The organism is Pseudomonas sp. NFACC24-1 (assembly GCF_900115235.1).
GTDB classification, from domain to species: domain Bacteria; phylum Pseudomonadota; class Gammaproteobacteria; order Pseudomonadales; family Pseudomonadaceae; genus Aquipseudomonas; species Aquipseudomonas fluorescens_AA.
The window spans coordinates 1-57,671 of sequence record NZ_FOVS01000001.1 but is presented as its reverse complement, the minus strand read 5'-3'; the positions used below and the strand labels follow the sequence as shown (position 1 = coordinate 57,671).

At 61.0% G+C, this 57,671-nt stretch carries 47 protein-coding genes and 1 pseudogene (1 of these 48 running past the window's edge); 14 read left to right on the top strand and 34 right to left on the bottom strand.

Annotated features, from left to right (window positions below):
• On the bottom strand, window positions 1–293 hold the 5' end (the start) of the coding sequence (gene ampC / locus BM317_RS00235) for a class C beta-lactamase (RefSeq protein WP_092174884.1). It extends 856 nt beyond the left edge of the window; the window shows 293 of its 1,149 coding nt (coding positions 1–293); it begins with the start codon at window positions 291–293; its stop codon lies beyond the left edge, outside the window.
• A gap of 227 nt (window positions 294–520) precedes the next feature.
• Between ampC and BM317_RS00230 the strand changes: the two genes are divergently transcribed.
• Window positions 521–1,399 (top strand): Dyp-type peroxidase, encoded by an 879-nt coding sequence (locus tag BM317_RS00230; protein WP_092472644.1) that lies wholly within the window; start codon window positions 521–523, stop codon window positions 1,397–1,399.
• A gap of 78 nt (window positions 1,400–1,477) precedes the next feature.
• Entirely contained in the window at window positions 1,478–2,224 is a 747-nt protein-coding gene (locus BM317_RS00225) for an SDR family oxidoreductase (protein WP_092174874.1), read from the top strand.
• Window positions 2,225–2,367: 143 nt separating this feature from the next.
• Here BM317_RS00225 and mapR read toward each other — a convergent pair whose 3' ends face one another.
• From mapR to BM317_RS00210, 3 genes are all read right to left on the bottom strand, one after another.
• On the bottom strand, window positions 2,368–3,777 hold the full coding sequence (mapR, locus tag BM317_RS00220; RefSeq protein ID WP_092175507.1) for a GntR family transcriptional regulator MpaR: 1,410 nt from the start codon (window positions 3,775–3,777) through the stop codon (window positions 2,368–2,370).
• A 102-nt stretch (window positions 3,778–3,879) separates the two neighbouring features.
• Window positions 3,880–5,292, bottom strand: a complete 1,413-nt coding sequence (ccoG, locus tag BM317_RS00215) for a cytochrome c oxidase accessory protein CcoG (RefSeq protein ID WP_092175511.1) — start codon at window positions 5,290–5,292, stop codon at window positions 3,880–3,882.
• Window positions 5,293–5,609: 317 nt separating this feature from the next.
• On the bottom strand, window positions 5,610–5,846 hold the full coding sequence (locus BM317_RS00210; RefSeq protein ID WP_092472642.1) for a DUF3203 family protein: 237 nt from the start codon (window positions 5,844–5,846) through the stop codon (window positions 5,610–5,612).
• 137 nt (window positions 5,847–5,983) lie between these two features.
• Between BM317_RS00210 and BM317_RS00205 the strand changes: the two genes are divergently transcribed.
• Window positions 5,984–6,481, top strand: a complete 498-nt coding sequence (locus tag BM317_RS00205) for an MgtC/SapB family protein (protein WP_092175518.1) — start codon at window positions 5,984–5,986, stop codon at window positions 6,479–6,481.
• On the opposite strand, the gene BM317_RS00200 is transcribed toward BM317_RS00205, so the two are convergent.
• The 5 genes from BM317_RS00200 to BM317_RS30655 all read right to left on the bottom strand — a co-directional run bounded on the left by BM317_RS00200 (window position 6,432) and on the right by BM317_RS30655 (window position 11,643).
• Window positions 6,432–7,196: an AAA family ATPase gene (locus BM317_RS00200; protein WP_092175522.1), complete on the bottom strand. Its 765-nt coding sequence runs from the start codon at window positions 7,194–7,196 to the stop codon at window positions 6,432–6,434. The two genes, BM317_RS00205 and BM317_RS00200, sit on opposite strands and share 50 nt — an antisense overlap.
• 737 nt (window positions 7,197–7,933) lie before the next feature.
• Entirely contained in the window at window positions 7,934–9,133 is a 1,200-nt protein-coding gene (locus BM317_RS00190; RefSeq protein WP_092472640.1) for a YcaO-like family protein, read from the bottom strand.
• The gene (locus BM317_RS00185; protein ID WP_092175530.1) at window positions 9,130–9,924 is read right to left on the bottom strand and encodes a SagB/ThcOx family dehydrogenase; all 795 of its coding nucleotides are present in this window, start codon (window positions 9,922–9,924) and stop codon (window positions 9,130–9,132) included. Before BM317_RS00185 ends, BM317_RS00190 begins: the two co-directional genes overlap by 4 nt.
• Window positions 9,921–10,778, bottom strand: coding sequence for an McbB family protein (locus BM317_RS00180; protein ID WP_092472638.1), 858 nt, complete (start codon window positions 10,776–10,778; stop codon window positions 9,921–9,923). Before BM317_RS00180 ends, BM317_RS00185 begins: the two co-directional genes overlap by 4 nt.
• Before the next feature lie 700 nt (window positions 10,779–11,478).
• Window positions 11,479–11,643, bottom strand: coding sequence for a hypothetical protein (locus tag BM317_RS30655; protein ID WP_170842385.1), 165 nt, complete (start codon window positions 11,641–11,643; stop codon window positions 11,479–11,481).
• A gap of 210 nt (window positions 11,644–11,853) precedes the next feature.
• Between BM317_RS30655 and BM317_RS00170 the strand changes: the two genes are divergently transcribed.
• The 3 genes from BM317_RS00170 to glgB all read left to right on the top strand — a co-directional run bounded on the left by BM317_RS00170 (window position 11,854) and on the right by glgB (window position 19,649).
• The gene (locus BM317_RS00170; RefSeq protein WP_092175542.1) at window positions 11,854–13,851 is read left to right on the top strand and encodes an alpha-1,4-glucan--maltose-1-phosphate maltosyltransferase; all 1,998 of its coding nucleotides are present in this window, start codon (window positions 11,854–11,856) and stop codon (window positions 13,849–13,851) included.
• Window positions 13,852–14,058: 207 nt separating this feature from the next.
• On the top strand, window positions 14,059–17,403 hold the full coding sequence (gene treS / locus BM317_RS00165; RefSeq protein WP_092472636.1) for a maltose alpha-D-glucosyltransferase: 3,345 nt from the start codon (window positions 14,059–14,061) through the stop codon (window positions 17,401–17,403).
• Between the two features lie 11 nt (window positions 17,404–17,414).
• Window positions 17,415–19,649: a 1,4-alpha-glucan branching protein GlgB gene (glgB, locus tag BM317_RS00160; RefSeq protein WP_092175550.1), complete on the top strand. Its 2,235-nt coding sequence runs from the start codon at window positions 17,415–17,417 to the stop codon at window positions 19,647–19,649.
• Between the two features lie 182 nt (window positions 19,650–19,831).
• Here glgB and gudD read toward each other — a convergent pair whose 3' ends face one another.
• Window positions 19,832–21,175 carry a glucarate dehydratase gene (gene gudD / locus BM317_RS00155; protein ID WP_092175555.1) on the bottom strand — a complete coding sequence of 448 codons (1,344 nt, stop codon included), beginning with the start codon at window positions 21,173–21,175 and terminating at the stop codon, window positions 19,832–19,834.
• 28 nt (window positions 21,176–21,203) lie between these two features.
• Window positions 21,204–22,553 (bottom strand): MFS transporter, encoded by a 1,350-nt coding sequence (locus tag BM317_RS00150; protein WP_092175558.1) that lies wholly within the window; start codon window positions 22,551–22,553, stop codon window positions 21,204–21,206.
• 336 nt (window positions 22,554–22,889) lie between these two features.
• Here BM317_RS00150 and BM317_RS00145 point away from each other — a divergent pair, with 336 nt between their 5' ends.
• The gene (locus tag BM317_RS00145; RefSeq protein WP_060738233.1) at window positions 22,890–23,603 is read left to right on the top strand and encodes a FadR/GntR family transcriptional regulator; all 714 of its coding nucleotides are present in this window, start codon (window positions 22,890–22,892) and stop codon (window positions 23,601–23,603) included.
• 168 nt (window positions 23,604–23,771) lie between these two features.
• On the opposite strand, the gene BM317_RS00140 is transcribed toward BM317_RS00145, so the two are convergent.
• The 18 genes from BM317_RS00140 to BM317_RS00055 form a co-directional block, all read right to left on the bottom strand.
• On the bottom strand, window positions 23,772–24,710 hold the full coding sequence (locus tag BM317_RS00140; RefSeq protein ID WP_256574005.1) for an alpha/beta hydrolase: 939 nt from the start codon (window positions 24,708–24,710) through the stop codon (window positions 23,772–23,774).
• A gap of 143 nt (window positions 24,711–24,853) precedes the next feature.
• Window positions 24,854–25,645, bottom strand: coding sequence for a carbohydrate deacetylase (locus BM317_RS00135; protein WP_092175570.1), 792 nt, complete (start codon window positions 25,643–25,645; stop codon window positions 24,854–24,856).
• Window positions 25,617–26,795, bottom strand: a complete 1,179-nt coding sequence (locus BM317_RS00130) for a GNAT family N-acetyltransferase (RefSeq protein WP_092472634.1) — start codon at window positions 26,793–26,795, stop codon at window positions 25,617–25,619. The genes BM317_RS00135 and BM317_RS00130 overlap by 29 nt, the downstream gene beginning before the upstream one ends.
• Window positions 26,796–26,800: 5 nt before the next feature.
• Window positions 26,801–27,490, bottom strand: a complete 690-nt coding sequence (locus tag BM317_RS00125) for an N-acetyltransferase (protein ID WP_092472632.1) — start codon at window positions 27,488–27,490, stop codon at window positions 26,801–26,803.
• An 81-nt stretch (window positions 27,491–27,571) separates the two neighbouring features.
• Window positions 27,572–28,261, bottom strand: coding sequence for a GNAT family N-acetyltransferase (locus tag BM317_RS00120; protein WP_092175584.1), 690 nt, complete (start codon window positions 28,259–28,261; stop codon window positions 27,572–27,574).
• Window positions 28,258–30,234, bottom strand: coding sequence for a hypothetical protein (locus BM317_RS00115; protein WP_092472630.1), 1,977 nt, complete (start codon window positions 30,232–30,234; stop codon window positions 28,258–28,260). The genes BM317_RS00120 and BM317_RS00115 overlap by 4 nt, the downstream gene beginning before the upstream one ends.
• A gap of 203 nt (window positions 30,235–30,437) precedes the next feature.
• Complete coding sequence (locus BM317_RS00110) at window positions 30,438–31,742, bottom strand: lipopolysaccharide biosynthesis protein (protein ID WP_092472628.1); 1,305 nt, start codon at window positions 31,740–31,742, stop codon at window positions 30,438–30,440.
• Entirely contained in the window at window positions 31,739–32,743 is a 1,005-nt protein-coding gene (locus tag BM317_RS00105) for a polysaccharide deacetylase family protein (RefSeq protein ID WP_092472626.1), read from the bottom strand. The genes BM317_RS00110 and BM317_RS00105 overlap by 4 nt, the downstream gene beginning before the upstream one ends.
• A 12-nt stretch (window positions 32,744–32,755) precedes the next feature.
• On the bottom strand, window positions 32,756–33,892 hold the full coding sequence (locus BM317_RS00100) for a glycosyltransferase family 2 protein (RefSeq protein WP_092175599.1): 1,137 nt from the start codon (window positions 33,890–33,892) through the stop codon (window positions 32,756–32,758).
• A complete protein-coding gene (locus BM317_RS00095; protein ID WP_092472624.1) occupies window positions 33,885–34,844 on the bottom strand; it encodes a glycosyltransferase in 960 nt (319 codons plus the stop codon). Before BM317_RS00095 ends, BM317_RS00100 begins: the two co-directional genes overlap by 8 nt.
• Window positions 34,841–36,211, bottom strand: a complete 1,371-nt coding sequence (locus tag BM317_RS00090; RefSeq protein WP_092472622.1) for an O-antigen ligase family protein — start codon at window positions 36,209–36,211, stop codon at window positions 34,841–34,843. The genes BM317_RS00095 and BM317_RS00090 overlap by 4 nt, the downstream gene beginning before the upstream one ends.
• On the bottom strand, window positions 36,208–37,311 hold the full coding sequence (locus BM317_RS00085; RefSeq protein ID WP_060738221.1) for a glycosyltransferase family 4 protein: 1,104 nt from the start codon (window positions 37,309–37,311) through the stop codon (window positions 36,208–36,210). The genes BM317_RS00090 and BM317_RS00085 overlap by 4 nt, the downstream gene beginning before the upstream one ends.
• On the bottom strand, window positions 37,308–38,900 hold the full coding sequence (locus BM317_RS00080; RefSeq protein ID WP_092175612.1) for a GumC family protein: 1,593 nt from the start codon (window positions 38,898–38,900) through the stop codon (window positions 37,308–37,310). Before BM317_RS00080 ends, BM317_RS00085 begins: the two co-directional genes overlap by 4 nt.
• 2 nt (window positions 38,901–38,902) lie before the next feature.
• Complete coding sequence (locus tag BM317_RS00075) at window positions 38,903–39,961, bottom strand: polysaccharide biosynthesis/export family protein (protein ID WP_092472620.1); 1,059 nt, start codon at window positions 39,959–39,961, stop codon at window positions 38,903–38,905.
• Window positions 39,962–39,981: 20 nt separating this feature from the next.
• Window positions 39,982–40,626 carry a CpsD/CapB family tyrosine-protein kinase gene (locus tag BM317_RS00070; protein WP_060738218.1) on the bottom strand — a complete coding sequence of 215 codons (645 nt, stop codon included), beginning with the start codon at window positions 40,624–40,626 and terminating at the stop codon, window positions 39,982–39,984.
• Window positions 40,627–41,373, bottom strand: a complete 747-nt coding sequence (locus tag BM317_RS00065; protein WP_092472618.1) for a sugar transferase — start codon at window positions 41,371–41,373, stop codon at window positions 40,627–40,629.
• Window positions 41,370–42,425: an NAD-dependent epimerase gene (locus BM317_RS00060; protein WP_092472616.1), complete on the bottom strand. Its 1,056-nt coding sequence runs from the start codon at window positions 42,423–42,425 to the stop codon at window positions 41,370–41,372. Before BM317_RS00060 ends, BM317_RS00065 begins: the two co-directional genes overlap by 4 nt.
• Window positions 42,422–43,786 carry a UDP-glucose dehydrogenase family protein gene (locus BM317_RS00055; protein ID WP_092175628.1) on the bottom strand — a complete coding sequence of 455 codons (1,365 nt, stop codon included), beginning with the start codon at window positions 43,784–43,786 and terminating at the stop codon, window positions 42,422–42,424. The genes BM317_RS00060 and BM317_RS00055 overlap by 4 nt, the downstream gene beginning before the upstream one ends.
• Window positions 43,787–44,161: 375 nt before the next feature.
• On the opposite strand from BM317_RS00055, the gene BM317_RS00050 reads away from it, so the two are divergent.
• The 6 genes from BM317_RS00050 (at window position 44,162) to BM317_RS30650 (ending at window position 50,788) form a co-directional block, all read left to right on the top strand.
• On the top strand, window positions 44,162–45,859 hold the full coding sequence (locus BM317_RS00050) for a sulfatase-like hydrolase/transferase (protein ID WP_092472614.1): 1,698 nt from the start codon (window positions 44,162–44,164) through the stop codon (window positions 45,857–45,859).
• A 226-nt stretch (window positions 45,860–46,085) separates the two neighbouring features.
• Window positions 46,086–46,754, top strand: coding sequence for an ABC transporter ATP-binding protein (locus BM317_RS00045; RefSeq protein WP_092472612.1), 669 nt, complete (start codon window positions 46,086–46,088; stop codon window positions 46,752–46,754).
• Window positions 46,751–49,222: an ABC transporter permease gene (locus BM317_RS00040; RefSeq protein WP_092472610.1), complete on the top strand. Its 2,472-nt coding sequence runs from the start codon at window positions 46,751–46,753 to the stop codon at window positions 49,220–49,222. Before BM317_RS00045 ends, BM317_RS00040 begins: the two co-directional genes overlap by 4 nt.
• The gene (locus BM317_RS00035) at window positions 49,212–50,282 is read left to right on the top strand and encodes a lipocalin-like domain-containing protein (RefSeq protein WP_092176628.1); all 1,071 of its coding nucleotides are present in this window, start codon (window positions 49,212–49,214) and stop codon (window positions 50,280–50,282) included. The genes BM317_RS00040 and BM317_RS00035 overlap by 11 nt, the downstream gene beginning before the upstream one ends.
• A 65-nt stretch (window positions 50,283–50,347) precedes the next feature.
• Window positions 50,348–50,590, top strand: a complete 243-nt coding sequence (locus tag BM317_RS00030; RefSeq protein WP_092176632.1) for a hypothetical protein — start codon at window positions 50,348–50,350, stop codon at window positions 50,588–50,590.
• A gap of 24 nt (window positions 50,591–50,614) precedes the next feature.
• A complete protein-coding gene (locus tag BM317_RS30650) occupies window positions 50,615–50,788 on the top strand; it encodes a hypothetical protein (RefSeq protein ID WP_170842395.1) in 174 nt (57 codons plus the stop codon).
• Between the two features lie 376 nt (window positions 50,789–51,164).
• On the opposite strand, the gene BM317_RS00025 is transcribed toward BM317_RS30650, so the two are convergent.
• From BM317_RS00025 to glcD, 5 genes are all read right to left on the bottom strand, one after another.
• Window positions 51,165–51,683 carry an Hcp family type VI secretion system effector gene (locus tag BM317_RS00025; protein ID WP_092176637.1) on the bottom strand — a complete coding sequence of 173 codons (519 nt, stop codon included), beginning with the start codon at window positions 51,681–51,683 and terminating at the stop codon, window positions 51,165–51,167.
• Window positions 51,684–51,981: 298 nt separating this feature from the next.
• Entirely contained in the window at window positions 51,982–53,358 is a 1,377-nt protein-coding gene (locus BM317_RS00020; RefSeq protein ID WP_092176641.1) for a 2-oxoadipate dioxygenase/decarboxylase HglS, read from the bottom strand.
• An 88-nt stretch (window positions 53,359–53,446) separates the two neighbouring features.
• Window positions 53,447–54,667 carry a glycolate oxidase subunit GlcF gene (gene glcF / locus BM317_RS00015; RefSeq protein WP_092472608.1) on the bottom strand — a complete coding sequence of 407 codons (1,221 nt, stop codon included), beginning with the start codon at window positions 54,665–54,667 and terminating at the stop codon, window positions 53,447–53,449.
• 1 nt (window position 54,668) lies between these two features.
• Window positions 54,669–55,727 carry a glycolate oxidase subunit GlcE gene (glcE, locus tag BM317_RS00010; protein WP_092472606.1) on the bottom strand — a complete coding sequence of 353 codons (1,059 nt, stop codon included), beginning with the start codon at window positions 55,725–55,727 and terminating at the stop codon, window positions 54,669–54,671.
• Window positions 55,727–57,226: a glycolate oxidase subunit GlcD gene (glcD, locus tag BM317_RS00005; RefSeq protein ID WP_092472604.1), complete on the bottom strand. Its 1,500-nt coding sequence runs from the start codon at window positions 57,224–57,226 to the stop codon at window positions 55,727–55,729. Before glcD ends, glcE begins: the two co-directional genes overlap by 1 nt.
• Window positions 57,227–57,547: 321 nt before the next feature.
• Here glcD and BM317_RS30925 point away from each other — a divergent pair.
• Window positions 57,548–57,671: pseudogene (locus BM317_RS30925) on the top strand (IS110 family transposase); the annotation flags it as partial.

The window sequence follows — 57,671 nt, the reverse complement described above, 5'->3', positions numbered from 1 at the left end:
GCCTGGGCATAGGCGCCGAGGGTGGCGGTGAAGGTCTTGCTGACCGAGCCGATTTCGAAAAGGGTCTGGTCGGTGATCGGCTTTTTCGTGTCCTTGGAGGCCACGCCGTAGTTGAAATAATGGCGTTGACCGTTGTAGGTAATCGCCACGGCCATGCCGGCGATGTCCTGTTGTTTCATCAAGGGCTGGATGACGGCATTGACCGTGTCTTCAATGCGTTCCTGGGCAGAGCTTACGGACGTCCCGCAGACCAGGAAAAAAATCCCGGCGAGTATCGATCTGGCAATTGGCATGGTGCAGCGTTCTCGTTGGCCTTCCTGGAGAGGCTCAATCTAGGGCGTTTTTGGCGGCCCGGCAATCCGAGGCTATCGGTCCGGGGGGATGTTTCTGAGTCGTCTGACGGGCTCGCGGGAACCTTCCCACAAAACGGTCGGGTTGCCCGGCGCGACCGGACCTCAAGCCAAACCACACAAAGCGGCAGCCGCCGGGTAAACTCGCGGCTCTTTCTAAAGGAGTTCACATGAGTTACTACCAGCCCGGCATTCTCGCCACCCCTGTTCCGCCTCAGGCCCGTCATTTGTTTTTTGCCCTGGAATCGGTCGAGGCATTGCCGGCTGCGCTAGACAAACTCCTGTTGTTGCTCGATGGCCGGGCCGTGATCGGCTTTGGCGAATCGCTGGTCCAGGCCCTGGGCGCCCAGGTCGCTGGCCTGCGGGCTTTTCCGGCGTTGGCCGGCGTAGGCGTAGACAACCCCTCGACCCAACATGCCCTGTGGTGCTGGCTGCACGGTGAAGACCGCGGCGAGCTGATGCACCGCAGCCGCACCATCGAAGCGGCACTGGCCCCGGCGCTGCGCCTGGTGCAGATGAACGAGACTTTCCGCCACATGACCGGCCATGACCTGACCGGCTATGAAGACGGCACCGAGAACCCCCACGACGAAGCGGCCATCGCCGCCGCCCTGGCCCAGGGTGCCGACGGAGTGCGCGGTGGCAGTTTTGCCGCGATCCAGCAATGGCAACACGACCTGGACGGTTTCGCGGCGATGCAGCCCCATGAGCGCGACAACATCATGGGCCGGCGCCTGAGCGACAACGAAGAAATCGACGACGCGCCGGAATCGGCCCACGTCAAGCGCACCGCCCAGGAAAGCTTTGCCCCGGAGGCATTCGTGGTCCGTCGGTCCATGCCCTGGATCGAAGGCGACCGTGCAGGGCTGATGTTCCTGGCGTTCGGTTTCTCCCTCGATGCCTTCGAGGCTCAATTGCGGCGCATGAGCGGCCTGGAAGACGGCATCACCGACGGCCTGTACCGCATGAGTCGACCGATCACCGGCGGCTATTACTGGTGCCCGCCGTTGTTGGACGGACGCCTGGATCTGCGCGCCTTGGCCCGGTAAGCGCAGCGGTTTGTGCAAAGCGTGACGTGAACGCTATCCTTGGGCCGGACGTCTATCCGTGGAATGGGAGAAGCAAGTGTGGATAAAGTCATCGTCATCACCGGTGGCGGCCGCGGAATCGGGGCGGCCACGGCGCTGTTGGCTGCCGAGTTGGGCTATCGGATCTGCATCAACTACCAGTCCGATGAAAGCGCCGCGCAGGAGGTGCTCGAACAGGTCCGGGCCAAGGGCGCGCAAGCGATTGCCGTGCGCGCCGATGTGAGCATCGAGGACGAAGTGATCGCCCTGTTCAACCGGGTGGATGCCGAGCTGGGGCGTGTCACGGCGTTGGTGAATAATGCCGGGACGGTTGCCCAGAAAGCCCGGCTCGATGAAATGTCCGAATTCCGCATCCTCAAGATCCTGAAGACTAACGTGCTGGGCCCGATTCTCTGCGCCAAGCACGCGGTGCTGCGCATGTCGCCCCGACATGGCGGGCAGGGCGGCAGCATCGTCAACGTCTCGTCGGTGGCCGCTCGCCTGGGCTCACCCAACGAGTACATCGACTACGCGGCCTCCAAGGGCGCCTTGGACACGTTCACCGTCGGCCTGTCCAAAGAAGTCGCCGGCGAAGGCATCCGCGTCAACGCGGTGCGTCCCGGCTACATCTACACCGATTTTCATGCCCTGAGCGGCGACCCGGACCGGGTCAGCAAGCTGGAGTCGGCGATTCCCATGGCCCGGGGCGGTCGTCCGGATGAAGTCGCCGAGGCGATTATCTGGCTCCTGTCGGACAAGGCTTCCTATGCCACCGGGACATTTGTGGACCTGGGGGGTGGGCGCTGACCCCCGGGTTGTCTGGTCTGGCCCCATCGCGAGCAAGCTCGCTCCCACAGTTTGATCGGCGGTGAGTCGTATATCTCCAATACACGGCCGAGCCAATGTGGGAGCGAGCTTGTTCGCGATGGCGTCCTTACCGACAATCCCTATCAAAACGATCGAATAATCCGCCCCAACGTCTCCATGGCTTTTTCCGAGGACTCGGTCCAGGGGCTGCCGTAATTCAAGCGAATGCAATTCCTGAAGCGTCGGGTCGGTGAAAAGATCGGTCCCGGGGCGATGCTGATGCCTTGGGCCAGGGCCATCTGGAACAGTTTCAGCGAATCCATTTGCTCCGGCAGCTCCAGCCACAGGAAGTAGCCGCCCGCCGGCTGGCTGACCCGGGTCTGGGCCGGGAAGTAACGGGCGATGGCGCTGAGCATCGCGCTTTGCTGTTCTTCCAGGGCGTAGCGCAGTTTGCGCAGGTGGCGGTCGTAGCCGCCGTGTTGCAGGTAGTCGGCGATGGCGGCCTGGGCCGGCATCGAGGCGCATAGCGAGGTCATGAGCTTGAGCCGTTCGATCTTCTGCGCGTAGCGCCCGGCGGCGACCCAGCCGATGCGATAACCCGGTGCCAGGCTCTTGGCGAACGAACCGCAATGCATCACCAATCCTTCGGTGTCGAAGGCCTTGGCGGGCTTGGGGGCCTGTTGGCCGTAATAGAGCTCGGCGTACACGTCGTCTTCGATCAACGGCACCTGGTGGCGGCGCAACAGTTCCACCAGGGCCTTTTTTCTTTCCTCGGGCATGGTCGCGCCCATGGGGTTCTGGAAACTGGTCATGCACCAGCAGGCCTTGATCGGGTGACGCTCCAGCGTCTGCTCCAGCACGTCGAGGTCGATGCCGTCGCGCGGATGGACGGGGATTTCCACGGCCTTGAGCTTGAGTCGTTCCAGCACTTGCAGGCTGGCGTAGAACGCCGGTGCCTCGATCGCCACCAGGTCGCCGGGCTCGGTCACGGCTTGCAGGCACAGGTTCAAGGCTTCCAGGGCACCATTGGTGACCAGCAGTTCCTCCATGGGCAGCATCAACCCGCCCACCATGTAGCGCAGGGCAATTTGCCGGCGCAGGTGCGGGTTGCCCGGCGACATGTCGGTGACGACGACCCGAGGGTCCATGTCCCGTGTGGCGCTGGACAGCGAGCGCGACAAGCGCTGCAACGGAAACAGCAGAGGGCTGGGGAACGCCGAGCCGAACGGTACGGTGGCGGGGTCCTTGATCGAGTCCAGCACCGAAAACACCAGTTCGCTGACGTCCACTTCGGTGGATTCGTGCACCTGGGCGCTGATGGCCGGTTCGGAAAACGGGCTCGGCGCATGGGTGTTGACGAAATAGCCCGAGCGCGGCCGGGCTCGGATCAGTCCGCGTCGCTCCAGCAGGTAATAGGCCTGGAACACGGTGGACGGGCTGACGCCGTAGGTCTGGCTGGCATAACGCACCGAAGGCACACGCTGACCGGGCCCCAGCATGCCGGAGCGGATCAGTTCAGCGATGTCGTCGGCGAATTTTTCATAGCGTTTCATGGCGGGCTCAGTCTTGAGTGACACATGGTTTGCGCTTTTTAAACTGTGGGGAGCCTTGCTCCCACAAGCTCGCTCCCACAGGGCGCCCGGCATCTTAAAGCTTCAACGATTCATCGGCGCGACAAAACGGCTCTTGGCCAGGCTGTAGATGCCGGGTTCATCGCTGTCGGCCACCTTGAAGGTCATTTCCTGGGAGCCGCTGCGAGGTCGCTCGCTGAGCATCGCCACCGACACCGGCACGTCGACGATTTCCCCTGGCGCCAGGCTCAGTTGGGTCTTGCCCTGGAGGACGAAGCCGTCGCCATCCACCAGGGACAGGTGATAGTCCTGGCGTTGCTGGGTCTTGTTGATGATTTTCAGGCTGTAGATGTTCTCGATCTGGCCTGCGCTGTTTTCGCGGAACAGGCCGCGGTCCTTGCTGACATCCAGCGACACCATGGGCCGTTGCACCAACGCCAGGGCCAGCGCGCCGATCATCACCAGCAGGACGGCGGTGTAGCCTACCAGCCGGGGCCGCAGCAAGTGGGTCTTGCCACCCTGCAACTGGCGTTCCGAGGTGTATTTGATCAACCCGCGGGCGTAGCCCATCTTGTCCATGATCGAGTCGCAGGCGTCGATGCACGCCGCGCAGCCGATGCACTCCATCTGCAAGCCGTCGCGGATGTCGATGCCGGTGGGGCAGACTTGCACGCACATCTGGCAGTCGATGCAGTCCCCCAGGCCAATATTGGCCGGCTTCACCTCGCGTTTGCGCGGACCGCGGATTTCGCCGCGGGCCGTGTCGTAGGAGATGGTCAACGTGTCCTTGTCGAACATCACGCTCTGAAAGCGTGCATAGGGGCACATGTGCATGCACACCGCTTCCCGCAGCCAGCCGGCGTTGAGGTAGGTGGCAGCGGTGAAAAACAGTACCCAGAACAGGCTGACGCCGCCGATCTGCAGGGTCAGCAGCTCTTCGGCCAAGGGGCGAATCGGCGTGAAGTAGCCCACGAACGTCAGGCCGGTGAGCAGGCTGATGGCCAGCCACAGGGTGTGCTTGGCGCTGCGGCGCAACAGTTTGTTCAGGCCCCAGGGGGCTGCTTGCAGCTTGATCCGCTGGTTGCGTTCGCCTTCGGTGATTTTCTCGCACCACATGAACAGCCAGGTCCAGGAGCTCTGCGGGCAGGTGTAGCCACACCACACGCGACCGGCAAACACGGTGATCGCAAACAGGCCGAAGGCGGCGATGATCAACAGGGCCGACAGCAGGATGAAATCCTGGGGCCAGAAGGTCGCGCCAAAAATATGGAATTTGCTTTCGGAAAGGTCCCAGAGCACCGCCTGGCGGCCACCCCAGTTCAACCACACCGTGCCAAAGAACAACAGGAACAGAACCCCTGCACCGCTGATGCGCAAGGTGCGGAACAAACCGGTGAAGCTGCGGGTGTGGATCAGGTTGTCGGTGGTCCTGGCCTTGATCTTCGTTGGCGCAGGTTCGAACGTCTGTATCAACTGGACGGGGATTCTATCGCTCATGGTCGGTCGCTCATCAGCCTCTATCTGGCCGGCGCACTATGACCATGGAACTGTTTGCATAACAGACTCAGGTGTTTCGATAAAAACCGGATCAGATGCCGCGAAGCCCAGGCACTGCGACACTTTGATGCACCCAGCAAGTGCCGAACATATTACTTGTGGCGAGGGGATTCATCCCCGTTGGGGGGCGAAGCGCCCCCAAGTCATCGCACCCGGTATACCGGATTGACCCGGTCAAGGGGCTTTAGGGGGGCTTCGCAACCCAGCGGGGATGAATCCCCTCGCCACAAATTGCATCGGTTGCCTGTGGATTGGGTTCAGATCACCGAACCGCTGTCGGTGGCCTTGAGGTGCTTGCGCTTATCGGTCGCGCCGGCCACGGTCAGGGCATCCACTTCGGCTTCGGTGAGATGGACCATGTCGCCATTGATTTCCACGGCTGACATGGCCTTGTCCGGGTCAGTGATGATGACCAACTCACTGGCGGGGCGCAGCTTGGTTCCGTTGATGGTTTTGATATGGCAGGTATTGTCTTTGTCGATTTGCTCAAGCATGACGTCGCTCCTTCCTGAATGTCCTGAGTATTAGGTCCCACCCGCTGGCCAGGGTTCGTTGTGGCTGATCAGCGGTCAGGTGCACCTCTGGCTTCGCTTGCGGTCCATCGTTTATCCAACGAGAAAGAGGACGGTCCATGGAAGCCTGGTGGCATGAAGTCTGGATAACCCTGCAGGCTGAATTCGCCGATATCACCGATGCCCAGCAGATGACCCGGGTCACGGTGCGGCTGGTCATGGCCGCGCTGTTGGGCGGCATCCTGGGCTTCGAGCGCGAACACAAGGGCAAGGCTGCCGGCGTGCGAACCCACATGCTCGTGGCCCTGGGGGCGGCGCTGTTCGTATTGGTGCCGCAGATGTCCGGGTCCCAGGCCGACGCCATGAGCCGGGTGATCCAGGGCGTCGTCGCGGGCATTGGTTTTCTCGGCGCGGGCACCATCCTGAAAAACACCGACGGCGACGAAGGTCATGTCAAAGGCCTGACCACCGCCGCCGGCCTATGGATGACCGCCGCCATTGGCGTCGCCGCCGGGTTGGGGCGGGAAGCGACAGCTGTGTTGAGTACGATATTGGCGCTGGCTATTTTCAGTGTGATGCCGGTGATTGTTCGGGCATTGGAGAGAGATCCCGATTGAATGGCAACGGCGACGCAGAGGCTGCCTTTATAAATGCCTCGTCTAGCGAGCCAGCGCTAAATACCGATGTGAATTCGTGTGCCGAACGGAATTTTCTAAACTGACAATCGATGATCATATAAAAAGGATCGCAGTTCGCTGCAACTTCCTCAATGTTATGAGACGACACAACGATGGCGGTTCCCTCGTTAGCGGCTTGCTTGAGGCATTGCCACGTGTAATGGCGAAACTCCGGGTCGACACCTGCGGTGGGTTCGTCCAAGATCAACAAATCGGGCTCCAGCGCGAGAAGCGAAAGGGTGAAAAACCAACGTTTCTCACCATAACTACAGACAGCAGATTTTTTTTTCCAAATTTCTTTATAGCGTTCAATGAGTTCCGGGCACCATTTGGCTATTTTGCTTAATGCGCATTGTTGAGTGGTTTTTTTATCTGAACTCAATATCGTAGCCATCTGGAATATCTCATGCATACGCAGCACCGGTGGTGTGGTGATGATTTGAGATAAATACAACTGGGTGCTAAAGCTGTTGTTGAGATTCTGACCCTTGGCTTTCCTTATGTTGCACAAAATGTCGAAGAACGTTGTTTTTCCAGACCCATTTGGACCCAGTATTCCTGTAATTGAGTTTGGTTCGATACGCAGTGAGGCTTGCCGAAATAGTGCTTTGTCTGAAAAGCTAATGTTGAGTTGGTCGATAGTCAATGCACTCATTAATAGCGACTCCATATAGGGTTTATCCGAAGGTATTTCATCGAGCACAAAAGCGTGGCTAACAGGGTTGTAATTGAGATAGCCAGTGCCTCGATGTTTTCCAGAGGGCCGGTGCGCATGATATTTTTTGCTGTCTGTAAGGGGTTCAGATAACCAATATCGTCAATGATAGGGTTGGCGAATCCCAGGGCGATCATTGTAAATAGAATGATGGAGAACAATGTGCTTGAGTTTTGGAAGGTCAGGGGGAGTAATGTCAGCAAGAGTCCAATGGAACAAAAGATCAGGAAGCAAGCATAGAATCGCGTCGCGATGTTCAGTAGTTCGAGTCCGTAGAATTCGCCAGAGAGAACCTTGGTGAGGACATAGAAGGTGCAGCAGTAAATAATTGCGATTAATGAGTAGGACAAAAGTTGAGCTGTCAAAAAAACTATTTTTGAGTCCATGGAATAGATGAAGGAACGGACGAATCCGCTCTCTCGTCGGCCTATGATGTATAGTGAAAACCCGAATAACCCAACGCTCGATGCAATGTAAGCATAGAACCATGCACTGTCCTCCACGTAGTCAGAATTCAGCTTGCTTTGGTGGTCGCTGGTATACCGCAATAAGTAGTAGAATAAACTGGGCGATATTATTGTCCATAATATTGCGGTGGGCTCCTTGAATTGTTCTTTCAGAAATAAAATAGTTAATTTTATCGAGCGGTAGATTATATGCCGTTTCATTGCTTCGTCCTATGGGAATGGAACCATTTGTTCTGCGCGTGCTGGTAATATCTCTTGGAAGAAAGGCTCGGAGTACAGGTTCTTTAAGTTGATGTGTTGTGAGTTATTCATGTGCATAAAAAAGTCAGGTGATACAAACTTGCTGCAATACCCCAGGCCATCCTCTATCGGAATCGCCTTGAGGTATATGTAGCCGAGCGCGTTGTGTCTGGCAATGCTATTTAGAAGTGAGGTTAAAGAAAAAGGCCTCGTAGTAAAGTGTGATGGCGCTAGTTCTTGGGTTTGGACTGATATAATATCTTCATAAATTTCAAAGCGATTGCAATGGAGGAAATATCTTAAATATGAGTCATGGATGTTATCTATTTTTTGTCCTGTCGATTGGAAAAGATCAATGAATCGGTAAGTCTGCCATAGTTCCAATAGCGATTTTTCCATCGCGAGTTCCAAGGTGGGGGCGTAAGCCATTCCTGCGCAATAATGGACGTTGTGCTTTTGGCTCTGTTGTCCGTATACTGCCAAGATGCAAGTGCCTGGATATCCAGATTCGGATATGTCAATAAAGGATAATTGGCCACTCCTGGCTAGGGCTGTACGTAGCGTCTCAGCCCCGGTCCCTGCCAACGCAGCCCCTGTCGTCGGTGCGTCGATTACCTTGACGCAAATACCAGTTAACCAGAACTTTAGTAAGAACTGCCTTTCAAGGGATTCTTTTAATGAGCCTAGAATGGCATGTTCAGGGTGCCAACCAAAGGCACACCCACATGTGTCACGAAGAGGATAAATGACATTCTCTGTCTCGGTTCGCACGCTGCTTAAGGTGATGCACGCGGTGGGAATGTAACAGGAGGATAGATCTGATAGACGGAAAACTTGGCTCAAGTTGTATTGATGTGCACTCAGCGCTGATTGAGCGATATGCTGCTTTTTTGTTTGAGAAAATGCTTGGGTAAATTTTGATACTTCGGCTTCGCTCAACGAATAGCTCAAACCGCTTCTCAGGTCTGGTACTACGTCCACATAGAAATGCTGCCGCTCAAAAAATTCCCCTACAGCAGATCTGAGCGCGTGTGAGCCATTGCCTACACCCGAACCACCATTTTCCCAAGGATCGATGATCTCCACCGTAGATGGGAAAGTCAACAGATTAGCTGGCTGATATGTGAATCGCGCATCAATAAGCTGATTTTCTCTGCTGTAAATATTCATCCCTGCCTCCCTATATAGTGCACGCACATTGGAACAAAGAGTGCAGGATTAAGTTTGAGTGCCTTGCAAACCATCGTGTCGGTGTATGCCGACCAAGGACGACAACGTAAGTTCAGGGATTTGGCGCTAAGTTCTATTAGCATGTAAATTGATCCCACCTCCATGGTTGCCAGGCGGTAGCCGCGATATCGATACTTGAATAAAGCTTTTGGTAGATAGGCAGTATATATCAGCGCTAGGCTCGGATAACCAATGTCGCTACTCTCTGGCAGAATGGCCGTTCGGAGTTCGTCTACGTTCTCTGTGCCTAAAACGACTTCATATGTCTTTGATTTTGGCAAGAGGTGTAGGACTTTTTCTTTGCAGGGCCATGTTTTATCGTCTCGCGCAAGCGAGCAGATAAAAATTTCGACAGGGTATAATGCTCCACCGCTTGGGTAGCCCCGTTTGCTTTCATTGGCTTTTAGTCTCGTTAACGGCGTGACGAGTTTTTCAATGGTGCTGAAATCAATCTCGGTCTCATGAAATAGAGTTTCTGACTCATTTCTTATTAGCGCTGGGTCAATATCAGGGTGCGGGTTCATTTGAATTTCAATGCTGATGTCCGGGTAAAGCTTTAACTCATTTCCAGTTAAAGTTTCCAGTTGTTGTTCTGTGAGGAAATGGAGATTGGTTGATTGTTGGGTGGCTGGATGGATTGTATAGTTGCCTTTTGTATGAAAGGACAGCACGTCATCGTGAACAAAAGGGTCTAGAAAACGAAGGTAATAATCGTGAGGTATATGCTTCATTTTTTAGCACCCAGGCAGTCGCACAAATACCAATGCGTTGCTGAGGCTTGACTGATATGGCCATTGCTAAGGTTTATCGTTGTTGTTTGAAAAATATTATCTTGATATTTCTGGGAGGTCGTTGTCCCCGAAACGAGTCGGCTTACCCTTGCGATCGCTCCTAGTATTAATGATTCTTGGAGGAGGGTTGGTTTTGTGTTGGGTAAATTGATATTTTTGCCTTTGCAAAAATTAAGCAGCTTTGACCAGGTATTGACTGAAGGTGAGTGGGTTTCGTTGCTGATCAATTTATCGATGGTGCAGAAATGACATGGATTACCTATTTCCGGAATATATGGTTGGCTGATGTGAAAAAGGTCGGAGCTGCCATAACAAACACTTATTGCCGATTTTGGCCATTTTCTTGCGCTAGAGAAATAAAGGTTTTTTATCTCCGTATAGTTATACTTTGAACATAATATAATGATGTAGCGTTCTTCTTTGTGGGGCGTATAGAGATCCAGATCCTCTAGGCTGCAAGTGCTCAGGTGTTCGATTTCGCGCGATAGAATTTCTTCTAGGTTTGATGTTTTTTTCCAGTCGTGCGCGATCAATGTGCTCTTGAAGTAGTTGAGGTCTTTTGCTGTGTTGATATGTATGGCGGAGGTCAGGAAGTTATATGCATTTGTTGGTTCGAGATTGTTGTTTGCGAATAGTTCGTTAAGATCGCTTTTGGTAATGCACTCAACTGATTTTAGTTCTTTAAGCAGCTTCAGCATCGCTGGGGAGTCAATGCGTGCGATTCCTTTTTCCGAGACGATGGCGTTGGCATTCTCAAAATTTAGTAATTCGTAGTTGGATATGCTTAATTTCATGGCGAGTTCTCGGTCGGGCCTTTCGATGATTGATGTTATTCGAAAGGCCCGCGTTGTTATTGGTTGTTATTAGTGGTTGGCGGATTGTGTCGCTGAATTGCCCCCACAGCCCCCACTCCCTCCGCTGCCACCTTTACATCCACCACCACCGCCGCATCCGCCGCTTCCCCCGCAACCACCTGCGCTACCTGATCCTCCTACAGTCGGCGTATATGGTGTGTTGCCGAAGTCGTCTGTGAATAAAAATATTACTTCACCTAATTTCTCGGGTTTGTTGTTCGGCTTCATATTTAAATTCCTCTTTCCTTGAGTTTCCTTGAGTAAGTTTGCCGTGCAGCTTTGCCGGCGACTTAATTTTTAGCGAGGATTAGATAGGTTGGCAATCACGTTTTTTTTGAGGTGTAGGAAGCGTCTTTCACGCCCAAGAGAAAGTTCTGATGCGTTTTTTTCGCTAATAGGTGGCGTTAGTGGAGGAAGGAAGAAATGCGTAGGTGACGGGATAAAAAATCTTATGCAGGACAAATAATTACGCGGGTCATATACCTAGACGTAGATGACGATTAAATATTCTTCAGGTGGGAAGTTTCCTACTCTTGACACAGTCTATTTCTGCTTTTTATTTTCCGCTAGGCGACGAACGGTCATTTCGCTCTAGAGCAGAACGCTGACGCCCGTCACCTCTCGAACAACTACGATTGAATCAAACCCGCTCCGGCGGTGCCTCGCTCGGCGGGTCACCCAGCGGCGGTTGTGGGGCGAGCGGCGGGTCTTTCTCTGGAATAGGCTCGGGATCAGGACCGGGCGGGGGCAAGGTGGGGTCGTCGATATTCGGATCGGGTGTTTCGGCCGGGATGGGAATATTCATCGGGACGGGTCTCCGTAACGCACATGGCTTGAGTCGTGCTTATTATTGTTGACCACCCTGTAGCGGGTTTGATCCCGGATACATCGAGGGCAAATCCCGCTGAACTTTTAGCCGTCGTCCCGGTTCGGAGTTTAAGTGAGTTTTTTCAGGGACCCGTTGGGCCTTTACCGCCACAAGCGCGTCCATGGGGCGTAAAAGGAGCGATGCTCGATGACTGCTGAACACCCGTCTGACTTGGCCTACAACCCGCATTTGCCGTTGTCTCAAGCCTTGTTGTTACCGCGTATCGCGATTGAAAACACCATGCCGGTGATTGACGGCGGGCAATTTGCCGCCAAGGCCGTGGCCGGGCAGGACGTGACGGTGACCAGTAAAGTGTTCGCCGACGGTCACGACAAGCTGGCGGTGCGCATCCGCTGGCGTTCGCTGCAGGATGAGGTATGGAACAGCGAGGTCATGAGCGACCTGGGTAACAACGGTTGGCGCGGCCAGTTCAATGTGCCGGAGCAAGGTCGCTATGTCTTCTGCATCGAGGCCTGGATCGATCAGTTCGCCAGTTTCCGCTACGAACTGGAGAAAAAGTTCGGTGCCGGGGTGCCGATCAGCCTGGAGTTGCAGGAAGGACGCAACCAAGTGCAAATGGCCGTCGAGCGCAGCACAGGGGAACTGAGCGAGCAGTTGGCGGCCTTGCACCACGAGCTTTCCGGCCTGTTGCCGACGGAGCAGGTGGCGCTGTTCCTGGCACCGCGCAGTGCCGACCTGATGTCCCTGGCCGATCATCGACCTTACTTGAGCATCAGCCCCGAATACCCGTTGGATGTGGAGCGCAAACTGTCCGAGTTTGCCAGTTGGTATGAGCTGTTTCCCCGCTCGATCACCGACGATCCCCAGCGCCATGGCACGTTCAATGACGTGCATTCGCGCCTGGCGGTGATCCAGGACATGGGGTTCGACGTGCTGTACTTCCCACCGATCCACCCCATCGGTCGCAGTTTCCGCAAAGGCCCGAACAATTCCCTCACCGCCGGTCCCGACGACCCGGGCAGCCCCTATGCCATCGGCAGCGAGGAGGGCGGGCACGAGGCCATTCACCCGCAATTGGGCAGCCGCGAGGATTTCCGGCGCCTGGTGGAGGCGGCCGCGCAGCACGGCCTGGAGATTGCCCTCGACTTCGCGATCCAGTGTTCCCAGGACCACCCCTGGCTCAAGCAGCACCCGGGCTGGTTCAGCTGGCGGCCGGACGGCACGATCAAATACGCGGAAAACCCGCCGAAGAAATACCAGGACATCGTCAACGTCGATTTCTACGCGGCCGATGCGATTCCCAGCCTGTGGGTGGAACTGCGGGACATCGTGGTGGGCTGGGTCGAGGAAGGCGTGAAGATATTCCGCGTCGACAACCCTCACACCAAGCCACTGCCGTTCTGGCAATGGCTGATCGCCGATGTCCGGGCCCAATACCCCGAAGTGATGTTCCTGGCTGAAGCGTTCACCACCCCGGCCATGATGGCGCGACTGGGCAAGGTCGGTTATTCCCAGAGCTACACCTATTTCACCTGGCGCAACACCAAGGCCGAGCTGGCGACCTACTTCAGCGAGCTCAACGAATCGCCTTGGCGTGAATGCTACCGGCCGAATTTTTTCGTCAACACGCCAGACATCAACCCGGCCTTTCTCCATGAGTCGGGGCGCCCGGGCTTCTTGATCCGCGCAGCCCTGGCAACCATGGGCTCGGGTCTGTGGGGCATGTATTCGGGTTTTGAACTGTGCGAGTCGGCCCCGGTACCGGGCAAAGAGGAATACCTCGATTCGGAGAAATACGAGATTCGTCCTCGCGACTTCACCGCGCCGGGCAACATTATTGCCGAGATCGCCCAGCTCAACCGCATCCGCCGGCAGAACCCGGCGCTGCATACCCACTTGGGCCTGAAAATCTACAACGCGTGGAACGACAACATTCTCTATTTCGGCAAGCGCACCGCCGACGGCAGCAATTTCATCCTGGTGGCGGTGAGCCTTGATCCGCACAACCCGCAGGAAGCCAGTTTCGAATTGCCGCTGTGGGAGATGGGCCTGCCCGACGACGCCCAGACCCAGGGCGAGGACCTGATGAACGGACACCGCTGGACCTGGTACGGCAAGTACCAGTTCATGCGCATTGATCCGGCGTACCAGCCGTTCGGGATTTGGCGGATCAGCGTGGCGTAACGCGCACTCCCACAGGCGCTGCCTAGGAGCTGTGTAGGAGCTGTCGAGTGCAACGAGGCTGCGATCTTTCCCCAAACACTTGAATCCCAAGCGAAAGATCAAAAGATCGCAGGCTTCGCCAGCTCCTACAGGGGGTAAAGCCCTCCGCCACAAAAAGACCTCTCAAGCCTTGTATCCGCGGCTTTAATGACTTATCAGGAGTTGCAAATGGCGAAGAAACCCCGGTCTGCCACCTTCATCAAGGATCCGCTCTGGTACAAGGATGCGGTGATCTACCAGGTCCACGTTAAATCCTATTTCGACTCCAATAACGACGGGATCGGTGATTTCCCCGGCCTGATCGAGAAACTCGACTACATCGCCGACCTGGGCGTCAACACCATCTGGTTGCTGCCGTTCTATCCTTCCCCCCGGCGCGACGACGGTTATGACATCGCCGAATACCGTGGCGTCAGCCCCGACTACGGCACCATGGCCGATGCGCGGCGGTTCATTGCCGAAGCCCACAAGCGCAACCTGCGGGTGATCACCGAGCTGGTCATCAACCACACGTCGGACCAGCACCCCTGGTTCCAGCGCGCGCGCAAGGCCAAGCCAGGTTCGAAGGCGCGGGACTTCTATGTCTGGTCCGATGACGACCACAAGTACGACGGCACGCGGATCATCTTCCTCGACACCGAAAAGTCCAACTGGACCTGGGACCCGGTGGCGGGCCAGTACTTCTGGCACCGCTTCTACTCCCACCAGCCCGACCTCAACTTCGACAACCCGCAGGTCATCAAGGCCGTGTTGTCGGTGATGCGCTACTGGCTGGACATGGGCATCGACGGCCTGCGCCTGGACGCCATCCCGTACCTGATCGAGCGCGACGGCACCAACAACGAAAACCTGCCCGAGACCCATGACGTCCTGAAGCTGATCCGTGCCGAAATCGACGCCAACTATCCTGACCGCATGCTGCTGGCCGAAGCCAACCAGTGGCCGGAAGATACCCAGTTGTACTTCGGTGATGTCGATGCCCAAGGGATGAACGGTGACGAATGCCACATGGCGTTCCACTTCCCGCTGATGCCGCGCATGTACATGGCCTTGGCCCAGGAAGATCGTTTCCCGATCACCGACATCCTGCGCCAGACCCCGGAAATTCCCGCTAACTGCCAATGGGCGATTTTCCTGCGCAACCACGATGAACTGACCCTGGAGATGGTCACCGACAAGGAACGCGACTATCTGTGGAACTACTACGCGGCCGACCGTCGGGCGCGCATCAACTTGGGGATTCGCCGACGCCTGGCGCCGCTGGTGGAGCGCGACCGTCGTCGCGTGGAGTTGCTCAACAGCCTGCTGTTGTCGATGCCCGGCACACCGACGTTGTACTACGGTGATGAAATCGGCATGGGCGACAACATCTACCTGGGCGACCGCGATGGCGTGCGTACGCCGATGCAATGGTCCATCGACCGCAACGGCGGTTTCTCCCGCGCCGACCCGGCCAGCCTGGTACTGCCGCCGATCATGGACCCGCAATACGGTTACCAGTCGGTGAACGTCGAGACCCAGGCCGGCGATCCACACTCGCTGCTCAACTGGACCCGACGGATGCTGGCGGTGCGCAAGCAGTCCAAGGCCTTTGGTCGGGGCACGCTGAAAATGCTTTCGCCCAGCAACCGCCGGATCCTGGCCTACACCCGCGAATACACCGGCCCCGACGGCAAGCACGAAATCATCCTGTGCGTGGCCAACGTGTCCCGCAGCGCCCAGGCCGCCGAGTTGGACCTGTCGGTCTACGCCGGCATGGTTCCGGTGGAGATGCTCGGTGGCAACGCGTTCCCACCCATTGGCCAGTTGAACTTCCTGCTGACCCTGGCGCCGTACGGTTTCTATTGGTTCGTCCTGGCGGCGGAAAACCAGATGCCGAGCTGGCACGTGGAACCGGCCCAGAGCCTGCCGGACTTCACCACCCTGGTGCTGAAAAAACGCCTGGAAGAATTGCTCGAAGCGCCGTCGCGCACCACGCTGGAGCAAACCATCCTGCCGAACTGGTTGCAGAACCGGCGTTGGTTCGCCGGCAAGGACAGTGCGATCGAGAAGGTCGACATTGTCTATGGTGTGCGCTTCGGCGATCCGCAGCGCCCCGTGCTCCTCAGTGAAATCGATGTCACCAGTGGCGGCCAGACCCTGCGTTATCAGTTGCCGTTCGGCTTGCTCGCCGAAGACCAGGTCGGTGCGGCATTGCCGCAGCAACTGGCCTTGTCGCGGGTACGTCGGGGGCGTCAGGTGGGCTTGATCACCGATGCATTCAGCCTGGAAAGCTTCGTGCGCGCCGTGCTGCACAGCATGCAGACCGCCACGGTGCTGCCTCTTGCCGAAGGTGAGCTGCGCTTCGAACCGACCGAAGGCCTGGCTGCGTTGAACCTGGGCGACGAGCCGGAGGTACGCTACCTGTCCGCTGAACAGTCCAACAGTTCGGTGGTGGTGGGGGCAAGTCTGGTACTCAAGCTGATCCGCAAGGTGGCCTCGGGCGTGCACCCGGAACTGGAAATGAGCGCCTACCTGACCGCCGCGGGTTTCAGCAATATTTCACCGCTGCTGGGTTCGGTGGTTCGCCGCGATGCCGATGGCGAAGATGCGTTGCTGATGATCGCCCAGGGCTACCTGAGCAATCAGGGCGACGCCTGGGAATGGACCCAGAACAACCTCGAACGGGCCTTGCGCGATGAGTTGGCGGACGCCGTGTCCGAGCAGGAGCAGCATTACAACGCCTTGGGCGAACTGAAGGATTTCGCCGGCATGCTCGGCCAGCGCCTGGGGGAGATGCACCAGGTACTGGCCCAGGCCACCGACGATCCGGATTTCGCGCCGCAGCCCACCAACGCCAAGGACGCCCAGGCCATCGGCAAGGACGTGGCCGGCCAGGTGGAAAACGCCTTGCGTCTGCTCAAGCAGAGCCAGGGCCAATTGAACCCCGCGGACCAGGCCATGGTCGCACGCTTGTTGGAGCACAAGAAAACCGTCCTGGCCCATGTCCAGGCGTTGGCCGGCAAGGCCGTCGGTGGCTTGCGTATCCGCGTCCATGGCGACCTGCATCTGGGCCAAGTGTTGGTGATCAAGGGCGACGCCTACCTGATCGATTTCGAAGGTGAGCCGGCGCGGCCATTGCATGAACGACGGGGCAAGCACAGCCCGTACAAGGACGTCAGCGGCGTGTTGCGTTCCTTCGATTATGCGGCGGCCATGGCGATCCACTTGAATACCGTCGACAGCACGGCCGATGCCGATGCGGCGCGGCAACGGGTCGCCGAGCGTTATTTGAAAGAGGCCCGCCAGGCATTTGTCGAGGCATATCGGCTGGCGGCAGCTAGTCTTGCCCATGAGTGGAAGGATGCTGAAGGCGAAGACGCCGCGCTGGCGTTGTTCGGCCTGGAGAAGGCGGCCTATGAAGTGGCCTATGAAGCCGAGAATCGCCCCGCCTGGCTGCCCGTGCCGTTGCACGGTCTGGTCGGGTTGTTGAGTGGGCTACAACCCTTTTCCGACTTAGCCGGACCGATTTAGTGGAGAGAATCATGAGTGTCTCGAATAAAGAACCCCAGGGTCAGGCCAAGGAGTCCTTGCTGCCGGCCCCCCATGACATCGATGCGCTGGTGCGCGCCGAACATCACGATCCGTTTTCCATCCTGGGCCCCCATGACGACGGCGCCGGCGGCCAGTTCATTCGCGCCTACCTGCCTGGGGCGTTGAGTGTGCATGTGCTGGCCCGGGAGGGCGGCGAAGAATTGGGGGAACTGCAACCCACCGAAACCCCGGGATTGTTCGTCGGCCATTTCGATCGCGCCCAAGCGTACTTGCTGCGCACCCGTTGGGCCGGCGGCGAGCAGGTTGCCGAAGACCCGTACAGCTTCGGCCCACTGCTGGGGGAGATGGACCTCTACCTGTTCGCCGAGGGCAATCACCGCGACCTCAGTGCCTGCCTGGGTGCGCAACTGAAGACAGTTGATGGCGTCGACGGTGTTCGCTTCGCGGTCTGGGCGCCGAATGCACGACGGGTATCTGTGGTGGGGGACTTCAACGTCTGGGACGGGCGCCGGCATCCGATGCGCATTCGTTATCCATCCGGCGTGTGGGAGTTGTTCATCCCGCGGCTGGGGGCGGGGGAGGCCTACAAATATGAAATCCTCGGCGCCCACGGCATCCTGCCCCTCAAGGCCGACCCGGTGGCGCTGGCCACGCAAATGCCGCCTGACACGGCGTCGAAAGTCGCCTCGCCCTTGAAAATCGAGTGGCAGGACGACGAGTGGATGCAGAGTCGTCGCGAACGCCAGCTACCGGGCGCGCCATTGTCGATCTATGAGTTGCATGCCGGCTCCTGGCAGTGCGAAATCGACGAAGCGGGCGAGGTGGCCCGGCAATACAACTGGCACGAAATGGCCGAGCGGCTGATTCCGTATGTCAGGGATTTGGGCTTCACTCACATCGAGCTGATGCCGATCATGGAACACCCGTTCGGCGGCTCCTGGGGCTATCAGCCGCTGTCGCAATTCGCGCCAACGGCACGCTTCGGATCGCCCGACGATTTCGCCGCGTTCGTCAACGCCTGCCACCAGGCCAATATCGGCGTCATCCTCGACTGGGTGCCGGCGCATTTCCCCACCGACACCCACGGCCTGGCCCAGTTCGATGGCACCGCGCTGTACGAATACGGCAACCCGCTGGAGGGTTTCCATCAGGATTGGGACACGCTGATCTACAACCTCGGCCGCACCGAAGTGCACGGCTTCATGCTGGCTTCGGCGTTGCACTGGCTCAAGCATTTCCACGTCGATGGCCTGCGGGTGGATGCCGTGGCCTCGATGTTGTACCGCGACTATTCGCGCAAGGCCGGCGAGTGGGTGCCCAACCGTCACGGCGGTCGGGAAAACCTCGAAGCCATCGATTTCCTACGGCACCTCAACGATGTGGTGGCACTGGAAACCCCCGGTGCGCTGGTTATCGCCGAAGAGTCCACCGCGTGGCCGGGGGTCAGCCAGAGTACCCAGCAGGGCGGCCTGGGTTTTGCCTACAAGTGGAACATGGGCTGGATGCACGATTCGCTGCACTACATCCAGCAAGACCCGGTGTACCGCGCCCATCACCATAACGAACTGAGCTTCGGCCTGGTGTATGCCTGGTCCGAGCGCTTCGTGCTGCCGATTTCCCACGACGAAGTGGTTCATGGCAAACGCTCGCTGATCGACAAGATGCCCGGTGACCGCTGGCAGAAATTCGCCAACCTGAGGGCCTACCTCAGCTTCATGTGGGGCCATCCCGGCAAGAAGCTGTTGTTCATGGGGTGTGAGTTCGGCCAGTGGCGCGAGTGGAACCACGACCAGCAGTTGGATTGGTACCTGCTGCAATACCCTGAGCACCGGGGCGTGCAGAAGCTGGTGAGCGATTTGAACCGGCTGTACCGCGAAGAGCCGGCGCTGCACGACCAGGATGACGCGCCGCAGGGCTTCCAGTGGCTGATTGGCGACGATGCGCTCAACAGCGTCTACGCCTGGTTGCGCTGGAGCAAGGAGGGTAAGCCGGTGCTGGTGGTCGCCAACTTCACCCCGGTGCCGCGCGAGGCCTACCGGGTCGGCGTGCCGTTTGCCGGACGTTGGGTGGAATTGCTCAACAGCGACGCCGACACCTACGCCGGTTCCAACTACGGCAACGGCGGCGGCGCCTTCACCGAAGCAGTGCCCAGCCATGGCCAGGCCCTGTCGCTGGAACTGAACCTGCCGCCGTTGGCGGTGTTGATCATGCGGCCGGAGGGGTAGGGTTTACATAGAGGACAACAGTGGCGGTCATCGAATCAAAGATCACCACAGTTCCAATGTGGGAGCGGGCTTGTTCGCGAAGAGGGCCTGACAGTCAGCATCGATGTTGACCGTCAGACCGCTTTCGCGAGCAAGCCCGCTCCCACATGGATGTGCTCACCTGAAGGAATTTTGTGATTCCTTCAGCGAACCAGGCACGGCTGCTTGTTGTTGAACGTCCAGCCCGGAATCAGGAACTGCATCGCTACCGCATCGTTCCGCGCCCCCAGGCCCATGCCTTTGTACAACTCATGGGCCTTGGCCAGTTGGTCGGTGTCCAGCTCGATCCCCAACCCCGGTTTTTTCGGCACCTGTACGCAACCGCCCTGAATCTGCAAGGGCGTCTTGGTCAGTCGCTGGCCGTCCTGCCAGATCCAGTGGGTGTCGATGGCGGTGATGTCGCCGGGTGCCGCGGCGGCCACGTGGGTGAACATCGCCAGGGAAATGTCGAAGTGGTTGTTGGAGTGCGAGCCCCAGGTCAGGCCCCACTCATTGCACATCTGTGCCACCCGCACGGAACCCTGCATGGTCCAGAAGTGCGGGTCGGCCAGGGGAATGTCCACGGACTGCAAGGTGATGGCGTGCCCCATCTCGCGCCAGTCGGTGGCGATCATGTTGGTCGCAGTCTTGAGGCCCGTGGCGCGGCGGAACTCGGCCATGACCTCGCGCCCCGAATAGCCGTTCTCGGCACCGCAAGGGTCTTCGGCATAGGCCAGCACTTTGTGTTGGTCGCGGCACAAACGGATCGCTTCCTTGAGTGACCAGGCGCCGTTCGGGTCCAGGGTGATGCGGGCCTGGGGAAAACGTTCGGCCAATGCCGTGACCGCTTCGATTTCTGCGTCGCCTTGGAGCACGCCGCCCTTGAGCTTGAAGTCCTGGAAGCCATAGCGGGCCTGGGCCGCTTCGGCCAGGCGGACCACGGCGTCGGCGTCCAGGGCCTTTTCGTGGCGCACGCGGAACCAGTCGTTGTCGGCGTCCGGTTCGCTGCGATAGGCCAGGTCGGTCTGCTGGCGATCACCGACGTAAAACAGGTAGCCGAGCATCTTCACTTCGTCGCGCTGCTGGCCTTCGCCGAGCAGGGCGGCGACCGGTACGTCCAGGTGTTGGCCGAGTAGATCCAGCAACGCTGCTTCCAGGCCAGTGACCGCGTGGATGGTGATGCGCAGGTCGAAGGTCTGCAGGCCACGACCGCCGGCATCGCGGTCGGCGAAGGCGTGGCGCACCGTGTTGAGGATCTTCTGGTACGTGCCGATGGGGCTGCCGACCACCAGCGAGCGAGCGTCTTCGAGCGTCTGGCGAATGCGCTCGCCGCCGGGCACTTCGCCCACGCCGGTGTGGCCGGCGTTGTCCTTGAGAATGACGATGTTGCGGGTGAAGAACGGGCCATGGGCGCCGCTGAGGTTCAGCAGCATGCCGTCATGGCCGGCCACGGGCACGACCTGCATGCTGGTGATGATCGGGGCTTTGCTGGTTTCTGGAATGCTCATCTGTACTTATCCTTGGACAATCGCATGATCAGACGTGGCTGGCGGCCGGATCGACCGGTGTTGTTGTCACGGCTTTGGGCTTGGGCGTGTTGCGTGCGGCAAACACGATGATCGCGGCAATGATCGAGGTGGCCGCCAAGCCGTAGAGGCCACCCTGGATCGAACCGGTGTGCTCTTCCAGCAAGCCGAAGGTGGTCGGGGCGACGAACCCGCCGAGGTTGCCCACCGAGTTGATCAGGGCAATCACCCCGGCGGCGATCCGGGCGTCCAGATAAGCCTGGGGAATCGGCCAGAACAACGACGACGCCGATTTGAAACCCAGGGCCGCGAAGCAGATGGCGACGAAGGCGAAAATCGGTCCGCCGGTGGTGGACATGAACATCCCCGCCGCGGCGATCAACAGGGCGGTGGCGACCCAGGCCTGCTGGAATTTCCACTTGGCCGACAGCGAGGCGAAGGCGTACATGCCGACGATCGACAGCAACCACGGGATCGAATTGAACAGCCCGACCTGAATGTCGCTCAGTTCGCCCATTTTCTTGATGATGCTCGGCAGCCAGAACGTGGCGGCATAGATCGTCAATTGAATGAAGAAGTAGATCAGGCAAAACAGGATGATCTGGCGGTCCTTGAGCAGCTGGCCGATGGACAGCTTGATCGGCGAGGCGGCTTCCCGTGCCCGCTGTTCATCGTCGATGGTCTTGACCAGCGCATCCTGTTCTTCACGGCTCAGCCATTTGGCGTCATGGGGCTTGGAGTCCAGCCAGAACCAGACGAAGACACACAGGCAGACGGAAAACATCCCTTCGATGAAATACATCCACTGCCAACCGTGCATGCCCAGGCCGTTGATTTGCAGTAGCAGCCCCGACAGCGGGCCGGAGATCAGCGACGCAATGGCCGAACCGCTGAGGAAGATGGCGATGGCTTTGCCACGCTCGACGCCGGGCAGCCAGCGGGTGAAATAGTAGATCACCCCAGGGAAGAACCCGGCTTCGGCCACGCCCAGTAAAAAGCGCAGGATGTAGAAGTGGGTTTCGTTCTGGATGAAGGCCATGGCCGCCGCCACCAGGCCCCAGGTGAGCATGATGCGGGTCAGCCAGATGCGGGCGCCGATTCGTTGCAGCAAGATGTTGGACGGTACTTCGAACAGCGCGTAGCCGATGAAGAACAGGCCGGCACCAAAGCCATAGGCCGCAGCACCGATACCCAGGTCGTGCTCCATGTGGGCACGCACGAAGCCGATGTTCACGCGGTCGATGTAGTTGACGATAAACATGATGACGAACAGCGGCAGGATGTGGCGCTTGACCTTGGCGATAGCCGACAGCAGCACCGGATCCGCGCCGGCATTCGCCTTGAGGCTGGATGTGTTCACTGGTTTTTCTCCCACTCGTTATTTTTATGCGGGGCATCGTGCATGTGCCGATGTTGATAGACATCATACAACCTGATTTTTTTGGATGACAAGCAGTTTTTCAGCATCGTTGGATTAGGCGAATGGCGTTTTTATGCCGTATTTGTTGGGGTTATCCGGCTATTATGATTTTATCAAGCGTCTGTCCGGCTTGCGCGAAGCCGTTTTTTGAAAGAGTTATTTTTTCTGATATGGGCTGATCTTGAGTGTTGTCATACAAGTTGATGACTTGACGATGAGATTTCCGGCGCCCGCCGGTGATACGATCAGTCAGCCTGTTTTCAAGGAACCCCGGCGATGCCGCAAGACACCGACGCGCCCCTGCGCAAGCGTACCCACAACCTGGCCCATGACCTGGTGACGAAGCTGAGCCAGAGCATCTTGCTGGGGCAGTTGAAACCGGGTGAGAAGCTGCCATCGGAAGGTGCCATCGTGCAGGCCCATGGTGTCAGCCGGACGGTGGTGCGCGAGGCGATTTCCAAGTTGCAGGCTTCGGGGCTGGTAGAGACCCGCCACGGCATCGGCACCTTCGTGCTGGCGCAAACCGGCGAGCCAGGGTTGCGCTTGAATGTCGACACTGCCGCGGGAGTGCGGGCGATCCTGGAGCTGCGCCTGGGCCTGGAGACCCAGGCCGTCGCCTTGGCGGCCCAGCGCCGCAGCGAACACCAGTTGCAGCAGATGCGCCAGGCGCTGGATGACTATCAGCGGTTGTCCAACAACAACGACAGCTGTGTCGAAGCCGACCGACGTTTCCATCTGCTCATCGCCGAAGCCACGGACAACGCCTGTTTTGTCGAAATCATGCAGCACCTAGGCAGTGCGATGATTCCCAGGACCCGCGTGAACGTGGCCGAGCGCGGCCAGGCCGATCTAAGCAAGCTGGCGCAGTTGGCCAACCTTGAGCACGAGGCGATCTTCAACGCGATCAAGCGCCAGGACCCGGACGCCGCCCGCGCCGCCATGTGGTTGCACCTGACCAACAGCCGTGATCGGTTTGGCGCGGGATCCTGACGGTTCATCGTTGCCTGACTCACCGCCATCGCGAGCAAGCTCGCTCCCACAGTGGAGAGCACCTCGAAAAACTGTGGGAGCGAGCTTGCTCGCGATGGCGGCGGCACACCCAACATTTCCATGACTGACCCACCGCTTCCCGCAAGAAGGCGTGGGTATTTCCATGGCTCAGCCCGCTTTGGCCGGGCCGGTGGGGGCGTTTCCGGCCATGGGGGCGGGGGCGCTTTTCATCAGGGCATCCAACGCCTGCCGGTAGTTTTTACCCGCCAGGCTCATGCTGTTGTTATGCGTCGCCCCGGGCACCAGCAGCAGGCGCTTGGGTTCCCGGGCGGCATTGAACAGTTGCTCACTGAAGCGTGGCGGCACGTAGCGGTCGGCGGCGCCATGGACAATCAACAGCGGCATGTTGATCTCGCCGATCTTGTCGATGGAGTCGAACTTCTGCGACAGCAGCCAGCGCACCGGCAGGGATGTATTCGCCATCGAGGTGGCGACATCGCCCAGGGAGGTGAACGTGGATTCGATCACCAGGCCCCGGACCTGGGCTTTGCCATCTTTCGCCGCCTGCTGACCGAGCTGCGCAGCGAGATCCACCGCGACGGCGCCGCCCAGGGAATGACCATAGATCAATCGCAGGCTCGGGTCCGGTTGCAGCGCTTCGAGACGCTCCCAGGCGATGCGCGCGTCTTCATAGACACTCGCTTCCGATGGCAGATCTCCCTGGCTTTTGCCAAAGCCCCGGTAATCGATGGCCAGCACCGAATAGCCCAGCCCTCGCAGTTGCTGGATACGAAACAACTGGCCGGTCAAATTCCAGCGCACACCGTGCAAATACAGGATGGCCGGCGCGTTCTTGCGTTCGGCCGGCCACCACCAGCCGTGGATATTTTCCCCGGCCTTGAAGCTTTTTGGCTTGAGGTCGAACTCCTGCACGCCGCTGGGCAGCCCACTGAACCAGCTCGCCGTCCCCGGTTCGATGCGAAAGACCAGTTCACGTTCCTTATGCTGCAACACAGCACAGCCCACCGGCAGGCCGACCACCAATGCGATCATGCACAGCCAGGCCAACCAGCGGCGTTTCAGGCCAGAAAATAAGAGTGAAGACATCGACGCCATTCGCTACTGAAACCAAAGATGCCTTGTAGCAGATTCTCCGAAAACGGCGCAGGTATTTGTGACTGTCATTCGTCTGAAGCGCGCTTGTCAGCGCTGGAAAATTCCCCACGATCAAGCCTCCATGACAGGGGGGATTACGCCTTCTCAAGCTCAACCAGTTCAACCGTCCGCTCAGTCTTGCCATACCCCACCTTCGGCACCCCCGCCAGGCGCCGATGCAGCACCTGGGTCAACGAGCAGCCAGGAGCCAGGTAGGTGTCGCCGAAATCCCCATCCAGTTGCACTGGATGAACAATCACTTCCAGCAAACCATGGTCCGGTGCTGCGGCGTGCTGCAAGTCGGTTGGCGTGCAGACATAGTCGGCCGTGGCGCCGCATAAACGACGCAGGCGGCGGTTGAGTAAGGTCTTGAAGATGCGCTTGGGTATATTCAGGTTGGCTCCCAGGTTGCGCGCCAGGCGAATGGACACATCTTGCCGCGCGGCGAAGCGCGCTACCAATGCTCCGATGGGCCAGATGTTATGTACGTGCTGATGGGAGTCGAGGTGGCTTGGGCGCACTCCGTGGTCCAGGCAACGTTGCCATTGCGCCTGCAGTTCGTCCTGTATTGCGGCGAGGTCCTTCGAGCCCAGATGCAGGCAATGGCGTGACAGGCTGAAGCTGAACTGGCCGTCCGCATCGCAAAACGCCGGGCGCGACTTTATGGCCTGGCTCAGCGGCTGCCCATGGCTGAGATTGAAATGCAGCCCGATGCGTCCTTTGAGCCGGGGCAGTCGGGCCAGTACACACGCCTGTTCGAAGCCCGGCGTATTGGCCATGATGGTGGCGGAACTGATCAGCCCTGCTTCGAAGGCTCGAACGATTGTCGCGTTTTCGCTGAAGCACAGCCCGAAGTCGTCAGCGTTGATGATCACTTGGCGGGGCATGTGAGATCTCCTGTTCCTTGGGGATAGAGGGTGAATCTGTCGCCGTGGTTTTTTGGGGCGGGTGTTTGCGAAGCCAGGGTTTAAGGCTTTTCCAGAGTCGCAAGGCGAGCCCGAGGAGCAGGCCATCGGGTTGCCAGGAATAAAAACTCCAACGCCAATGTTCCAGTTGTCCGGTCATGCGTTCGTGCAATTGATGGCTGGAATTGTCGAGACTGACCCGTGACGCATCGATCCATCGCCAGTTTTCGTCCAGCCCCCAGCGAATCCACTCTTCGAGTAATACCCGGCCGCTGCCCAGGTCGGCGTGCTGCGGCAGGAATGCGAGGTTGTAGTCATACAATCGGCCTTGGTCCAGCAGGCCGAGGCGATAGCTGATGCATTCACCGTTCAGCTCCAGCATCACAACCCGTACCAGGCCTTGGGCGGCGAGGGCGGTGAAGGCATGGTTCATCCATTGCCGGCGCCTGGGGTCGGCGAAGATGCCGACACCTTCCTCGCCTTTCCAACTGGCGGCCTCGACGTCGGCCAGGGCTCGCAACAGCTGCCCCATGCTGATGGCGTCCGGTGTCACACGGCGGATTTCGGCACCGCAAGCGGCGATCCGCTTGCGCGCCCGGCGCAACTTGTAGCGTGGATCGCCAGAGATTTCCTGATGGTCGCTTTCGCTGATCAGGTGCACCGGAACCCGGCAACTGAGCCGCCGCTCCCCGGTGGAACTCAGTGCCATCCAGGCGCTCAGGACGCTTTGCTCGCCGACCGGCTCCACCACTTCATTGAGTTGCAACATCGCGTGGGGCATCTGCTGACGGATCTGCATCAGCGCCTGGCCCATGCCTTCGGCATCCAGGCGCACCAGCAGGGCGATGCGGTCAGCCAAGGGGTAACCCAAGTGATGCACCACCCGGAACCGCAGTCCGCCGATACGCTCACGTCCCGAAACCAGGGGCAGGCATAGCAACAGATTCTGGTCCTGCCAGCCCAGTAACACATGCAATTGCTGATCAGGCAACAGGGCAAATTCCGCCGCTTGCAGCCAGGCCAGGGTGTTGAACGGTGTTGCGTCGGCCACCTGGGTTCGCAGCTGTTCATAAGCTGATACAGGAAAGTCCTCCGCGCCCAGGGAGCGACACCATTGGAACCGGATGGTCATGGACGTCAGGCCGCCGCAGTGGATGGAACCGGCTTGGCCGGTTTACGAAAAGAGTCCAGGACCGAGCCGGTGTAGAACGTGTCACGGAAGAACCGCCAGCGGCCGAACAAGCAATGCATGTGGGTGATCTGGCCGCGCTCCTGATAGTCCATGCGCAGGTGCAACTTGACGGCTGGAATGTTGCTCAGCTCGAAGACGTCGACCACTTTGTTGCAACCCTGCTCGGCCATGGCTTTCCACAGATCCAGCTGCATATCCACCGATAGCTGGGTCCCCCAGTAAGCGCGGTACAGCTCACCGCCGAACTCGAAGAACTCACCCGGTTTGACCGGGAACCAGCAGCGAAAGAAATGGCGGTCGAAATAGTCCCGTGTACTGCCCCAGATGAAAGCGACGGTGTCGCCCTTGTCGTCCAGGTACATGAGCCCGGTGTGGCCTTCGGCAGCCAGTTCGCGCATGGTCTCGACGCGGTCGCCAAAGTACGTGGCGAAGGCATCGGCATTGCTGGTGGTGATGCGTTCCCGGCGCAACGGCGTATAGGGCCTGAGGTTATTGGGCGGTATCGGGCTGACCAGATCGCGCTCCATCCACACCAGTTGTTCGTGGAAGTACACGTAGTGTCTGCACAGCTGATTTAGAACAGTGCGCAGCCCTTTTTTCCGAATGCGATCACGCAATTTTTGCAGAACGTTCATGGTGCCTCCTGGCGAGGGGCGGTTTGGGGAAAGACCCCATCGCGAGCTTGCTCGCGATGGGGGGTTAGAGCGCCATGGACATCAGGCCGGCGCAGTCGATGCAAGCGGCGGGGCCGGTTTACGAAAGGCGTCCAGTGCCGAGCCGCGGTAGAACGTGTCGCGGAAAAACCGCCAGCGACCGAACAGGCGATACACGTGGGTGATCTTGCCGCGCTCCTGGAAGCCCATGCGCAGGTGCATCTTGATCGCCGGGGTGTTTTGCAAATCGCAGACATCGACCATTGTGTCGCAGCCGCTGTCCACCATGATTTTCCACATTTCCAACTGCATGTCCGCCGACATACTGGAACCCCAGTAGGCGCGGATCATCTCGCCACCGAACTGAAAGTACTCACCCGGCTTGATCGGGAAGTTGCAGCGATAGAAATGCCGGTCGAAATAGTCTCGTGTGCTGGCCCAGGCGAAACCCACGGTGTCGCCCTGCGCATCCAGGTACATCAAACCTGTGTAGCCTTCGGCTGCCAGCTCGCGCATGGTTTCGACGCGGTCGCCGAAGTGCCGGGCAAAAGCATCGGCATTGCTGACCGTGATGAACTCCAGGCGCATCGGTGGGTAGGGCTTGAGGTTATGCGGGGGGAGTGGGGTTCGCACATCGTGCTCCAGCCACACCAGTCGGGTGTGGAAAAACACGTAGCGCCTGAACAGCTGTATGAGAACGGCGCGCAGGCCTTTTTTCTGAATGCCATCACGTAATGCTTGCAGAACGCTCATGGTGCCTCCTGACGGGTGGCGGGTTGGGGGAAAGAGGGGGCGGTCCAGCTAAGGGCAAACACGGTTTCTCCTGGCAGGAGAAAACCGATCTGCCCGGCCTCGCAGTTGAACGGGGCGCTGCGGCTTTGATTGTCAGGGCCGAAATACATCAGCTCTGCTTGCGCCTGGGGGCAGGACGCGCCGTCCAGGCTGACCTGTTGCGGGCGCGTGCTTTTGTTCACGCCCAGCAAGCTGCGTCTCGTGTCGGTGGCCATGGCCAGCACGTCGACTTCGAAGGCGTCGTTATCCAGGCGTAGCACCTGGTCGAGCCAATGCTGTTGGATGAACTGCTGGGCCAGACCCACCGGCTTGAGTTCGAAGCGCTGGCTGTCCAGCACCCGCACCATGCCTTTGGGGTACTCAGGTTCGTCGGCGAGCATGAACCAGTTGAGCATGTCCAACCAGCCGTCGGCCGAGGCATTGATGACCACGGACGTCCACCACAGGGCGGCGTAGTGGGTTTCCTGGTCGTAAGGGCTCAGGCTCGAGCCGCTGGACATGTTGGTCTGGTCCAGCAGCAAGGCCTTGTTCGGCCGGCCCTTACTGTCCAGGCCCACCAGGCCGGCTGCACGGCGCACGCTGTTGCGATAGACCCGGGTCGCCAACAGATCGCGGATCATCCATTCATGCCAGGCCAGGGCGTCGATCTGGTCGCCGTAGTTGGCCAGCAAGCGCCGCGCCCAATCGATCCCGCGCCGCTCAGCGGCGTTTTCCGCCAAAGGACCATTGGTGAACCGGGAGCTGGCCGGTATGGCAATGCGCACCCCGGCACGGGCATTGGCGGGGATGGCGCGAACCTGATTGGCCATGCTCTCGAACACCTGCTGGTAGCTGGCGAAATCCGGGTAGTTGAGGTTCGGCTCATCGGCGAAACTGAGGTAGTGGATGCCTTTGCCGCCCAAGGCGCGGGTCGCCATGAGCCAGGCTTGCAAACCGTTGTTGCTGACGCGGTCGGCCCGCAGGTCGGCCTTGCGCGCGCTACCGGCCAGCAGGGTGATGTCCCGGGTGATGCCGAAGCGGTCCTGGTACAGGCGCCGAAACTGATTTTCATGGTCCGGTCTGTCTGCGGTGATGTCGACCAGGCTGTAGTAGCTGGCGGCCTGGGGCTTGATGGCTTCGATCACCGGGTAGGCCGATGGCGGAGGCATGACGTAGGGCAGGTAGACCCCCAGTTTCGGGGTTGTTCCCAGGACATCGCCATAGAGTTTCAGGTGCGCCTGCCCCGGGTCCTGGCGCAGCGGTTGCAGATGCTCTGGGTTTTGGGCGAACAGGTTCGCCGTGCCATCCAGCCAGAATGCTGCCTTGCCGTTGCCCTGCAATTGCAGGCGCCAGGTTTGCTCGACATTGGCGACGGGCAATGCCACTTGATCGAACTGCCCATAGGCCGGATACGGCTTGAGGTTCAACTGCACCTGTTTGCCATCGGCGACGCGCCGGGCTCGCAGGCTGCGCACGCCGCCGTGGAACTTGCCCGCCAGCACGGCCTGTTCGCCGGGGGCGACCTTGAAATACAACTCATCGCCGTCGTGGGTTTCGGCATTGAAATGCACCTTGGCCGGGGCGAACAGTGCCCGGGTATGGGCGTCGTGTTCGACGGTGTAGCGGCGGAAACTGTAGCCGGGAATTTCCAGGCGATAGCTGGCGGCCCCCGGCAGCAAAGGCCACTGCTGCTCGCCACGTTCCTGGGCGGCCTTGATCAGGCGTTCACCCACCAGGCGCCCTTGGCCGTTGAGCAGGTACAGGTGTTCTGTGTTGGCGTCGGCCTGCCAGGCGGGTACCCAGCGCACGGTCACTTGATCCGGGCGGTCGGTCTGCAGGTACAGGCTGCCGTCGCGGATGCCGGTCCATTGCATGGCCGCGCCATGGGCCAACAAGGCCAGGCCCCAGAGGCACAGGCCCGCGCTCACTTGCCACCCATGCCGCACGGTCCCCATCGCGAGCAAGCTCGCTCCCACAGTTGATTTGTGGTGGTCGCGGATAGTGTGTTCGGCACCAGCCTTTTGTGGGAGCGGGCTTGCTCGCGAAGAGGGCGGCACGTCCACCATTGATGCAAGCTGACCCACCGCTTTCACAAGAACAACCCCGCACCCTGTGGGAGCGAGCTTGCTCGCGATGGCGGCTTGGCGGGCAACCCTGCTCATGCCGATTTTCCCAGCAGCATCTGGCGCATCGGCAGCAAATCGCTGGGCAGGATGATCAGTGTCTGCCACAGCGCCACGCCGCTGAGGCGGCAGTACATCGCCAGCAGCGCCAGGGTTACGCCCAGGTAGGCGATTGAGGACGCGGCGGCAGCGCCGACGATGCCGTAGAGGGGAATCAGGATCAGGTTCAGCGCCAGGTTCAACAGCGCGCCCACGCCCATCAGCAGCGACACGGTGCCGGGTCGGTCCTTGCCCAGCAGATCCAGGCGCAGGATGCTCGCATAGCACAGTCCGAACAGTCCCGGCAGCAACGCCAGCAAGGCCGGATAGGCCGGTTGATAGGCGATACCGAACAAGGTGACGATCAGCCACTCGCCGATCAGCGCCATGGTCAGGCAGGCGCCAAGCATCACCGTCGCGGTCAGGCGCAAGGCCAGCGGGGTCAGGCGCTGCATGTCGCTGTCCTGTTGCAGCAGGCGTTTCATCAGTGGTGTGGTGACGGCTTCCGGCACGATCAGCAGCAGCTCGGCGGCGGCGCTGGCCATGGCGTAGTGACCCAGGGCCGTGCTGCCCAGCAGGGCACCGATGAACAGGAAGTCCGAGCGCAGCAGCACTTGCTGGAACAGCAGGTCCGGATGGCTGCGGGCGCCGTAGCGCAACAGTTCGTTCTGACGGCTGCGATCCCAGCGCAGGGTGACCACATGATCGCGGCGCAACCACACCCAACCGGCCAGCACCACCAAGCTCAGGCCCGCCAGCCAACTGATCAGCGCCGCTTCCAGCGCCGTGTCTTTCCACATCCAGAAAAGCGCGATAAACAACAGCAGGGGCGCCAGGGATTCCAGCAGGCGCAAGGCATTGAAGGCGCCCACGCCACCGGAAGCGTTGTGCAACGTCAGCAGGCCACTCTTGAGCACGGTCAGCGGCACGGCCAGCAACAGCAGCCAGGCGAGCAATCCCAGTTGCGTGGTGATGTCCAGTTCACCGCCGAACTCGCGCACCAGCGCCACCACCAGCAAGGTCAGCAGCCCGGCCAGCAGGCAACCGAATACCAGCACCTGGCTGAGTAACAAACCCATTGAACGCTGCTGCGCCGCCTGATAACCCACGGCGGAATTCAGGCCGCCGCTGGTGGCGGCGCTGATCAGGTCCGGCAGGGTGCTGAGCAAGGCAAACAGCCCCCGTTCGCTGGGGCCGAGAATCCGCGCCAGCAGCACATTGCGCAGCAGGCGCAGGCCGATCATCGCCAGGCGCGTGCCCAGGCTCAGAGCCAGGTGCTTGAGGTAATGAGCACGGCTCATGGACGTGTCCCTCGGCGAATTCGCCAGGCCAGTAATTCGGGATGATGGGCATTGCGCTGGCTGACGCCGAAGCGCGGCAGGTTCAAGGGGTCGCCGTCGTTGCGATACAGCCCCGCCTCGGTGCCCAGGGCGAAGATAAAACCGTGGGCTGCCACCTGTTGGCGCACGCGGGCATCGTGATCGCCGTTGGGGTAGCAATACACCGGCAAGGGCTGGGCGCAGCCGTTTTCCAGGGCCGTCCAACTGCGCGTCAGTTCTTCGTGCAGGCGCTGGTCGTCCAGCCCGGTCAGAATCGCGTGGCTGGCACCATGGGGGCCGAAGCGGATCAGGCCGGAATCCTCGAGCATGCGCACCTGGGACCAGTCCAGGGCCTGGGGCTGGGAACCCTGCGGGCAGGCGTCGGTGAGTTCGCTCAAGGTACGTGGATCGAGGCTCTTGAGGCTTTGCAGGTAATGCAGCAACGCCAGGCTGCGACGCTCGTCGTCGATGTCATCGAGCAGCACCGGCAACGGACGGCCGGCGTGCTGCAAGTGCTCGATCAACGAATGCCGGGCCACCTGGCCATGGCTGCCCCACAGGGTCTCGCCAATGCTTTCCCACCAGAAGTGCTGGCGGCTGCCGATGAAATCGGTGGACAGGAAAATGCTCGCCGGTACCTGGTATTGGCGCAGCAGCGGAAAGGCATTCATGGCGTTATCGCGCCAGCCATCGTCGAAGGTCAGGGCCACCCGCGGGCGATTCGGGACGCTTTCGGGGTCAGCCAGCAACAAGCTCATCAGCGGTACACACTCGAAATGCCGCAGCAGCCAGATCAGCAAATGTTCAAACGCGTCGGGCCCCACGCACAGCTCGTTGCGGTGGGGCAATTCGGCGGCGCGGTCGTTGTTCAGTACACGATGCAACATCAGGATCACGCCGGCGCCACGCAGGGGGTGGCGACCCAGGGACGTGTTCAGGTACAGCCAGCCGCCGGTGCGCTTGAAGACTTGTTTGATCGACATCGGCTCTTCTCCTTAGCGATTCTGCTCGGGGTTCCATTGGCTGTAGCGATGCCCCCGCAGGAACTGCCAGAGCCCGATACTCATGCCCGCCAGTGTCACCAGCACGAACGCCGCCAGACGAAAGGGCCGGGGCAAACGGTGGTCGGCATCCATCAAGCCGATCAGCGCCATGGTGTAGCCGAGCAACTGCGCCAGCAGGCTCAGGCGATAGAACGGATGGTCGTTCCACAGCCAGGCATTGCTCAGCAACAGGGGCAGCAGCAACACCGGCGCCAGGCGGCGGATCAACTTGTGACTGATCAGCCCGATGGCGTAGAGCCCATGCCGCAACGGGTTGAGCAGCTCCCGGCGTTGGGCCAGGCTCTGCAACCCGCCAACGGTGACTCGCTGGCGCCGGCGAAACTGCTTGTCGGCCTCGTCCACGCCCTGGTCGGTTACTCGGGCCCGTGGCACGTAGACGATGGACTTGCCGGCGGCCGGTGCGCAGGTGCTGAGGAAAAAGTCATCGTTGACCTGGGCCGGGATCGGCTGGAACAGCACCCGACGCAAAGCCAGCAGGGCACCGTCGGCCGAGACCATGCAGCCGGCGCGGCTCTCCACCCGTCGCAACCAGCCTTCGTAGTGGCGATACAGGCTGTCGCCCAGGCTCAGCCCCTTGCCCGGCACCGGGATCTCCATGTGCCCGGCACAGGCGCCGACTTCCGGATCGCCCAGGGGCGCCAGCAGGTGGCCGAGGGTATCGGTGGCCCATTGGTTGTCGGCGTCGGTGAACACCAGGATCTCGCCGCGGCTGTGGGCGACACCGGTATTGAGGGCGGCGGCCTTGCCCTGGCGCGGCAGGTCGAGCACGGTAATGCGCGGGTCGATCACTCTGCGTGCGCACACCACCGTATCGTCGGTGGAGCCGTCGCTGGCGAGGATGATTTGCAGTGAATGGGCCCGATAGTCCTGGGCCAGCAGGGTGCGCAACTTCGCTTCGATGTGCCGCGCCTCGTTGTGGGCGGCAATGACGATGCTCACGTCCATCGGATATGCCTTGCCGTAGCGCCGCAGCGGAAACAGCGGCACCAGCAGGCTCAGCATCAAGGGATAACCGAGGTAGGCGTACACCGGCAGCAGCAGGCACGACCAATAAATGAACTCAGCCACGGGCAGGTCTCCTGACGTTCCAATGACACAGGTTGAGCAGCAAGGCGGCGCCGGTCAGGTGCAGGCGCACCCCATGCAAAGCCCACAATTGCAGTGTCAGGCATGGGGCGCGCCGGCTCTGGCGCAGGCTCAGCAGCAGAGGCGGCAGCGCAGTGACCAGCAACAGCATCAGTGCCAGGTGCAACTGCCCCTGGAGTACCGCGAGCAAGGCCAGCAGGTCCAAGCACCAGGCGCCGACGGACAGGGCCGGGAAGCGCAGCAGGCGCAGGCTTGGGCCATGGCTGCGCAGCAATTGCAGATGACTGCCCTGGCGCCACAGCTCTTTGCTCATCCACTCGCGCCAACTGCCTTCGTAGCCCCAGTGCAGGGCTACGCTTTCGTTGACCAACAGCAATTGCGCGTCGGCCTGGCGCAGGCGCAGGGAAAAATCCTTGTCTTCGCCGGTACGCAGGGTTTCGTCGAAGCCGCCGACCCGTTCGAACCAACTACGACGCATCAACAGGTTGGCGCTGGGCAGCCACTGCACCCGATGCAAGAGGCGTGACCCCGGACGTTGACTGCGGCGCTGCCAGGCTTCGGCGAACCACGGTGCCTCCCGGGGCGTGTCCAGGTCCAGGCCCAGTACGTCGCCCTGGTGGCCTTCAAGCTCCAGCAACAGCTTGAGCCAGTCGGCCGGCATCTCGATGTCGGCGTCGATGAACGCCAGCCAGTCGCCGCTGGCGAGGGCGGCGCCGCGATTGCGCAGGGCGCCGATATGCACGCCCGGGACGATCAGCACCCGGGCGCCCATCTCGTTGGCGATGCGCGGGCCGTGGTCGTCGGAGCCGTTGTCCACCACGATCAACTCGCACGCCAAGCCTGCCTGGCGGGCTGCTTCCTGGGCCGCCTGCAGGGTCCGGCCGATGTGCCGGGCCTCGTTGTACATCGGGATCACAATGCTGACGCCACTCATGGGCGAGCCTCCTGTGGCGCGGCCTGTTCGGCGTCGTAGCGCAACACGCTGGTGAGGGCGAGCATGATCCACAGCAACTTGTGGTTCGGCGCGCTGAGAAACATCAGGAACAACCCCAGCGACAGGAAACTCATGCCCAGGTGAGTCAGCAGGTCCGCCTGCGCCCAGTCGCGGCGCTGCAACCAGAGCCGACGGGCGTGCAGCAGGTTGTACAGGCCAAGGCCAAGCATGCCGACAAACATCAGCCCGCCCGGCACGCCGATTTCGCTGAAGATTTCCAGGTAGGTGTTATGGGCCCGGCGATACAGGTCCCCCAGCTTGCGGTTGGCCGAGAACGCCTTGGCATAGCCGGTGGGGGCGTAGTGCAGGGGAAAGGTTCCGGGCCCTGACCCGAGTATCGGGTTCTCGCGGATCATCTGGCTGCCGACCAGGATGTACGAGGCACGGCGGCCCAGGGATTCGTCCTTGTGGGCATTGACGCCGGCGCTGAGGATGCTCAACGACTGGATGCGTGCCACGTAGCCGGCGGGCATCACAGCGACCGCCAGGGGAATCAACAGTGCCAGCCCAAGCATGGCGAAGCCCAGGTGCCGCGGACGGATGCGCGGCAGCTGCGCACGATAGTGGTACAAGCCGATCACCAGGCTGAGCAACAGCACCACCAGTCCGGAGCGCGACTCGGTCTTGGTCATGCCGCCGAGCAACAGGATGAACCCTGCGCTCCAGAACAATCGGTGCAACAGGTTCGGACTGCGCAGCACCAGCCACAAGGCCAGCGGTATGGTGAACGCAATCAACAGCGCAAAGACGTTGGGGTCTTCCAGCAGGCCGGATGCGCGGCCCTGATCCTGATATTGGGCCGAGAACATCGCGAGCACGCACGTGGTGGAGACGCTCACCGTCATCAGGCGGGCGAACAGGTCCAGGTTCAGTTCGCGACCGATCAGCAGGGTGATCACGAAGAGAATCAGCCCCACCGTCAGCTCTCGCAGGTGGGTCAGGGACAGGTCCATGTTTTCCGAGAGCAACAGGCTCAGGCCATACAGCACCATGAAGCCGATCAGAGGCTTCCAGATATTGCTGCGCAAGCGTGTCGCGGGAATCTGGTGCAGGGCCAGTTGCAGCATCAAGATCAGGATCAGCGCCAGGCCAAAGAACTTGCTGCCGGAAAACGCGCTGTCCTTGAACAGGCCTTCGAATGGCACCAGCGCGGCAATGCCCAGCAAACCCCAGCCGGGCTTGCGGTACAGCACGGCGACGCCGACCAGGCCGAGCACCGCGCCCGGGGCCAGGAACGGATAAGGGCTGGCCAGCAACGCCAGGCACACCAGGCCCAGCAGGCTGATGATCGAGAGTGGGACAATCATGAGCGAGCCTCCCGTGCCGTGCGGATGTAAAGCTGCGACCAGCGTTCGGCCAGCGTGCGCAGGTCGTAGCGATCCTGTTGGGTGCGGCGTGCGTTGTCGGCGAGGATCCGCGCCAGGGGCGGTTCGCTGAACAGCGTTTCGATCTGCGCCGCCAGGTCCGCACTGTCGGCCGGTGCCGCGAGCAGGCCGTTGTGGCGGTCCTGCAACACGTCGGGAATGCCGCCGACGCCGAATGCCACCACTGGCACGCCGGCCTGCATGGCTTCGAGCAGAATCATCGGGGTGCCTTCGGTGCGCGAGCTGATCACCAGCGCGTCGAGGCGACTCCACCAGGCATTCATGTCGGTCTGGTAGCCGGGTAATTCGATGCGCGTGGGCAGCCCGGCGTCGGTGATGCGCTTGAGCAGCGCCTGGCGTTCCGGGCCGTCGCCGAGCATCACCGCGTGCAGCGACGAATGCCGCTGGCACAGGGGGATCATGGCATCGAGGAACAGGTCCGGGCCTTTCTCGCTGCTCAGCCGGCCAACATAGCCGACCCGCCAGCGTTGCTGGTCGGTGCGGTGGGCCAGTGGCGTGCTGGCCGCTGGCAGGCCGTTGGGGATCACGTCGAGTTTCTCCGCCCGCACGCTGGCCCGGCGGTGCAGCGTGGCGATGCTCTCGGCCACGCAGACCACTCGCTTGACCGAGGCGGTGCGGCACAGTTGCAGGCTCAGCCAGGTGTAGAAACGCTGCTTGGGGCTGCGCGGCGTGAAGCCATGCTGGGTGATCACCAGCGGCAGGCGCAGCAGCGTCGCCGCCGACCAGCCGAACAACAGCCCTTTGAAGTTGTGGGTGTTGATCAGCGGTCGCTCGTCCCGGCGCTGGCGCAGGTGCTGCAACAGCTCGGCCCAACTGGCGCAGTGACGGCAATCGACCCCAGCCTGGCGAAAACGCGTGATCAACGTCGGTGGCGCCGCCAGGAACAGCACCTCGTGCTGTCCGGGCGTTGCCAGGCAATGATCGAGCAGCATCCGCTCGGCCCCATAGAAGCCACCGCTGTCGAGCAGATGAATGATCGACAGGGGGCCGCTGTGGCGGGGCGGGTCGAACGGCGCGTTCAATTTCGCACCCAATGGACAAGGCTGGGCAGGCTCCAGTTGCGGTGCGGATTGACCTGCTCGGGAGACTGTTCGTTGATCACCAGCAGCACCGGCACTTCCAACTGCCGGGTGATTTGCGCTGGGTGCTTGAAGCGGTGATCGAAGAACTCACGCACATAGACTAGGGCGATCGCCAGCAACAGGCCGCTGAACATGCCGAAGACAATGATCAGCATCGGCTTGGGAAAGGCCGCAGCGGTCGGTTCGAACGGCGGGCTCAGGACCCGGGCGTTGGACAGGTCGTTGTCCAGCGAGCGCGCGGTGCTGGCTTCGGCGAAGCGCTGGGCGTAGGTGGAGAAGGCCGCATGCAAGGCATTGATCTCGGTGTCCATTTGCCGCAGCTTGCTTTGGGTTTCCTGCAACTGATGGATGCGCTCCTTGAAGGCGGCGATGCGTTCGACTTTCTGATTGATCACCGAACTGACCACCGCCAGATCGGTGGTGCGTTCCTGGATCCGGTTGTTGACCACTTTCAGGAACTGCTGGCGCGTGCGGACGATCTGTTCCCGGGCCAGCAACATCGGTTCGCTGCTGGGCTGGAAGATCGCCAGGTCATTCATGTAGCGGCTGACCTGGCTGGTCAGTTGCTCGCCCAGTTGTTTGATCTCCCGGTCCTCGAAGGCAATGTTGTCCACGGTGGTGGTGAAGGTGAACGGGAAGGTGTAGTCGTTGAACCGGGAGCTGTTCGCTGCCGCCAGGCTGGTCTTGAGGTAATCGAGCCAGCGCTGGCTTTGCAGCAGGCGATCCTGGTACAGGTTCAGGGCCTGTTCTTCGGTGTTGATGGCGTTCAGGCGGAAGGTGATTTCTTCCTTGGGATCGGACGAGCCGATGTTTTCCAGCAACCCCAGCCGAGTGCCCTCCAGGCCGTCGAGACGGGTCTGGTATTGGGCTTTCTTCTGCTCATAGAAGGTTTGCGGCAGTTCGATCGATTGCAGGTCCTGGCGGTTGCTGAGGTAGTTTTGCAGCAGCTGTGCCACGAAGCGGGTGCCCTGGGCCGGGTCGCCGAAACTGTAGACGATGGAGATGACGTTGGAGCCCGGCAGGGTCTCGATTTTCAGGTTTTCGATGGCCTCGTCGGTCAGCGTATCGAGCACCGTGTCGCGCACCGGATCGACCTCCAGCCCCAGGCCATCGCGCAGCGGGTTGATGACGTACTCGCGCAGGGGTTGGGTGACGTACTTCTTGAGCGGCTCGCTCACCCACTTGTTGAGAATGCCCGGGCTTGGGGTGTAGTCGCCCTGGTCGCGCAGAGCACTGATGGTCTGCCGGATCAACGCCGGTGAGCGCAGGATATTGCTCTCGGTTTCCATGTCCGCCAGGGACGGCGGGATGAAGGTGGCGTTTTCCTGGTTCAGCGACGTGGTGGCGTCGCCCTGGGAGAGTTTTTTCGACTGGACGATCACCTGGGCGGTGATGTCGAAGCTCTGCTTGAGCATCAACGGCAGCACCAGGGCGATCACGGCGAAGATCAGGAATACGCGCTTCACCCACTGCTTGTTGGCGAAGAAGATCCTGAAGAACTCATGCAAATAATTTTCCTTGGGATTCATGATCAATTACCTGCTGCAGAAGTGTCGGTACTGGATCTGCTGCTGTTGTCGCCTTTGCTATCGAGGCGGTAGCCCAAGCTGACGCCAACACCCTGGAACAGCACCACGTCGGCCAATTGCCGAGCCATTTCACCGGCTTTGGCCAGGCCGGTCTTGGGTACGTACAGCATGTCTTCCGGCTGCAGGTAGGCGATCTGCGAGGCGTCACCGCTCAGGGCTTTTTCCACGTCATAGTGGCGGGCTTCGACCTGGTTGCCGTTGCGGCGCATGATCACCACCGAGTCGAGCCGGGCCTTGACGTTGGTGCCACGGGCCAGGGTCAGGGCCTCGAGGACCGAGATCGGCCGGCGGATCGGGTAGGAACCAGGCTGCGCCACTTCGCCGAGGACATAGATCTCGTTGCCGGCGGTGGACTTGAGCAGTACGTCGACGGTCATGTGGCCTGGCAACTGGGCATAGCGCTCGTTGAGGAAGGTTTCCAGTTGGGTCACGGTCATGCCTTGAAGTGGCACGGAACCGATTTCCGGGAAGCTTGCGTAACCATCCCGGCCCACGATGATCTCCCGGCTCATGCCGGTGGCCGGGTGGGTCAAGGTGTTCCTGAGGTTCGTCTCGCTGGACAGCGGGCTGGTCACCAGCACCGTCAACTGATTGCGGTTGGGCTGGAACAAACTTTTCTGGTCATAGGCACGCTGGACCGCCAGGCGGGCTTCGTCGGTGGTCAGGCCGGCGACTTTCACCGAGGTGTTGGCCCCTGGCAGTTCGATGCTGCCGTCGGGCATCACCTGTTGCGTGCCGTTGAGCTGGCTGGCGGCGGTGAAGTTCAGCGCCACCTGGTCGCCCGCCTGCACCCGATAGGCCTGGGGCCCGGTGGTGCTGATGTGAAAGATCACATCCAGCACATCCTGGGGCCGCAGGGTCTGTTCGACCTTGGGCATGTCGGTGGCCTGGGCATTGGCCGGTGCGGCCGTGAGGATCTGCACCGGCATCGAGCGGGTATCGCTGGTGCTGGAGCAACCGGCAAGCGGCAGCAACAGCAGGACAAGCATTCTGGCGTTCATCTCGTCATCCTTTTGCAGGCTTACAGGTTGTTGTAGAGCCACTTGGGCATGTAGTACTTGCGTCGGTTGAACACGCTGCCGACCACTTTCGCGCCCGCTTGGGACAGGCGCTGGCGGGCGGCCTGGGCCACTTCCCAGCGGGTGTCTTCACCGCGCACCACCAGCACCACGCCATCGACCTGGGTGCTGAGCACCAGCGTGTCGCTGGCCGAATACACCGCGTCGGCGTCGATCACCACAAAGCGGTACTGCGCCGCCAGTTGCTTGAACAGCGGGCGCAGGCGCTCGGGGCTCAGGCGTTCGGCATTGCGACCCAGGCGACCGTGGGGCAGCACGTCGAAGGGCAGGCTGGACGCCTGCACCACGCAGTCCTGCAACAGGGGCGGGGCGAGGCTGTTGAACAACAGGTCGGTGAAGCCGCGCTCCTTGTGCAACGCCAGTTGCTGGCTGAGGTTGCGCGGTGACTGGCTGGCATCCACCAGCAAGACGCGACCGTTGCTCATCTGCGCCAGCTGAGCGGCCAGTGCCATGGCGCTGGTGCTGGTACCGGTGCCGGTGTTGGCGGACGTCAAGAGCAGGGTCCGCAGGGAAGGGTCGAGCACGGTCGAGGTCAGGTTGGTCTCGCTCGGGCTTGCGATAGTCAGGATATTCGTTGAGCCGTCCATTTAACTCGCTCCGTGGCCGCTGAAAACTTTGAAGGGGGTAAGCATCAGGATCTTCAAGTCCAGCCACAGGCTTTGTTCAGCGATATAGCTGAGGTCCAATTCCACGCGCTGGTCGAAGTCGATATTGCTGCGTCCGGAGATCTGCCACAGGCCGGTCATGCCGGGGTAGATGCTCAGGCGCACAAGATGGTTGTCCTTGTAGCGATAGGCGTTGAACGAGGTCGGCCGCGGGCCCACCAGGCGCATGTCGCCGGTCACTACGTTGATCAGGTTCGGCAGTTCGTCGAGGCTGCTGCGACGCAGGAACCGGCCGATGGGCGTGATGCGCGGGTCGTTGTCGATCTTGAAGTCGATGGCATCGGCGCCGTGTTTGTTGAGGTGGCGCAGCGACTCCTTGAGGGCTTCGGCGTCGGCGACCATGGTGCGGAACTTGTACATGCCGAACACCCGACCGCGATAGCCGGTGCGTTTCTGTATGAACAGCACCGGGCCAGGGCTGGAAAACTTGACCAGCAGTGCCAGGCCCAGCAACAGCGGGCAGAACACCACCAGGATCGCCAGTGCGCCGAGGCCGGCCACCACCCGATTGGTGCGCGAGACTGTCCAGGGCCGGCCGCCGTCGCGACCGGTCAACCAACCACGACCCTGGCGATGGATGGCCGCGTCCAGGCGCCTGCGGTGGTCGGGATCGACACGCTTATCGCGTCCGGGGGCATTGATCGTAATGATTTGTTCATGTCGGGTCATAGACTCCTCCGCTGAGATTGGGCCGCAAGCGGCGCGTGGGCAGGCACTAGGTAATACTCGAGGAACCACTGGATGAAGCGGCCCAGGCCGTCGTCCAGTTCGATGCCCGGCTTGAAGCCGGTGGCCCGCGCCAGGTCGCTGGCGTCGGCGCAGGTGTTGAGCACATCGCCCGCTTGCAGGGGCAGCAGTTCGACGCGGGCGGTGCGTCCCAGGTGTTTTTCCAGCAGCGCGACATAGGTGCGCAGCGCCACCGGGTGCTGCCCGCCGATGTTGTAGATCCGCCAGGGCGCGCGGCTGGTGGCCGGGCCCGGTTGTTCGTGATCCAGCAATGGCGTGACCTGGGGCGCATGTTCGATCAGGCGGGCAATGCTTTCGACGATGTCGTCGATGTAGGTGAAATCGCGCTGGTGCTCGCCGTGGTTGAACAGCTGCAGCACACGGTCTTCGGTGATGGCGCGGGCAAACTGGATCGGCGACATGTCCGGCCGGCCCCAAGGACCGTAAACCGTAAAGAACCGCAAGCCGGTGCAGGGAATACCGAACAGGTGGCTGTAGCTGTGGGCCATCAGTTCATTGGATTTTTTGCTGGCCGCGTACAGCGACAGCGGATGATCGACGTTGTCTTGCACCGAATAAGGCGTGCGCGGGTTGGCGCCGTATACCGAGCTCGAGGAGGCGTAGATCAGGTGCTTGACCGGATACCGGCGGCAGCTTTCCAGGATGTTCAGGAAGCCGGTGATGTTGCTGTCGACATAGGCCTGCGGGTTTTCCAGGGAGTAGCGCACGCCGGCTTGGGCCGCAAGGTGAATCACCACGTCCGGGCGCCGGGCCTGGAACAATTCGTCGATGGCCGATGCGTCGGCCAGGTCGAGCCGCGCCAAGGGGAAGGTGCCGACCTGGTCGTTCACCCAGGCCACGCGGTCGTGCTTGAGCTGCGGGTCGTAGTAGTCGTTGAAATTGTCCAGCCCGCACACCCGATGGCCGTCGCGCAGCAGCCGCAACGTGACATGGGCGCCGATGAAACCGGCTGCGCCGGTGACCAGGATGTTCACGCTTGTGGCCCTGGTGCCGGGGTGCCGGGCACGGTGTGGCGCAGCCCGATACCGCGATACAGCAGCCCGGCGGCGGCCAGGTGTTCGGGGTTGTACAGGTTGCGCCCATCGATGATCACCCGGGCGCGCAACTTGCTGGCCAGCAGGTCGAAATCCACTACGCGAAAGTTCTTCCACTCGGTGCAGATCACCAGGGCGTCGGCGTCTTCCAGGGTGTCATCGCGGGTTGCACAGAGGTTCAGATCCTTGCGATAGCCGTAGAGGCGGCGGCATTCGGACATGGCTTCCGGGTCATAGGCCTGGACCCGGGCACCTTCGCGCCACAGCGCTTCCATCAGGTAGCGGCTGGGGGCTTCGCGCATGTCATCGGTGTTGGGCTTGAACGCCAGGCCCCAGATGGCAATCGACTTGCCGGCCAGGCCATCCGGGAATTGCTTCGCCAGTTTCTCGAAGAGGATGTGCCGCTGGCTGTCGTTGACATCGGTGACGCTGCGCAGCAGGCGCAGCGGCATGCCGCTTTGTTCGGCGGTGTGCAGCAGGGCCCGCAGGTCCTTGGGAAAGCACGAGCCGCCGAAACCGCAGCCGGGGTAGATGAAGTGATAACCGATGCGCGGGTCCGAGCCGATGCCCTTGCGCACCGCTTCTATGTCGGCACCCAGCCGTTCGGTGAGGTTGGCCAGTTCGTTCATGAAGCTGATGCGGGTGGCGAGCATGGCATTGGCGGCGTACTTGGTCAGTTCGGCGCTGCGGTTGTCCATGAACATCAGTTTTTCGTGGTTGCGGCAAAAGGGCGCGTAGAGCTCCGTCATCTGGTCGCGGGCCAGCGGGTCGGCGGTGCCTACGATGATCCGGTCCGGGCGCATGCAATCGGCCAGGGCGCTGCCTTCCTTGAGAAATTCGGGGTTGGACACCACGCGCACGTTCAGCTGTTTCAAGCCACGCCGGGCCAACGTCTGGCGGGCGCACTCGGCCACCTTGTCGGCGGTGCCCACCGGCACCGTGGACTTGATGACCAGGGTGCGGTCGCTGTCCATGAAGTCGGCGATCTGCCGGGTGACGGCCAGCACATGGCTCAGGTCAGCCGAGCCGTCTTCATCGGCGGGGGTGCCGACGGCGATGAAAATCAGCTCGCCGTGATTGACCGCGTCGCTGGCCTGGGAACTGAACGACAGGCGTCCGGCCTTGATGTTGTCTTCGAGCAGATTGGACAGCCCCGGCTCGCTGATGGTGGGTACGGCCTGTTGCAGTTGCCGGATCTTGTTCGGGTCGATGTCGATGCACAAAACGCGGTGTCCGACGTCGGCCATTGCGGCCGCCTGGATCAACCCGACATACCCCGTACCAAATACGCTCACGTCCATTTTTGGCGCGCCTCGCAGACCGAATGATGTAACTCGGATGAAACTGTTTAGAGGGGTATAGCGCAGCTTCAGAAAAGCGTGTCAGCAAAATGACAGTTGTCAGTGTTGGCAATTCAAGTGAAATCGGGCCTTTTGATATCAAGTCATTGACTGATCTAGCAAAGTGGCTGTTTTACTGGGCGTAGCAGGCATTTGACAAAGCGATAAACGGTCGTTATCCATAGATTTTTATATTTTGTTACCTGCTTTCGTGTCGTTTTTGGGGCAACTTTTTTTTGACGCGTGGTCGAGGGAGAGGTTTCTTGCGCTTTGAAAATCGGCTGCTAACGTGCAGGAACGAAGTGCTTTTGACACTGCGATCCGGTCGAGGAAAACATGGCCCGCTACCTCAAGGAATTGCTGCTGTTTTTGTACCTGCTCAAGGGGTACGCCTATTACCTCGACCGTCTCGATGCGTTGGGCCTGGGCTTGGCAACCTTGCTGTTCGGCGCCATGTTCGTGCTGTTGGTGGTGGCGCTGTGGATGTGCGCCTACATACGCCAGACGATGGTCAGGCATGTGTTTGCCTTGGCGCTGTTCGTTTCAGCGGTTTTTTTCGAGGTGTACACCCAGGTCACGGACAGTTACCTGACCTACAGCCAGTTCGTCTCGCTGGTGTATTCGGGAGGGTTCATCCAGGAAGCGGCCTATCAGTATCGCCAGGTGATCATCAACGCGGCGATCGGCGGCTTGTTGCTGTTGTTCGGCATCGCCCTCAAGCCTCGGCGAGCGCTGCGAGTGCCCGGTTATCTGCCGGTGCTCGCGCCCGTACTGGGCGTGGTGTTGCTCAGTGGCGTGCTGTTCGTGCGGGCGGGCGAGGGCGCGCGCGGCCTGCCGGTGATGTACACGCCGTTGGCCTATTTGAATCTCTTCGCCTACGAGTCCTTGCACAACACCATCGGCCCCCGGGAACCGGTCACCCTGGCGCGGCGATCGTCTTTGATCGAGCAGGACATCGTGCTGATCATCGATGAAAGCATTGGCGGCAATTACCTCGATATCAACACGCCGTCTGGCGTGCACAGCGGCCTGAAGACACCGCCCGTGGGCGTGGATATTTTCAATTTCGGCTACGCGGCTTCCATCGCCAATTGCAGCGCCGACACCAATGTCACCTTGCGCTACGGCGGTACTCGCGCCGACTACATGCGCATCAACAGCACCCGGCCGTCGATCTGGCAGTACGCCAAGCAGGCCGGCTTGCGCACCGTCTACATCGATGCCCAGCGCACTGGCGGCAATCTGCAGAACCTGATGACCGACCTGGAAAAACAGGACATCGACGAATTCGTCCAATTCGACCAGGCCAGCGTGCGTGACCGCGACATGGCGGCGGCGGCGAAGTTGATCGAGCTGTTGGGCGACCACCAGGCCGAACTGGTGGTGATCAACAAGGTGGGGGCGCATTTTCCAGTGCACGACAAATACCCCGACAACTTCATGAACTACCGCCCGGCCTTGCCGCGCGGGCAGTTCCAGGAAGTGGCCGACACCGGCAGGCGCGACGGTTTCAATGGCCAGCAAGATGACTGGCTGCTGTACCGCAACGCCTACCAGAACACCTTGCTGTGGAATGTCGGCGAGTTCTTCAAGCGAATCTTCCAGCAGGCCGATTTGAGCCATGCCGTGTTGATCTATACCTCCGACCACGGCCAGGATCTGCACGAGCGCGGCAATCCCGGGCTTAACACCCATTGCGGCGGCGACCCGGTGGCCGAAGAAGGCTTGGTGCCGTTGGTGGTGATCCAGGGCAGCCAATTGCAGACCCTCGATTGGCGCAGCGCCTGGGCCCGGAACAAGGACCGCTCCAGCCACTACAACATCTTCCCGACGCTGTTGCAGTTGATGGGCTACGACCCGGTCGGGGTCGAATCGGCCTATGGAAAATCCCTGAACCAGCCGACCGATGACGACTTCACCTTCAACTACCGCTTCAACGCGCGGCTGGGGGCGAAACCGGCGTGGAAACATATCGACCTGGACAACATCGTGACACCGCATTCCGGCCAGGTTGAAATGGCGGTGGGACATTGACTCTATAGGCTGAGCTCCTTGGGAGTGGGGCATGCTCGTATGAGGCCGGCACATCCAACATCTTCATTGACTATGACGCCGCCTTCGCGAGCAAGCTCGCTCGCGATGAGGCCTGCCCATCCACATCACCGCCAGCTGATACACCGCCTTCGCGAGTTCTCCCCTGGGCCGGCATTGCGGCTAATTCCGCTATCCTGAGCCACACGTTCATTCATCGAGCCTGTTCATGCTTGAAGTCCGCAATGTCTTTAAAAGCTACCTCACGCCCCAAGGCCCGTTACCGGTGCTGCAGGGCGTCGACCTGACCCTGATGCCCGGCAGCAGCCTGGCGCTGATGGGGGAGTCCGGCAGTGGCAAGAGCACCTTGCTGCACCTGGTCGCCGGGCTGGACAAGGTGGATCGCGGCAGCATCCGCAGTGGTGAATATCGGCTCGACGGCATGAGCGAAAGCCAGCTGGCGAACTGGCGACGCACGGAAATCGGCCTGGTGTTCCAGCAGTTCAACCTCATCAGCAGCTTGTCGGTGGAAGACAACCTGGCGTTCCAGGCGCGCCTGTGCGGCCGTCATGACGCGGCCTGGCAAGCCCATCTGGTGCAGCGGCTCGGGCTTGCAGCGTTGCTGCGACGTTACCCTGAACAGCTTTCCGGCGGCCAGCAGCAACGGGTGGCGCTGGGGCGGGCGCTGGCCTCGCGCCCGCCCTTGTTGCTGGCCGACGAACCCACCGGCAGCCTCGATGAAGCCACCAGCGACGAAGTGCTGCAACTGTTGCTGGAACTGCTGGAGGGCAGCCCCACCAGTCTGCTGATGGTGACCCACAGTCCACGAGTGGCTGCTCGCCTGGCCCAACGCGTGGTGTTGCACGGCGGACGGTTGGCGCAGGTGGCCCAGGGGTGATGATTTTTCGCCAGACCCTCAAGGCCCTGCTCAGCCATTGGCGCCAACACCCGGTGCAATTCTTCAGCGTGCTGACCGGCCTCTGGCTCGCCACCAGCCTGCTCACCGGCGTGCAAGCGCTGAACAGTCAGGCCCGGGACAGCTACGCCCGGGCCAGCCAATTGATCGGCGGCGAACCCCAGGCCAGCCTCAATGCCCCCGGTGGCGGCACCTTCCCTCAGCAATGGTTTATCGATTTGCGGCGCCAGGGCTGGCCGGTGTCGCCGGTGTTGCAGGCTCGGGTGCTGCTCAAGGGGCACGAGGATCAGCGCCTGCAACTGATGGGCATCGAGCCGGTGTCGCTACCGCCCGGTGCGGCACTGGCGGGGCAAGCGCGGGACATGAGCGAGGTGGTCGAGTTTTTTACCGGCCCCGGTCGCACGTGGGTCGCCCCGCAGACCTTGCAGGCCTTGGGGCTGGACGAGGGCGACCGGCCTCGTACAGTCGATGGGCAACCGCTGCCGCCGCTGCATGTCCAAGTGGACATGGCGCCGGGCGTGCTGTTGATGGACATCGGTTTTGCCCAGGCCGTACTCGGGTTGCCGGACCAGCTATCGCGGCTGTTGTTGCCCGCCACATTCAGCGCCGCGTTGCCGGAGGCCTTCCGTGATCGGCTGCAATTGACGCGTGCCGATGAAGAAAACAACCTGTCGCGCCTGACCGAAAGTTTTCACTTGAACCTCGACGCCTTGGGGTTTTTATCGTTCGTGGTGGGGCTGTTCATCGTTCACGCCGCCATCGGCCTGGCCCTCGAGCAGCGTCGTAGCCTGCTGCGAACCCTGCGGGCCTGTGGCGTCAGTGCGCGGGTGCTGGTCACCAGTCTGGCGATTGAGCTGGGTGTGCTGGCCTTGCTGGGCGGGATCGCCGGGGTACTCAGCGGCTACTGGCTGGCGGGCCTGTTGTTGCCGGATGTCGCGGCGAGCCTGCGGGGTTTGTACGGCGCCGAAGTGGCCGGGTATTTGAATCTCAGCCTGGGGTGGTGGCTCAGCGGTGTCGGCCTGAGCCTGCTCGGCGCGTTGCTGGCCGGAGCCGACAGCCTGTTGCGGGCGGCGCGTTTGCCCTTGCTGGCGTTGGCCAATTCCCAGGCCTGGCATCAGGCCCATGGGCGCTGGCTGCAACGCCAGGGTTGGGTGGCGACAGGGGCGGCGTTGATTGCCGCTTCGGCGTTGGTCTGGGGCGATAGCCTGGCCAGCGGTTTTGTCCTGATGACCGCCTTGTTGCTGGGTGCGGCGCTGGCCTTGCCGGTGTTGCTCAGCAGTGCGCTGAAGCAGCTACTGCGCCGCAACCGCTCGGTGCTCGGGCAATGGTTTCTCGCCGATTGCCGCCAGCAATTGCCGACGCTGAGCCTGGCGCTGATGGCTTTGCTGCTGGCATTGGCGGCGAATATCGGTGCCGGCAGCATGACCGCCGGTTTCCGCCAGACCTTCAGTAACTGGCTCGAACAACGGCTGACCGCCGAGTTGTACATCAACCCGCAAACCCCGGCCCAGGCGGTAGAGTTGCACGCCTGGCTCAAGCAGCAACCGGCGATCACTGCCGTCGTGCCCATCTGGCAGGTATCGATCCCGCTGCAAGGCTGGCCGACGGATATCTACGGCATCATCGATCATCCCCACTATCGCCAGCATTGGCCGCTGTTGGAGTCGGCCGGTGACGAGCCTTGGGGGCAACTCATCCACGCCGACACGCTGATGCTCAGCGAACAGCTGGCCCGGCGCCTCAAGGCGAGGATTGGCGACCCGTTGACCATCCCGACACCCACCGGGCCGTGGACGTCGCGGGTCGTCGGGATCTATGCCGACTATGGCAACCCCAAGGGGCATGTGCTGGTCAATGCCGATCATTTGCTGGCGCACTGGCCGAACCTGACGCCGAATCGCTTTAACCTGCGTATCGAGCCGTCCGCGATGGCTTCGATGCTGACGGCGTTGCAGAGCCGGTTCAGCCTGGACGACAGCCGCATCGTCGATCAGGCCCGGCTCAAGGGCTGGTCGACCCAGGTGTTCGAGCGCACCTTCGCCGCCACCGCCGCCCTTAACAGCCTGACCCTGGCGGTGGCGGGGGTGGCGTTGTTCATCAGCCTGCTGACCCAGAGCCAGAGTCGTCTCGGTCAGTTGGCGCCGCTGTGGGCACTGGGAGTGACGCGTCGGCAATTGATGTTGCTCAACCTCGGCCAGACCTGGTTGCTGGCGCTGCTGACCCTGGTCCTGGCCTTGCCGCTGGGCATTGCCCTGGCCTGGTGCCTGGACGCGGTGATCAATGTGCAGGCCTTCGGCTGGCGCCTGCCATTGCGGGTGTTCCCGTTGCAATTGGTGCAGTTGCTGGCCCTGGCGATGCTCGCCACGCTCCTGGCATCGGCCTGGCCGCTGTATGCGTTGTACCGCACGCAGCCGGCGGATCTGCTGAGGACCTTTGCCCATGAAGATTAAAATTGGCGTGTTGCTGCTGGCGCTGCTCAGCGGTTGTGATGACTCAGAGCCGCCTCAAAAGGGCTTTGCCGGCCTCGGCGACCAGGCCGTCGCGTTCACGCCTGTCGTGCCTGGGCGGGCGTTCAGTTTTCCGGCCGACCACGGCATTCATGACGGTTTCCGTATCGAGTGGTGGTACGTCACTGCCAACCTCAAGGATGCCCAGGGCCGGGATTTCGGTGTGCAATGGACGTTGTTTCGCAACGCCTTGGATGCCGCACCCCAGGCCAGCGGCTGGCGCAACCAGACGATCTGGCTCGGCCACGCGGCGGTCACTTCCGCCACCGTGCACCATGCCGCCGAGCGTTATGCCCGAGGCGGAGTGGGGCAGGCTGGGGTGCAGGCGGTGCCTTTCGATGCCTGGATCGACGACTGGCAATTCACCAGCCAGGCTGCTGCAGCCGAGCCGTTGGCGGACATGCAATTGAAGGCGCGCGACCGCCGCTTCAGCTATGCGTTGCGCCTGACGTCGAGCCGCCCGTTGGTGTTGCAGGGCGATCAAGGCTTCAGCCAGAAATCCGAACAGGGGCAGGCGTCCTACTATTACAGCCAGCCGTTTTTCCAGGCCAGCGGTGAATTGGAAATCGACGGTCAGCGTTACACGGTCAGCGGCCCGGCCTGGCTCGACCGCGAATGGAGCAGCCAGCCCTTGAGCGCCAACCAGACCGGCTGGGACTGGTTCTCCCTGCACCTGGACAATGGCGAACACCTGATGCTCTATCGCATGCGCCACAAGGACGGCGCGCCGTACCTCACGGGCACCTGGATCGATGCCCAGGGCCGGACGCAAACCCTGCACGCCGCACAGATCAGTCTCGTGCCTCTGGACACCACCCAGGTCGCCGGACGCTCGATGCCGGTACGCTGGGCCATCAAGATCCCCGGCAAACAACTCGATGTGACCCTTCAGGCACTCAACCCCAAGGCCTGGATGGACCTGCGCATTCCCTACTGGGAAGGCCCGGTACGACTCAGTGGCAACCAGGGCGGCACGGGTTACCTGGAAATGACCGGCTACTGAGAATCGTCGGAACTCCCTGGGAACGTCGACCCTCATAACTGATGAATGTCTCGCAGGAGCCCGCCATGAGCGATGACCTCAAACTTCCGTCGCTGGCCGACTGGCAGCAGTTGTTCGACGACAAGGCCTATTGGCAGCAGTCCCCCGATGCCCACTTCACCGAGCTGATGCGGGTGGCCAATGACCTGTTCGGCCGGGGCACCATCGACCTGGCGCGCTGGCAGGATTTGAAGAACCAGGCCGAGCAACTGCACCAGCGCTCTCCCGATGCCAATGTCGCTGAAGAAGTCGCCGACCCCGATGCCTGAATCCCGATATCCAAGGAGTTCGCCATGAAGCCCAACCCCGATCGAACCCCGTCCAACCCGGACGCGCCAGCATTGCCCGGTGAAGTGGAACGCGATAACGATGCCTTGCGACCCAATGACCCGGCCAAGCGTAAACAGCAACAGGGTGACCCTGAAGCGGGGGACACCGATGCGCAGAAAACCGGGCGGCGTGGCTGAAGTACGTCACGCCGGCTGGTCTTAAAAAGAGTTTTGTAATGCCAATTATTTTTCTGTACGGATGGCTTTTACATCTGTGCATGTTTTGTATAACTGTTTGTACAGTTATGCGTGTAGGAGCTGTGTAGGAGCTCCTACGCAGCGCCTACACAACCGGCATAGTTTCAATAATAAACAATTATTTAAACAGCCTCGCGGACATACTCTGAAAGTTCCATTATTATTGTGCCTGTTCGCCCAGTGTCAGGCTCTTTACCAGTGCATGGATTGCCGAGGCCGTCGCACTGGGCGAACACCTCTCGGTGTCAAGCAATCACTCATCATTTCAATGCGCATCGGCCAGTAGAACTGGCCGGTGCATGACGTTGCTTTCGAATTAACCGGAGGTCGGTGCACGCCAGTCATCGGTACCCACGGTGCCGCAGGCGATGTGCTCCCACCTGATCTTGCGAAACGAGAAATGTACATCTTGCAGGTGAGTGAAATGCGAATTCGCCGGGTCTTGGCAGTTATGCATGTAGTCCTTGATCTCGACGATGATCGCGTCCTCCAGTGTGGTGGTGTAGTAGTGCTGTTGGATTCCGGCGGCCGAAGTGCGGTACCACTTGATTTCAACTATGACCAGTAGTTCGGTATCGGTCATCGCTCCCAGCAACAACGGCGAGGCCTTGTCGAACACTTTGGTGATGACCATGGGGCTGTGTATGCGCTGGCCGGTTGGCTGACCAGACTGAGGGTCGCGCGGGATGGATACGTTGTGTTGGAAGCCCTGCACCATGATCTGGTCTGTGTGACCTTCCTGATAGGTATTGCCCACCGAGTCGGCGGTAAACGCGCCGGCAGTAATCAGACCTTGTTTGGTGCCTACGATGGACATATATGCGGGGGTAGCCAAGGGATGCTCTCCTTCCTGGATAACGATAGGGCCTGGGACGGAAATCGCCCCGAGGTGGCCTGACGGTTATCAAGTGCTATGCCAGATTCAAAAAAACTATAAATATCAATAAGTTGATTTTAGCTAAGGCGGCTATTCCCTTCAGTTGGGCAACAAAGCGCACAAACGCTTGCCCGATGCATTGCAGATATTAACGGCCCACCCGGACGTCGCTCTACCCGGGCAGAATCACCGAGGAAGCGCGCTGCGCTGCGCGCCTGTCAGGCAACTTCTTGCCGTTTTATCCTTCGGCTTATGCCTACACGCCCAACGCAGCCCTGCACTCATCGATGGAGCGCTGTTGCGTCTGGGCGTACAGCCCCAGCTCATCGATGGTCGCTCGCCCCAGCGCCGCTTCGAAGGCCTGGCGATTGGACTGCCCGGCGTAATGGCTCTGGGCGGCATCGCCGAGGTTCGACTGGAAGATGCCAGCGGCGCTGACCGGCAGGAAGTCTTCGTACACCAAAGGCTCGGCGCGCAGGTATTGCTGTTCGAGCAAGTGTTCCAGGGACGCTGCTGGCTCGAGGGTGCCCTTGGCGGCGAGGCCCTTGGGCGTCGGGAAGTAACGGAAATACGCCAATGCCTGCTGGCGCAACTCATCGTGATTGTCCGGGAATGCGACAAAGTGTTCGGCCATCAACGCGTTGTAGCGTTCGGCGTTGGCTTCGTTGGGAAACGCCCCCAACGCATCGCGTGCGGCATTCAGCAATTGGTCGTAGAGCGCGCGGCCCTTGGGCGTGAGCGCCGCGCCGCGTTGTTCGATTTCGCCGAAGCGGGCGCTGTGACTGCCTTGGGCCTGTGGCTGGTCGGTGAAGGCGACGGGTTCGTCGAGTGCCTTGAAACTGGTCTGGCGCAGCAGGATCGGGCATTGGCGACGGGGTGGGCCTTCGATCACGGCCTTGGGAGTAATGCCATGCACGGGCATCCGCGCCTGGACGATGTCGATGTCCAGGGTGCGCGGCGTCAGGTGATTGATGTGTGGGCCCTTGAACGCCACCACGTCGGCGATCAGGCGATGCTGGGCGCTCAGTTGCCGGTACTGTTCGGCGGTGACGGTGGCGCTGTGGTGCCAGCGGAAGGTTTCCAGGGCCTGCAGGACGAAGTCCTCGGCCTGGGCTTGCGTCAGGCCACCCTGGCGCTCGGCCAGGTCAATGAGCTCCAGGGCGGCGGGGGTGAAGATCTGCCGTTTGGCCAGCACCGACTCGGCAAAGGCCCGCAGCTCGGAATTCTCGATCAGTTCCAGGCGCAGCAGCGAGGTAAACACTCGGAACGGGCTCACCTGCAACGCGCTTTCATGCACGGCGCGAAACGCTGTGGAATGCACCGGCACCCCGGCCGGCGTGAGGTCGTAGTAGCCCACCGGCTGCATGCCCATGACCGCAAACAGTCGCCCCAGGGTCGCCAGTTCGGCGGCGGTGCCGACGCGAATCGCGCCGTGGCGTTCCAGGTCCAGGCGCTCGAGCTCGCCGGTGCTGCGCAGGTGTTCCGCCAGTTGCGGCTGTTCGGCCAGCACCTGGGCGTTGGTGTGTTCCACCAGCTTCATCAGGGCGCCATACAACGGCACCTCGTCGCGGTACATGTCGGACATCGCTCTGGAGAAGCGTTGGCGGATCAGGTCGGGGCTGACGAAGCTCATCGTGAGAATTCCTGGCGAGGGCTGTGGGAAAGTTGAACGAAAGATCGCAGCCTTCGCCGGCCCCGGCAAACGAAGAATCTTCAGGACTTCATTCTGCCAGGGACTGATCCACCAGCTCGATCCAGTGCCGCACGGGCGTGCGACCGGCGCCGTCGAGGTGGTTCTGGCAGCCAACGTTGGCCGTGACGATCATCTCCGGCTGGCCGCTTTCCAGGGCATTGAGGCGGTTGTCGCGTAACTGCCGCGCCAAGGCCGGCTGGGTCAGCGAATAGGTGCCGGCCGAACCGCAACACAAATGGCCGTCGGGCACCTCGGTGAGGTTGAAACCCAGCCGCGTCAACAGTGCTTCGATGCTGCCGCCGAGTTTTTGCGCGTGCTGCAAGGTGCAGGGGCAATGGACGGCGATGCGCTGGTTCCTGGCCGCGCAGATCTGTTCCAGCGGTTCGTTGCCGAGCACTTGCACCAGGTCCAGCGCTCGTTCGCTTACCTGCTTGGCCTTGGCGGCATAGGCAGGGTCATGTTCCAGCAGGTGCCCGTAGTCCTTGATGAAGGCGCCGCAACCGCTGGCGGTCTGGACGATGGCTTCGGCGCCGTGCTCCAAGTGCGGCCACCAGGCGTCGATGTTCTGTCGGGCGCGGTCCAGTCCGGTGGCCTGGGCATCGAGGTGATAATCCAGCGCACCGCAGCAGCCGGCCAGCGCACAAGGGATCACGCTGATGCCGAGTCGATCCAGCACTCGCGCTGCCGAGGCGTTGGTGTTGGGCGACAGGCCCGGTTGCACGCAGCCTTCGAGCATTAACACCTTCCGCCCATGGCGCAGCGGTGGGCGGTCGTTGTGGGATGGGGCGGGGTGGGGCAACTTGGCGCTCAGGTTCGTCGGCAGCAACGGACGGAAGACCGCGCCGAGGCGCAGCAGGGCCTTGAACCGTTCGGGACTGACGGCCAGGCTGCGCAACCCCAGGCGCAGTGCGCGTTGGCCGGCGGGGCGCGGTACGGCTTGGTCGACCACCGCCCGGCCGATATCCAGCAGGTTGTGGTAATCCACGCCGGACGGGCAGGTGGTCTCGCAGTTGCGACACGACAGGCAGCGATCCAGGTGCAACTGGGTGCTGGCTGTCGCCGGCTGGCCTTCGAGCACTTGCTTGATCAGGTAGATGCGGCCTCGCGGGCCGTCCAGTTCATCGCCAAGCAATTGGTAGGTGGGGCAGGTGGCATTGCAGAAACCGCAATGCACGCAACTGCGCAGGATCCGTTCGGCTTCTTCGGCCCGGGGCAGGTTTTTGCTTTGCTCACTGAACCGAGTCTGCATGCTAGAGCTCCGGGTACATTCGACCAGGGTTGAACAGTCCCAGCGGGTCGAGCTGGGCCTTGAGTTGCCGGTGATAACGTAGCAGCGCCGGGGCCAGTGGCTGGAACGGTGTGTCGCTGGCACCCTGGCGATAGCAGGTGGCATGGCCGCCCACTTCATGGGCCAGGGCTTGCACTGTGCCGGCCTCGGTTTTCAACCAGCGTTGCGCGCCACCCCAATCGATCAGTTGAGCGCCGGGCAGGGTGAGGGGGCCGGTGTGGTTGGGCAATGACAGGCGCCACAGCGGCAAGCCTTCGTCGAAAAATGCCAACCGATGTTCATTCAGTGCCGTCCAGTATCGATCGTCGATCACCTCGCCACCAAAACGTTGATGAGCGGCGCTGACCGAGCCTTCGCCCCCCTCCAGGCGCAGGTGCAGGCAGTCGCCGTCATGGCTGGCGGCGCTGATGGGCAGGGGCTGGCGGCCCCATTCGGCGAGTGTCTCCAAGGCTTCGGCGCTGCCCAGTTCCAGACGGATGCTCAGGCTGTGCCGGGGCTTGGGCAGGACCTTCAAGGACACTTCGGTAATCACCCCCAGGCAACCGAAACTGCCGGCCAGCAGGCGCGAGAGATCATAGCCGGCGACATTCTTCATCACCTCACCGCCGAAGCGCAGCACGGTGCCGTGGCCGCTGATCAGGCGCGTACCCAGGACGAAGTCGCGCACCGAACCCGCCCAGGGGCGACGCGGCCCCGACAGCCCGGCGGCGACCATGCCGCCGACCGTGGCGTCGTCGCCGAAAGCCGGCGGTTCGCAGGGCAGGCGTTGCCCGGCGGCCTCCAGGGCGGCGAGCAGTTCCCGCAGCGGGGTGCCGGCCCGCGCCGTGATGACCAGCTCGGTGGGGTCGTAATGGACGATGCCACGGTGCACGCGGGTGTCCAGTACTTCGCCGGCCACTTCCCGCCCCAGGAACGCCTTGCTGTTCGAACCCTGGATGCGCAACGGCGTGGCGTTGGCTCGTGCGCGATTGACCTGTTCGAGCAGCAGGTCGCTGGCGTCCTGGTCGGCTTCGCGGCTCATCAGAAACGCTCCAGTTCGGGAAACGGCAACTGCCCGCCATGGATGTGCATGGCACCGAACTCGGCGCAGCGGTGCAGGGTCGGGATGTTCTTGCCGGGGTTGAGCAGGCCTTGGGGATCGAACGCCGCTTTTACCGCGTGGAACAGGTTCAGTTCGTCGCTGTTGAACTGCGTGCACATCTGATTGATTTTTTCCCGGCCAACCCCGTGCTCGCCGGTGATGCTGCCGCCTACCTGGACACACAGTTCGAGGATTTTCCCACCCAGGGTTTCGGCGCGCTCCAGTTCGCCGGGCTGGTTGGCATCGAACAGGATCAGTGGGTGCATGTTGCCGTCGCCGGCGTGAAATACATTGGCGACCCGCAGGCCGTACTCGGCACCCAGGCTGGCGATGCGCTGCAGCACTTCGGGCAGGGCGCGTCGGGGGATGGTGCCGTCCATGCAGTAATAATCCGGCGCCAGGCGCCCCACCGCCGGGAAGGCGTTCTTGCGTCCGGCCCAGAACCGCAGTCGCTCGGCTTCGTCCCGCGCCTGGCGCACCTCGGTGGCCCCGGCCTGCTCCAACACTTGACGGACCCGTTCGCAGTCGTCATGGACATCGGCCTCGACCCCGTCCAGTTCGCACAGCAGGATCGCTTCGGCGTCCACCGGATAGCCGGCGTGGATGAAGTCCTCGGCGGCGCGGATCGCCAGGTTGTCCATCATTTCCAGGCCACCGGGAATGATGCCGGCGGCGATGATGTCGGCCACCGCCCGCCCGGCCTTGTCCACCGAATCGAAACTGGCCAGCAGCACCTTGGCGACCTGGGGCCGGGGCAGCAGCTTGACCGTCACTTCGGTGATCACCCCGAGCAAGCCTTCGGAGCCGGTGAACAGTGCCAGCAAGTCCAGGCCCGGCGAATCCAGGGCTTCGCTGCCCAGGGTCAGGCGTTCGCCTTCGACGGTGAGGATTTCCAGCTTCAGCAGGTTGTGCACCGTCAGGCCGTACTTGAGGCAGTGCACGCCGCCGGCATTTTCCGCGACATTGCCACCAATGGAACAGGCGATCTGGGACGAAGGGTCCGGCGCGTAATACAGCCCGAACGGCGCCGCTGCCTGGGAGATCGCCAGGTTGCGCACACCCGGCTGAAGCCGTGCGGTGCGGGCGTCGGGGTCGATGTGCAGGATCTGGTTGAATCGCGCCATCACCAGCAACACACCACTGGCCAGGGGCAGGGCACCGCCGGACAGACCGGTCCCGGCGCCCCTGGCGACCACCGGGACGTTCTGTTCATGGCAGAGCTTGAGCAGCGCTTGCACCTGCTCGACCCGCCTGGGCAAGACCACCAGCAGGGGTGTGGTGCGATAGGCCGACAAGCCATCGCACTCATAGGGCTTGAGGTCTTGCTCCTGGTGCAGGATGTCCAGGTCTGGAATCTGTGCCTGGAAGGCTCGCAGCAGGGCTTGTTTGTCCACCTTCGGCAAAGGGCCGTCGAGGTGTTCGTCGTAGAGGATGTTCATGAAATCGATACCCCTCGGTCGGCCACGATTCCTTGTGGGAGCGAGCTTGCTCGCGATGGCGGTGGGTCAGCGTGCCCCAATGTTGAATATGTCGCCGCTATCGCGAGCAAGCTCGCTTGTATGGTAGGACTTGAAGGGAGGAGGAGGGACAAAGCTCGATTCTGACTGTTAGCCGCAGTACAGACCGTGGGAGATTTCACCCCTCCTCCTTTCACCCAAGCGCCGATAAAGAATGCATCTGGCCTAGACCGACGATAGGAACAAGCCTGCGCCTCTGGGTGAACCCTTCAAGTGTTCAAACCTTAGCCCGGAGGATTTTCAATGGCAATGCCGGTTTCTGTCGCAAAGCCGATCGTGGGTGTTGATGTCGCCAAAGATGAGTTGGTGATTTATCACGCAGAAACAGATCGACTGGAAGCGATCCCCAACACCAAGGCAGCGATCA

What these genes read in the sequence shown, in the direction of transcription:
- BM317_RS00230 (WP_092472644.1), top strand. Translation starts at nt 521, where the DNA reads ATGAGTTACTACCAGCCCGGCATTCTCGCCACCCCTGTTCCGCCTCAG.
- mapR (WP_092175507.1), bottom strand. Translation starts at nt 3,777, where the DNA reads ATGAAACGCTATGAAAAATTCGCCGACGACATCGCTGAACTGATCCGC.
- ccoG (WP_092175511.1), bottom strand. Translation starts at nt 5,292, where the DNA reads ATGAGCGATAGAATCCCCGTCCAGTTGATACAGACGTTCGAACCTGCG.
- BM317_RS00210 (WP_092472642.1), bottom strand. Translation starts at nt 5,846, where the DNA reads ATGCTTGAGCAAATCGACAAAGACAATACCTGCCATATCAAAACCATC.
- BM317_RS00205 (WP_092175518.1), top strand. Translation starts at nt 5,984, where the DNA reads ATGGAAGCCTGGTGGCATGAAGTCTGGATAACCCTGCAGGCTGAATTC.
- BM317_RS00200 (WP_092175522.1), bottom strand. Translation starts at nt 7,196, where the DNA reads ATGAGTGCATTGACTATCGACCAACTCAACATTAGCTTTTCAGACAAA.
- BM317_RS00190 (WP_092472640.1), bottom strand. Translation starts at nt 9,133, where the DNA reads ATGAATATTTACAGCAGAGAAAATCAGCTTATTGATGCGCGATTCACA.
- BM317_RS00185 (WP_092175530.1), bottom strand. Translation starts at nt 9,924, where the DNA reads ATGAAGCATATACCTCACGATTATTACCTTCGTTTTCTAGACCCTTTT.
- BM317_RS00180 (WP_092472638.1), bottom strand. Translation starts at nt 10,778, where the DNA reads ATGAAATTAAGCATATCCAACTACGAATTACTAAATTTTGAGAATGCC.
- BM317_RS30655 (WP_170842385.1), bottom strand. Translation starts at nt 11,643, where the DNA reads ATGAATATTCCCATCCCGGCCGAAACACCCGATCCGAATATCGACGAC.
- BM317_RS00170 (WP_092175542.1), top strand. Translation starts at nt 11,854, where the DNA reads ATGACTGCTGAACACCCGTCTGACTTGGCCTACAACCCGCATTTGCCG.
- treS (WP_092472636.1), top strand. Translation starts at nt 14,059, where the DNA reads ATGGCGAAGAAACCCCGGTCTGCCACCTTCATCAAGGATCCGCTCTGG.
- glgB (WP_092175550.1), top strand. Translation starts at nt 17,415, where the DNA reads ATGAGTGTCTCGAATAAAGAACCCCAGGGTCAGGCCAAGGAGTCCTTG.
- gudD (WP_092175555.1), bottom strand. Translation starts at nt 21,175, where the DNA reads ATGAGCATTCCAGAAACCAGCAAAGCCCCGATCATCACCAGCATGCAG.
- BM317_RS00145 (WP_060738233.1), top strand. Translation starts at nt 22,890, where the DNA reads ATGCCGCAAGACACCGACGCGCCCCTGCGCAAGCGTACCCACAACCTG.
- BM317_RS00140 (WP_256574005.1), bottom strand. Translation starts at nt 24,710, where the DNA reads ATGTCTTCACTCTTATTTTCTGGCCTGAAACGCCGCTGGTTGGCCTGG.
- BM317_RS00135 (WP_092175570.1), bottom strand. Translation starts at nt 25,645, where the DNA reads ATGCCCCGCCAAGTGATCATCAACGCTGACGACTTCGGGCTGTGCTTC.
- BM317_RS00130 (WP_092472634.1), bottom strand. Translation starts at nt 26,795, where the DNA reads ATGACCATCCGGTTCCAATGGTGTCGCTCCCTGGGCGCGGAGGACTTT.
- BM317_RS00125 (WP_092472632.1), bottom strand. Translation starts at nt 27,490, where the DNA reads ATGAACGTTCTGCAAAAATTGCGTGATCGCATTCGGAAAAAAGGGCTG.
- BM317_RS00120 (WP_092175584.1), bottom strand. Translation starts at nt 28,261, where the DNA reads ATGAGCGTTCTGCAAGCATTACGTGATGGCATTCAGAAAAAAGGCCTG.
- BM317_RS00115 (WP_092472630.1), bottom strand. Translation starts at nt 30,234, where the DNA reads ATGGGGACCGTGCGGCATGGGTGGCAAGTGAGCGCGGGCCTGTGCCTC.
- BM317_RS00110 (WP_092472628.1), bottom strand. Translation starts at nt 31,742, where the DNA reads ATGAGCCGTGCTCATTACCTCAAGCACCTGGCTCTGAGCCTGGGCACG.
- BM317_RS00105 (WP_092472626.1), bottom strand. Translation starts at nt 32,743, where the DNA reads ATGTCGATCAAACAAGTCTTCAAGCGCACCGGCGGCTGGCTGTACCTG.
- BM317_RS00095 (WP_092472624.1), bottom strand. Translation starts at nt 34,844, where the DNA reads ATGAGTGGCGTCAGCATTGTGATCCCGATGTACAACGAGGCCCGGCAC.
- BM317_RS00090 (WP_092472622.1), bottom strand. Translation starts at nt 36,211, where the DNA reads ATGATTGTCCCACTCTCGATCATCAGCCTGCTGGGCCTGGTGTGCCTG.
- BM317_RS00080 (WP_092175612.1), bottom strand. Translation starts at nt 38,900, where the DNA reads ATGAATCCCAAGGAAAATTATTTGCATGAGTTCTTCAGGATCTTCTTC.
- BM317_RS00075 (WP_092472620.1), bottom strand. Translation starts at nt 39,961, where the DNA reads ATGAACGCCAGAATGCTTGTCCTGCTGTTGCTGCCGCTTGCCGGTTGC.
- BM317_RS00070 (WP_060738218.1), bottom strand. Translation starts at nt 40,626, where the DNA reads ATGGACGGCTCAACGAATATCCTGACTATCGCAAGCCCGAGCGAGACC.
- BM317_RS00065 (WP_092472618.1), bottom strand. Translation starts at nt 41,373, where the DNA reads ATGACCCGACATGAACAAATCATTACGATCAATGCCCCCGGACGCGAT.
- BM317_RS00055 (WP_092175628.1), bottom strand. Translation starts at nt 43,786, where the DNA reads ATGGACGTGAGCGTATTTGGTACGGGGTATGTCGGGTTGATCCAGGCG.
- BM317_RS00050 (WP_092472614.1), top strand. Translation starts at nt 44,162, where the DNA reads ATGGCCCGCTACCTCAAGGAATTGCTGCTGTTTTTGTACCTGCTCAAG.
- BM317_RS00045 (WP_092472612.1), top strand. Translation starts at nt 46,086, where the DNA reads ATGCTTGAAGTCCGCAATGTCTTTAAAAGCTACCTCACGCCCCAAGGC.
- BM317_RS00035 (WP_092176628.1), top strand. Translation starts at nt 49,212, where the DNA reads ATGAAGATTAAAATTGGCGTGTTGCTGCTGGCGCTGCTCAGCGGTTGT.
- BM317_RS00030 (WP_092176632.1), top strand. Translation starts at nt 50,348, where the DNA reads ATGAGCGATGACCTCAAACTTCCGTCGCTGGCCGACTGGCAGCAGTTG.
- BM317_RS30650 (WP_170842395.1), top strand. Translation starts at nt 50,615, where the DNA reads ATGAAGCCCAACCCCGATCGAACCCCGTCCAACCCGGACGCGCCAGCA.
- BM317_RS00020 (WP_092176641.1), bottom strand. Translation starts at nt 53,358, where the DNA reads ATGAGCTTCGTCAGCCCCGACCTGATCCGCCAACGCTTCTCCAGAGCG.
- glcF (WP_092472608.1), bottom strand. Translation starts at nt 54,667, where the DNA reads ATGCAGACTCGGTTCAGTGAGCAAAGCAAAAACCTGCCCCGGGCCGAA.
- glcE (WP_092472606.1), bottom strand. Translation starts at nt 55,727, where the DNA reads ATGAGCCGCGAAGCCGACCAGGACGCCAGCGACCTGCTGCTCGAACAG.
- glcD (WP_092472604.1), bottom strand. Translation starts at nt 57,226, where the DNA reads ATGAACATCCTCTACGACGAACACCTCGACGGCCCTTTGCCGAAGGTG.